The organism is Longicatena sp. (genome assembly GCF_982403165.1).
In genome coordinates, this window is sequence record NZ_CEVYEL010000013.1 from 1 (window position 1) to 57,671 (window position 57,671).

The following is a 57,671-nucleotide window of genomic DNA, read 5'->3' on the forward strand; positions in this document are numbered from 1 at the left end:
TAAACCCCATGATAATTTAGAGGCAGGTTTTATCCCCACGATAATTTAAATATCCGTTTCATTACGGCTTTGGCGAAACTTGCAGTACTCGCTGGGGTATCAGAAACAAATACGACGATCCAAATATTGAGTGTTGCAGGTGATGTCTTATATGGCTTTTTCCCTATTTTTATTGGCTGGTCAGCAGCTAAATATTTTAAGGCGAATATATCCATTACATTAATGGTAGTTGGATTATTGGTATATCCTAATTTTTCGGCAATATTTGCCAATGCGACAAGCGTCAATTTTTTAGGGATACCAGTAACCAATGTTTATTATGGTAGTTCCATTTTACCAGCAATCTGTTCGGCCTATTTGATATCTAAATGTGAATTTATTTTACGTAAAATACTTCCAAATGCCTTACGCAGTATCTTTGTTCCGTTTCTGAGTGCATTAATCGTAATTCCTTTACTTATTGTTGTGATTGGCCCTATAGGGGTATGGGGTGGAGAATTGTTTGCGAATTTGTTTAGATCGACATATGAGTTGAGCCCTGTATTAGCAGGTGCTATCATAGGCGGAATCTGGCAAATATTGATTATCTTTGGTATGCACATCGCTATTCTAGGGCTTGTATCTGCGCCTAATATCGCAATGTATGGAAGAGATATGATTATTATGACGCATGCGCCATCTTTGATTTGTCAAATTACAGCCGGGTTAGCTGTTGCTTTAAAAGCAAAAGATAAGAAAATTAAGAAAAATGCACTAACCTTAAGTTTAACATCATTTTTTTCAGGTAACGTCATTGAGCCTGTAATGTATGGTATAAACCTTAAATATAAAAAACCATTTATCGCAGTATGTATAGGTGGTGCTATTGGTGGCGCAATTACTGGAGCAGCAGGAGCTGGAACAGTGGCAGCGGTAGCACTAAGTATTTATACATTCCCAGTCTATTTGGGAGCAGGTTTTGGCGGTTTGATGTTAGGTTGTGTTGTTGGTGGCCTCATAACTTTTGTTTTAACTTATTTGATGGGAATTGATGAAAAGGAGAATGCATAGTAATGAAAAATCGAGTAAAAGATATTGCATTTCAATCAGCTGATCATGTAATAGAAGAAATACGCAATATGAATGTCAAGGGAGGAAGTCCTTTTGGTAGAGCAGCTGCTTGGGCATTTAAGCTTGCTTTGCAACAAGAGGATTTAAAAACTTTTAGCGAAATCAAAACACGGTTCACCTATTTAAAAAAACAGATGTATGAATTAAAGCCAACAATGGCAACAATTTATAATAGCTGTGAAGCCATTATGCAAGAATTAGATGAAACGATGAAAGTAAACATACTAAAAGAAAAGGTGATTCACTTATGTGATAATATTATTGAACAATCGTTTGTAGCTGTAGAAAAAGTCGGGGAAATTGGATCTCATCTTATTCATGATCATGATGTTGTTTTGATGCACAGCTATAGTAGTACATTGATGGGAATCTTTCAATCAGCAGCAAATGACAAGAAACGCTTTAAGGTTATTTGTACGGAATCAAGGCCTTTACGTGAATCACGAAATGCTGTGAATGTATTAACTCGATTAGGTATTGAAACGATGTTTATTTCAGATGCATCGGTATACGAGTTTATGAATGAGGCAGATATGATCATTATGGGAGCAGACACACTTTGTACCAATGGCGATGTTGCGAACAAGATGGGGAGTGCGCAAATTGCGCGTCTTGCACAAAGTTGCAAGATACCAGTTTATTTTGCAAGTGAATTATATAAACTTGATATAAGAACCTTAAATGGTGAAAAAGTGGTTTTAGAAAGAAGAGATAAATGCGAGCTTGTAGATGAAGATGATTTTAAGGATTTTGATCAAGTAGAAGTCATAAACCAATTTTTCGATCTGACACCAGCAAGCGATATAACAGGAATCGTTACGGAATTCGGTGTTCTGCATCCATCCCAGATGTTGCAATACTGGTCAAAATTATGGGATAACATTAAGGAGGGTGAATAAATATGAATGCATTTTTAGATATAAAAGATGAGGTGCTGAAAGCAATTGAAGGTAATAAAGCAGTCGTGGCTTTAGAATCAACAATTATTTCACATGGAATGCCGTATCCCCAAAATGTGGAAATGGCGAAAAATTGTGAAGCTATTATCCGTGAGCAAGGGGCAGTACCAGCAACCATAGCAATTATGGATGGAAAAATTAAAATTGGTTTAAATGATGAAGATTTACAAACATTGGCAACCGCAAAGGATGTTGTGAAAGTTTCACGTAGAGATTTGGCTCAGGTTTTATCTGAAAAGAAAATAGGCGCTACTACGGTTGCAACTACGATGATATGTGCGAAACTTGCTGGTATTAAATTTTTTGTGACAGGCGGAATAGGTGGAATTCATCGTGGATATGAACAGACACTAGATGTTTCAGCTGATTTAGAAGAGCTTGCACAAACGGATGTTAACGTTATTTGCGCAGGGGCGAAGTCAATCTTAGACTTGCCGAGAACATTAGAATATCTTGAAACGAAGGGGGTTTGCGTCGTAGGATATAAAACAGATTATTTACCACAATTTTTTACTGCTGAAAGTGAGTATAAATTAAACACGAGAATGGATTGTGTTGAAGATATCAGTGCCTTAATACATACAAAAGAGAAATTAGGTTTACAAGGTGGCATTTTAATCACCAATCCTATTCCTAAGGAAGATTCTATGGATAAGGCATATATTGATTCTTTGATTTTACAAGCATTAAAAGAAGCTGATGAAAAAGGAATTAAAGGAAAAGCCGTTACACCTTTTCTGTTAGCTGAAATCGTTAAAAACAGTCATGGTGAAAGTCTTAAAGCAAATATTGCATTAGTATACAATAATGCAAAGCTAGGTGCAAAGCTGGCGGTTGAATATTTTAAATAGATAATATGAATGTAGAGGAGATTGTACTTATCTCCTCTTTTTGATGTCACAAACATTTCTTATTTTTTAATTATTTATCTTGCTAAATACGTAACAAGTTGCTATAATATGAGTAACTTGTTACTAATAAAGGAGATAAACATGGAACTACAAGAACTGATACAACGTTTTTCAAAGACGCGTGAGCAACAGGAAAAAGCTATTTTTAGTACTTTATTCATATTAGGGAATCGTTTGCAGACTATTTTTGATGAACGGATCCCAGATATCACATTAAAGCAGTTTATGTTGCTGTCATTAATTCGCCAAGTAGATACACAGATGACCTTTACTCAATTAGGTAGTATGATGGGGTGTTCGAGACAAAATGTTAAAAAGTTAGCAGCTGTTTTAGAACGAAACGGTTATGTAACCATCAAAAAAAACAAAGCAGATGTGCGGGCAGCTACAATTGTTCCTACACCAAAGATGCATGATTTCTTTGATACGATATTTGTGAATTATCAAAAAGAGCTTACGTATGTATTTGAACACTACAGCAATGAAGAATTACAACAATTGTTTCAATTGTTTATGCGTTTATATGAGGGAGTAGAGTGTTTGGAAAAGAGGACAAAAAGTGAAAAAGCATAAAAAAATGAAACGCATTGCTATCTGTGTACTTGTGGGTTTGGTGGGAATCGGCATTTCCATCGTTGTATTATTACAGGATATTACACAAAAAACAAACCGGATAAAGCTTCATACACCGAAACTTGCAGCAATAAAGGATGGTGTGTATGAAGGAAGTTATAGCATATTTCCTATATCCGCAAAGGTCAAAGTGTATATTGAAAACAATGGCATAGCCGATGTGAAAATCATTACCCATGAACATGGTTTAGGAAAGGCTGCTGAAAATATCGTAAGCGATGTATTGCAGAAACAATCCTTAGAGGTAGATACTGTATCACAAGCAACCATTAGCAGTGTATGTATTTTAAAGGCTGCCGAACAGGCGATGGAAAAAGGAGAATAACATGAAGAATTTAATTATCTATACATCAAAATATGGCGCATCCCAACGCTATGCAGAAATGATATCACATGCGTTAGGGGATCCTGCGATGGAATTAAAGCAATGTAAGAAGCAAATGTTAGAAACAGCCGATCGTATTATCCTTGTAGGAGGTATTTATGCCGGGAAAATTGCTGGGATGAAGTATGTAAAGAAAATGGAACGTCATATTAAGATGAAAAAAATTTATGTATTTGCGGTAGGGGCAAGTGCGTATTGCGATGATTATCTTGAAGAAATTAAAATGAATAACATGAAAAATTGTAATCTTACGATTTCGTTTTCCTATGGGCAAGGGACATATGATGAAGAGAAGATGAATTTCAAAGACAGAGCATTATGTCGCTCATTACGCAAAGCTTTACAGGGGAAAGATGTTTCGGAAATGGATGCATCTATGCGTGCGTTGGTAAATACGCAAGGAAAAGCCCATGATTGGATAGATAAAAAATATGTGGATATGTTCTTAAAAAAGGTAAGTGAATGTAGTAACGCATAGATATATGCCTATATGAACTGGCCTCATTTCAACCTTGATAATTTGAAAATGGAAGGAAAGTGCCTTAATATCGTATGATTGTATGTTTTATGAAACGGTGGCTTCTAATAGGAATGGAAGCTGCCTTTTTTTCATGTGAAAGGGAGATGATCGTCAATTAATAAAAATAAACCAAAAAAGTCAATTGTACACGAAAGAAACCATTTAAATTGACATGAGCACTGGAAATTGTTTATAATTAAACTGTGAGTTTAATTATAAGAGGAGGAGACAATGGGACGAAGGAAAAAAGAGCCGAAAAGTACTCATCGGGAAAAGATTGCTGCAGCAGCATCTACCTTATTTATGCAAAAGGGTATTACGGCGACTTCTATGGATGATATAGCAAAAGCAGCCGGATACAGCAAAGCGACCCTTTATGTTTATTTTAAGAATAAGGAGGAAATTATCGGTATTTTGGTTTTAGATAGTATGCGAAAGCTTTACGATTCTATATCTTCTGCGTTAGTACAACAGGAAACAACGAAAACAAAATATGATTTTATTTGTCGTGGATTGGTGCAGTATCAAGAAGAATTTCCTTTTTATTTTAAGATGGTATTAGATAAAATCAATATTGACTTTGAAAATAATGATTGTTTGCCCGAGGAGAAGGAAACATATCAAATAGGAGAAAAAATAAACGATAAGTTAAAAGATTTTCTGATATCTGGTATGGAAAACGATGATTTGCGTGAAGATCTGAAAATTATCCCAACTATATTTACTTTTTGGGGGATGCTATCAGGACTTATTCAACTAGCTACGAATAAGGAGAACTATATTCAAAGTACGATGAATTTATCGAAAAAGCAATTTTTGGATTATGGTTTTCAAATGTTGTATCAATCTATTGCAAAGGAGAAATGACTATGAATGAAAAGAATGTACTTGCCATTTTTGCTAGTCCCCATACAAATGGGATGACAGCAGCTATGTTTGATTGTGCAGTTCATAAAGCAGAAGAAAGGGGATATACAGTAAGGAAAGTAAATTTATATGAAAAAAATATTTCTTTCTGCAAAGGTTGTCGGGCTTGTATGGATACCAAAGTTTGTGTTCAAAAAGATGATATACAAGAAATTGTTGCCTTATTACAGAAATCCTTGATTGTATTTCTGGCAGCACCTGTTTATTGGGCAAATGTGCCAGCACCGGTCAAAAATTTGTTTGATAGATTATTAGGAACAGCAATGGAAGAAACAACAACTTTCCCCAAGCCACGTTTGAAAGGCAAGAAATATTTGCTATTAACTTCCTGTAATACTCCTGCACCGTTTTCATGGGTTTTTGGTCAAAGCAGAGGGGCAATCCGCAATATGGATGAATTTTTCAAAACAGCAGGTATGAAACCTATAGGAAAAATTGTATGTGCAAATGCGGCTAACAAAAAGAAACTATCCCCGGCATTAATTAAAAAGATAGAACGGTGTGTGAAATAAATGGATTGTATTGTTTACTTATATGCTTAATATTGGAAAGATAGCAAGATGATTAGAGAATACAAGATAAAATGAAAATGACATAGCATTTACGTCATTTTTTAATGGAATAGGATACTTAAAACTTCGTATAAGACATTGCGTAAAAGCGGAAGATGTTCACTAAAACCAAAATTAGAATTTGCAGATGTTTTAGCAACCCTACAAACAAATATTAAAATTCGTATTCATAAGTCTATCGTAGATAGGGTACTTGATTATTGTTCATACGAAAATTTCATTCCCGATGATAAGGAGCATTACATCGTCAGTTTCCCTTTTATAGAGAATGATTATTATTATGATATTGTTTTGAGCTTCGGAGACAAGTGCGTATGTTTGGAACCATTACATGTTCGTGAAAAAATGAAGCAGAGAATATATGATATAGCATCTCTATATAAAAAGTAATAGTTACTATAGTATAGTGTTATGGTAGAGAGTTACAGAATATGTTATAATTTTTTCGCCATATTGGGGATTGCAAGATAATATGAAGAATTTTGAGAAAATATAAAATAAGAAAGTGAAAAAACCGAAATAATGTCCTAACATTAAGGAAATATAAAGATATAAGGAGTGTTAAACTATGTTAAAAATACTATTCGTCTGCCACGGCAACATCTGTCGCTCGACAATGGCAGAATCCATCATGTGCTGGCTGGTTGAAAAGAACCATCTGCAGAAAGCATATTGTATTGCTTCTGCTGCAACAAGCACAGAAGAAATTGGCAATCCGATTCATCATGGAACAAGAAGAAAACTTAGGGAACAAAATATTCCAATTGTTGAACATTATGCACGACAGATTTGCTTACAAGATGCAGAAAAATACGATTACATCATTGGTATGGATGATGCCAATATACGTAATCTAACACGCATGCTGCCAGCACAGTATCATCATAAACTTTCTAAATTATTGGATCATACAAAGCGAAAAGGGAATATCGCGGATCCTTGGTATACAGGTAATTTCGATGAAACATTTACGGATGTATTGGAAGGCTGTCAAGGATTATTAGAGGAAACTAGACCAAAATGAAAATGACGTAACTGCTACGTCATTTTTTTAAAGCGATGGAATATCTAAAATTTCATGTAAGACTTTGCGTAAAAGTGGAAGGCGTTCACTAATAAATTTTGGATGTTGTTTGAGCCAGCGATTATTTAAAGGGGAAGGGTGTGGCAAGATGAAAGCTTTTCGATCGTGTAAGGTTTGGGTATTAAAGACAAGATCATGAAAAGGTATTTTGGGGAATATATAAGAGGCAGCAAGTGCACCGATGATGATATAAAGCTCGTTATCCACCATTGCCATTTCTTTTTGTAACCAGTGCTCTGCACAATGTTTAGGTGGTAAACAATCACCTCCACGCTCTTTTTTGCCGGGATAACAATGTCCCATAGAGGCAATGTAGAAATTGTTTGGATCATAAAAGCATGCATCACTTATTTGATACCATTCTTGGCGCAACCGTTTTCCACTGGCATCGTTAAAAGGAAGGCCACTTTCATGTACATGAATGGAAGGCGCCTGAGAAATCTGAAAAATTTTTGCGTGGGGATTTCCTTGAAAAATCGGTCTTGGCTCGTGTGGAAAGATGTTTTCACAAAGCCGACATTGTAAAAGCTCTTTTTTAATTTCTTCAAAATCGCTCATAGTATCACCTCTTAGTAATATTTATTATAAAACATAGGAAGCATGGCATACAAGAAAAGTTATTCTATTACTTTTAATATTGAGCGACAGCGTAAACTGATGCCAATGGATATGAAGGCAGCGACCATAAAAATCAGATAAGGCAGCGCATCCAATACATCAAATAAGACACCATAGACAGCTTGTCCTAACGGATAGGTACACATAACGATCATCGTAACAAAGGAACTGACTTTTCCTAGCATCTCGTTTGGTGTGTTTTGTTGTAAATAGGTTTGTGCATAGATGTTGAAAATAGCAGCAAAAGCCATACATAAAATACTGGCAGCGAATACGATAGCATAACTTACATAAACACTATTTAAAAACATTATGGCTAGACCGATAGGGAAAAGAAATAAGCTGGCAAGCATGAGAAAGATATACGAATGAGCTAGCTGAAAACGTTTTTGAAAGATAGGTAGTAACATAGCGCCAATGATGCTGCCAATACCGATACCTGCCTGTAACCAGCCAAAGTAAACGGGATCTAAAGCTAGTGTGATATTTGAAATGACCGGCAAACCGACACTCATTAAAGATGATAAAATGAAATTTAACAGGGCAAGGATCATCAATAACTTAAATAATGTTGGACGATCACAATAGACGAATTGCATACCTGCTTTCAGATCATGCCAGGTGGATTTTAGAAATGTATCTTTTCGTTTTTGAGGCACAAACGGAATCTGCATGATGCATTCCAATAGGGAAGAAAATAAGAAGCAAGCAGCAGAAATAATCAATAAAGTAGCAAAGGGAAGCAGGCTGAATAAAACACCACCTAAGATGGGACCTAACAAAGTGGCTAACGCATTTACTTGTACGGTAATCCCATTCGCTTGCATCAATTTTTCTTCATCGACCAATAAGGGAATACTAGCTTGTACAGCAGGTTGATAGAAGGATTGAATAATTGATAATACGATCATTGTGATGGCAACAAGGGCTAAGGAAGATGCTTGTGTGATTAAATACGTGAAACCAAGCAGTAAAAAACCGGTAAAGCAATCTAGTAAGATCATGATATGACGACGACTCATACGATCTGCTAAAACACCGCCAACGGGGGATAAGAGAATGGTAGGAATCATGGAAATAGCTAAGATCGTGGCAAATGCACTAGCTGAACCGGTGGTATCTAATACATAAAGGGACAAGGAAAAGCGAAGCATGGCATTGCCGAATAATGAGATGATCTGGCCGATGACAAGCAAAGTGAAATTTTTGTTCCATACATAATGTTTCTTCATATAAGAGTTCTCCTTTTTATAATACCGAACGACGGTATGTATGTTGGCTAAAAGATAGCTGCCATATTAGGCAGCAATATTAGGCGAGTACAGCTTTCAAATATTCTAAGAAATTTTGTTCCAGTTCATCATTGATAATAGGAATTCCCATTTCTTCCATCAATTTGCGTAAATACGTAACTTTATTCTTGATATGCTGTTCATCATAAGGTTCTAAAGGAGTTACTAACCAGAAATTGATTAACAATAGATACACCTGACTGGCACATAGGGGATCTTGTGCTTGGATACTACCATCTTTGATACCTTCTTCAATTAAGGTAGCACCAAAAGCGGCAGCTTCACATAGTGTTTCCCGTAAACTCATGACCATAAACTTTGGATTAGAATAGGCATCCATCATGACGGGATCAAGTGAACGTTTACGTGGATCCTTTAGCTGAGCCTTAAAAATCATACGTAGTTTTTCCAGTCCATTCATATCGTTGAATGAAGATACATAAGCTCTTAATCCGTCAATGGAGGAATAGGATTGATTTCCCAATGCCTCAATGATATCATCCTTTGATTTGAAATGGTGATAAATAGCACCTTTTGACATTCCTAAAGCATCTACAATATCTTGAATGGTTGTTTTCTCATAGCCTTTTTCGTCAAATAATTTAAGACTGACATCCAGAATTTTTTGAACGGTTTGTTCTGGATGTTTATTTCTAGCCATAACCACACCTCACTAACATACATACGTTTGGTATGTATAGAGTGTAACACTCTTTTTTGAAAAAGTAAAGAAAATAAACGGATAAAAGATTGTGATGAAAGTGCAACTCCTTTTTCTTCACATCATGAATAACTGTATTTGGAAATCGGCAGATAGCCATTCATGATATGGTAAAAAAGCCATTTGCATTGATTTTTACATGTTTTTTCTACCCAGACAACAAGGAAATATGGTAAGATATATACTGTGAATTCAAAGGAGTGCATGGAATGCTGAAACTGTTTACCCCGAATTATTATATCCATCGTTATACGGCACTGCGACCTGCGTTTTTAAAAGAACAAGGCATTCAGCTGTTGATTTGCGATATTGATAATACGCTTGTCCCTCATGATGTAGCTGTACCGGATGATGAAGCAATCGCTTTTTTGAAATCCATTCAGGATGCAGGTATTCAAATTGTTTTTATATCCAATAATGTAGAAGAACGTGTTGCCACCTTTGCGAAAGGATTAAATATTCCTTTTTATCCATTTGCTATGAAGCCGTTGCCTAAAACCTACCGAAAAATGTTAAAAGATTTTCATGTGAAGCGAGATGTGGTGGCAGTTTTAGGTGATCAGCTGATGACGGATATCTTAGGTGCCAATGTTATGCGGTTTTATACGATTTTGACGGCACAAGTCGTTGAACGTGATCTTTCTTTCACTAAGGTGAATCGCGTGTTTGAAAATATTGTGTTTTCCTTATTGAAAGTAACAGGAAAACTGGTGAAAGGAGAATATGATGAGTAAGATTTGTAAAGGCTGTGGCATTGTTATGCAAAGTGAAGATAAAACAAAACTTGGTTATACACCAAAACCAGAGGCAGACTATTGTCAAAGGTGTTTTCGTATTCGTCATTACGATGATGTTGTCATCTCTATGAAACAAGGAATTGATTCGGATGAGGTGCTGGCACGTATAGCGATGATGGATGCACTTGTTGTTTGGGTCGTTGATCTGTTTGATTTTGAGGCAAATATGGTCAGTGGGTTAAATCGACATCTGCTGCATAAAGACATCTTAATGGTGGCAACTAAAAGAGATCTGCTGCCGGCAACCATGTCGGATCAAAAATTAGGCGATTTTTTGTTACAGCGTTTAAAAGAACTTTCTATTCAGGTTAAGGGAATTGTCATTTGCGGAGATTTGATGAAACATCCAAGACGTGATGAAAATAATTCCATTGATGAGATTGCATATGCCATTGAACATTATCGCAATGAACGTGATGTTGTGGTGATGGGAATGGCAAATGCAGGAAAAAGTACAATGTTAAATGCCTTATGTGAGAAAGGGGATCTGACGACTTCTCGTCATCCGGGTACAACCTTGGATTTTAATGAAATCAACATGGATGGCTATACCTTATATGATACTCCGGGATTAACAAGAATGGATTCTTTATTGACACATGTAGATGATAAGCTATTGAAGACAATGATTCCACTAAAACCATTAAAACCGAGAGGATATCAATTGTATCAAGACCAGACTATATCCTTAGCAGGTTTTGTACGCTTGGATTTGCTAGGTGGTCACAAGGTGAGCTGTGTAGCATACTTTGCGCCTGATCTTCCTTTACATCGCAGCAAACAGGAAAAGGCTGATCAGTTATGGCAACAACATCTCGGTGAATTATTGGCGCCTGCCATTGATGAGAGCATAAAGGAGATGCAGATGTTTGAAATGCATCCAAAAGGTGAAAAAGTTGATGTAGTGATTCATGGCTTAGGCTGGTTTTGTGTAAGTGGAGATGTGAAAACGATTCGTGTATATGTTAGTAAATATGCAAATGTAACATTTAGAAAGGCGATGATATAATGTTAACAAGTAAAGATAAAAAAACACTGCGCTCAATTGCGCAAACGAGAAAGGCGTTATTTCAGATAGGAAAAGATGGAGTGACGCTCAATATGATTAAAACAATTTCCGATTCTTTAGAAGCACATGAATTGGTAAAAGTTTCATTATTAAAAACATGTCCTCTTTCCGTACAAGAGGCAGCTTTAGATATTGCTGGGGGAACGCGTAGTGAAGTTGTACAAACGATAGGACGTACTGTTATTTTCTATCGACGCAGCAAAGAGAATAAGCTGGGGTTATAATATGCGTATCGCTTTGCTGGGAGGAAGTTTTGATCCGATACACGAGGGCCATTTGCGAATTGCGAAAACCGCTTTAGCAAAACTTCCAATTGATGAGGTTTGGTTTTTACCTTGTAAAGATGCGCCATTAAAAAAGGGACAACAAGTAGCTTTCCATCATCGATGTGCCATGGTGAAGTTGGCGATAGCTCCATATCGTAAAATGAAGCTTTGTACATTAGAAGGAGAGCTAGATGGTGTTTCCTATACGATACGTACGATAAAGGAACTAAAAAAACGTTTTCCTCATGACACTTTTTCTTTTTTGATTGGTGATGATCAGGCAGCGCAATTTGATAAATGGAAAGATAGTGCGCAATTGAAACAAGAAGCATGCTTTTATGTGTTTTCACGTCATGAAGACGGTCAGTTGCCGACGGGGATGAAACGTGTTCCAATGCAACTGATTTCGGTTTCTAGTACAGAAATTAGAAATGGTGAAAAGAAATGGGCTTTACCTAAGACAGTAAGGCGTTATATCGGAAGCAATGGGCTATATGTAATAAATTGGGTGAAAGCAAGTATGTCGGAAAAGCGTTTCCAGCATTCGGTATCGGTCGCTGAAGTTTGTGTCAGACTAGCACATGCACATCACTTAGACGAACATGTCGCATGGTGTATGGGTATTGCACACGATATTTGTAAACAAATGCCTTTTGAAAAGGCAAAGATCTGGATGATTCATCATATGCCATCTCATTTGCAAGAAAATAGTGCGATTTGGCATGGCTATATTGGCGCTGATTATACAAAACGCTTTTTATATATGGAGGATAAACGTATCATCTCTGCTATTTATCATCATGTCTTAGGAGATGGCGCTTCGCCATATGCAATTATTTTATATGTGGCAGATAAGCTGGATCCAGCGCGAGGCTATGATTCCAGTGAACAACTGTTATTGTGTGAAAAAAGCTTGTCATTGGGATTGGCAAGAGTAAAACAGGAACAGCAGGAATATTTGCGAAAAAAAGGAGTAATTTCATGAAGGAATTAATAAAAGTCGTACAAAAAGCCATAGATGAAAAAAAGGGAGAACACCCTGTTATATTTGAATATCATACATTAAACCCGTTCATTGATTATGTGGTGATTTGCAGTGCTCCAAGTTTACGCCAGGTTTATGCGATTGCAGATAATGTGGCAGATCGTGTAAAGGAACATGGTTATACTGTACGCAGCATGGAAGGCGATAAGGATTCCAGTTGGGTGTTGGTTGATTTAGACAGTATTGTCGTACATGTATTTCAAACAGAAGAAAGAGCGCACTTTCAGTTAGAAAAATTATATGCGGATTTGCCTAGTGAGGACTTTTCCTTATGATGTATGGAACATTGGCACAATTTTATGATGCTTTAGTTAAAGATGAAGAAGCTACGCAAGCATGGGTATCGTTAATCGAAGAATATGTAAACGGTAAGGAAGTGCTAGAACTCGCTTGCGGCAGTGGAGAAATTACGATAGCACTTGCGAAGGATGGTTACCATGTTACTGGAACGGATATCAGCGCAGAGATGCTGCAGGCAGCCAAAAAGAAAAAAGATCATGATCTAGTAGACTGGAAAGTGATGGATATGTGTGATTTTCAGGTTGATGTAAGTTATGATGGTATTTTATGTTTATGCGATTCTTTTAATTATTTATTAAAAAAAGAACAAGTGCAAAAATTGTTCACTCAAGTTAAATCGCATTTAACGAAAGATGGTGTCTTTATTATGGATATGCATTCAATGGATCGATTGTTAGAGTTTGCGGAAGAATATAATGAAGCTGGAAGAATTGATCATCATGAATATCAATGGACGATTCAGACAATCGAAGACTGTATCTATCAGAATTTTGCTTTTTATGATGAAGCTGGCAGGGTAAGTCTGGAACAACATATCCAGCGTGTTTATGATCCTATGTGGGTGAAAGAACAGCTAGAAGCTCTTGATTTTGATGTAAAAATCATTACTGATTTTACATTTGATGGTATCCAAGAAGGTGAAAAATTGTTTTATATTTGTAAAAGGAAATCATAAAGGGAGGGAATAACATGATTGGTATTATCGCAGCAATGGAGAAAGAGATGGATGCTATAACATCTTTATTGACAAATAAGGAAGAATATAAGGTATCCGGTATTGCAATGGTAAAAGGCAGTATCAAAGGGAAAAATGTCATTGTAATGAAGAGTGGCGTTGGCAAGGGGAATGCCGCGATGGCGACAACGATTCTGTTTGAAAATTTTGTTATTACGGCAGTGATAAATATTGGTACGGCAGGTGGCTTAAAAAAGGAACAGCAGGTGTTGGATGCTGTCTTGTCGACACGCGTCGTACAACACGATTTTGATACTAGCATCATTGATGGAAATGATGGATTAGGGTTGTATTATGATGCTGATGCGAAATTAATCGATGTATGTGATCAGGTGTTAACATCTATGGGAGTACGTGTGTTTCGTGGCTTAGTGGCCAGTGGAGATCAATTTATTGCTGAAGATGAAAAACGTGAACGTATAGAAACTTTATTTCCGGATGCCATCTGTGCAGAAATGGAAGCCGGAGCGATTGCCCAAGTATGTTCTCATTATCACGTACCTTTTGTTGTCTTGCGCTCTTTAAGCGATGTAGCACATAAAGAAGATTCACAAATGGATTTCTTAACATACGCAGAACATGCTGCAAAACGCAGTGCCACCTTATGTCAAGAATTCATGGAATTTATGTAATAGACATCCAATCAAGGATGTTTTTTTATAGAAAGGGGCATCGCTTTGTTAAGAAGTGCTGCTCAAGCAAGGTATTTCTTGCGTATAAAGAAAGACAAATGCAAAAAAATCATGTATAATGAGGTACGTTAGGAGGTCGCTATGAAAATAAATGGAAAATCAGTAGCTGTTACATGTGGACTGCTGTTTATGGCATTGATTGTCATTTTTATCGAAATCGCTATTTTTATTAGTGGGCCTGCGCGTAAATTTGAAGATAAGGTAGATCATCAGATTGCCAAAATCAAAGAATCTTATGCGCGAATAGAGGATGTACAGCGCCATGTCTTTCATTATGTTGTCTACATAGGAGAAGATAGCGATATGTATGTCTGGTTTAATGAAAAAGGTAAAGCCATTGCCAGTCGCAAGAAAACAAGTTATCAAAAGGCGGCTGTAAACGCTCTTATAGAAAAAAACTATCAAGGTAAGGTTAGTAAGGTATCACTTGGCTATGGGTATAAAAATCCTGTTTATGTAGTGAATTTTGATAAAGGTGAAGTATTATTGGATTATGATACATTAGATGAAGTCTATTATCTGAAGAAAGGAGAATAGCATACAGTTATGGATTGGTGGAAAGAAAAGTTTATCAACCGCCGTGATTACATGCTAGATCATTTAGATGAATTAACGATGACTAGCGATGAGACCTTATTGATCATGTTAATTGATTTTTTAAATCAACACCAAATTCCGGTCACTCACGGTATTTTGGCAAAAAAGATGAAAAAGGATAGTGGCGAAATTGATGATTTATTATCCCAGCTTAGTGCAAAAGGATATGTGCAGCTGACATTTCAAAATGGGAAGATTTTATTTGAAATTGATGGTGTTTTTGCCGGCGCTAAGGAAAAAACGATGAATTTTGATGCTTCTTTATTTGATCTATTTGAAACAGAGTTTGCTCGACCATTATCACATATGGAATTGCAACGGCTGGCAGATTGGTTAAATGTATATGAGCAGAAATTAATTGGTTATGCCTTACGAGAAGCGTTGACTTATGAGCATCTGAGTTTTGATTATATCGAGCGTATTTTGGTAGAGTGGAAAAAGCGTGGATTGCGTCCGGAAGATTATGAGGAGGGGAAACGATAATGACAACAGATGAAATTTTAGATATATTAGAATTACGTTTTCCTAATGCACATTGTGAATTGGTGCATCAAAATCCCTTTGAATTATTAGTAGCCGTAGTTTTATCTGCGCAAACTACAGATGCTGCGGTTAATAAGATAACGCCTGCTTTATTTGAGGCATTTCCAACTCCGAAAGCATTAGCTTCGGCAAATAGTAAAGAAGTCGAAGCTAAAATTCGCCGCATTGGATTATATCGCAATAAAGCACGCTCTATTCAGGCTTTAAGTGCTTCTTTGGTAGAACATTTTGACGGACAAGTACCACAGAGCATGAAGGAGTTGACTTCTTTAGCCGGAGTAGGTCGTAAAACAGCAAATGTAGTACGCAGTGTTTGTTTTGATATTCCAGCAATTGCAGTGGATACACATGTAGAACGTATCGCTAAGCGATTAGGGCTGGCGAAAGTAGGGGATAGTGTTGAAGTAGTAGAACAAAAATTAAAACGTAAAATCAAAAGAGAGCGATGGAATCGTGCACATCATTTATTTATCTTCTTTGGTCGATACCAATGCACTGCAAGAAATCCTCAGTGTGATCAATGTCCCTTTGCCTCGTTTTGCAAAAAAGACAAGTTGGAAGCATATCGCAGTCAGAAAAAAAGCTGACTGTTTTTTTATAATATACTTTTTCTTATTATAGAAGAGACGATAGTAAAGCGTGGTTGACATAAGAAAAGGTCATAGTAAAAACGGATAGATATCAGAATTCTGTCAAATAAGAAAGCCTTTTGATGTGCGTATTAATTAATAGACGATAATAAAAGAGATTCTTCAAGCAAAGAATCTCTTCTGTGTAATATGCTAATCACCAAATGTATTGCTAGTTGGCCTGCCATTTTCTTTATTGCCAGTTCCACTCGCAGTATCACCTTTATTGGTGTTATCATTTTTATCCGTATTAGCATTATTATTGGTATTATCATTTGGCTTTTGATTGTTATTATTAGGCGGCGTTACTTCTTGTACTGGATGAGCTTTACAAGCTTCAATAGCAGCTTGGATATCTTGAACGGCTTGATTGATTTCTGCCTGTGTCACACCGCTTGATGTTAATAAAGCATTTGCTGCATTGATTCGACTATTTAATGCTTGCACATAAGCACTTTGATATTTTGTAGTATCGGTATATGCAGCAGCATTTTGAATAGCAGATGTTAGGGAAGTTGTTGTTACGGCAACTTCTTTTTCTTTCAAGCCACGTATTGCATTTTCTAAGGCTTGTTTTGCTCTATTTACTTCGTCTTCTGTGACGTCTTCTTTATTTAACAACGCATTTGCTTGTTTTAGAGCTTCTTGCAATGCAGCCCATGTTTCCGGTGTATAATCGCTTTGTTTATATTTACTAGCATCACTGATAGGTGATTTTAATGCATCACTAGCTTTTTTCACATTGGCTACGGTTTCAGGATTGTTTTTTGCAGCATCCTTTAGGAACTCTGTTTTGATGAGACCTCCACCATAAGAGCTGATACCACCGGGATTTTGAATCCTTGTCGCATTGGAACTTAAGGAATCTAAAATATAACGATTGATCTTACCAGGTATATTCATATTTTGTACAGCTTCGGATAAATAGGTGTAGCCGTTGACACGTGAATCGAAGCCGTTCCATGAAGCAATCGTATAATCGCTTGTGTAATTGACCATCCAACCGTCATGGGCATTACCACCGACTTCATCAGCATAATCATCCCAGTCAGAAGTTCCGGTTTTTCCATAAACCGGATATCCAGCACCATTGAAGGCTTGGCTCATATAGTTATATCCGCTATATTTGCCTGTGATAGCTTTGTTTAACAAATCACTTGTCATATAAGCAGCCTGCGGGGACATAGCCTGTGTCGTCTTAGCGTTGTTCTCATAAGTTTTACTGCCATCTTTATATACAACCTTTGTGATCATATGCGGTTCTATATATTTTCCACCGTTTGCTAAGGTAGCAAATGCGGCTGCCATTTGAGTAGGGGTTGCTTCAAAATTAGCACCACCAATGGCATACAGTAAATCGAATTTTTCAGCAACCTTATCATCAAAACCTAGTTTTTTCATATACTCTCGCATATAATCGTTGCCAACCGCATTTGTCACGGCTTGCATAGCTTCCAGAGCAGGGATGTTTAAGGATTGCGCTAACGCACGTTCTAATGAAACTTTTCCATGATATTTGTTATCGTAATTACTCTTTGTATCTCCATAAATTTGGATAGGTTTATCTTCTACGATTCGTGATGTCGCCCAGCCGATTTGATCAAAAGCCTGTGCGTATGCCAATAATGGTTTTGATGTTGATCCTGGCTGATGCTTTTCTTTTGTCGCACGATCTTTATACGTACTGGAAGTAGGATCATCAAAGCCAGTACCAATAGCAATGATCGTACCTTTACGATTATCGATAACGCTTGCAGCTATTTGGAAATATTTATTTTCCGGCATACCGATAACTTTCTTTTCCTGAATATCATTGAGACGATCTTGGGTGGAAGTGTCCAGAGCAGTATAAATTTTCATTGGTGTTGTTGCTGGGTCTTCACCTGTCAGCTCTCTAGCCTCTGTAATCGCAGCTTGCGCGTATGCGAGGTAAGGATTATCCTTGGCCTTTGATTCTCCTTTTAATTGGAATGCCAGTTTTGTTGCTTTAGCTAATTTATATTCGCTTTCACTGATATAGCCATGACTCAACATTAAGGAAAGGGTTTCGTTGCGGCGTTTGGTAGCATAAGCATAATAGTTTTGTTTCGTTTTGGAATCATAGCCTTGATATGGGTTATACAATGCAGGTGCATTGACCACGCCGGCTAAAAAGGCACTTTCGCTCAGATTCAGCTGCTCTACGTTTTTGCCAAAATAATATTGCGCTCCTTTTTGAATACCGCGGGCGCTAGCACCAAAGTTAATTTTATTCAAATAGTTTGTTAAGATTTCTTCCTTGCTCATTTTAGAATCAAGGCGAAGACTTAAATAAATTTCCTGAATCTTCATTTCAATTTTATCTTTTTGTGTTAGCTTAATGCCTTCACTATCTGCCTTTTCTTCCTTAGGCTTATTAATAAAGTTATCAATCGTCTGCATGGTCAAGGTAGAACCACCCTGTGCCAAGGATCCGGAACGTAAATTGTTGAACGCACTGGAAATAAAGCGAGGAAGATCAAAACCGTTATGTTTAAAATAACGGGAATCCTCAATAGCCAAAAAGGCATCAATGGTAACTTGTGGAATTTGTTCATATTCAACAATTTCACGGCTTTCTGCACCGAGCTCATAAATGACTTTGCCATCAGCACTGTATAATGTGCTTGGCTCTACATTAATGATTTTTTCTTCCAATTTTCGCTCATCTTCACTGACCTTACCAATGATTTGGCTTAGCAGGAAGAATCCGGTCACGCCTCCTAATAATACACAACATAAGAAGACGATGATGATACCATTCACGACGTTACGAACGGTAGCTTTCTTTTTCTTTCCTGTTGGATTGGAATTTTTTTTCGTAGTATCATTTGCCATACGAGTTTTCCTCCTTGAAATATAAGGCATCTACATTATCTAAATAACGCAGCCGTGGGGATAATCCTTCCTTGATATAAGAACCGAGCTGTTTTACTTGTTCATAAGGAATGGACTTACGTTCACTATTTTCATAGCGTTCGATTATTACGCCAGCGTCAATCAGATAAGTCTCATCATAAAAAGTGAATCGGATGATGAAGAATCCAATACCTCCATGAAATAAGACCTTTTTCAGATGATGAATCTGATGGGGATGTATGCTTTTAAAGGGAAAGGATGTTTTTGATTTGGTTTCTTTCGCTTCAAAGTCAATTGCTTTTCCCCGATACACGCCATTATAATCAGTCGTGCTAGGGGTCTTATAATAGGCCTCTGTTATTTTGGCGGCACAGCGGGCAGGATAATCGACCTTAACCACCTGAATCGGTGTTGGCTTCTTATGAATCAAGGCGCGATCACATGCACGATAATAGGCGTTGCTGTCATTGATGTCTTCCTCTAATGACATTCCACGACCCATATGATTATCCACAGCTGTTTGACTCACCTTGTTTTTTTTATTGGGGTATCCTATCACATGTATCACCAGTTTATATTATATCATAAGGTTTTCATGATTGCGATAAATAACCGTAAGAATTCATGGTATTCTAATGATAAAAAGCATGAATTTGATGAATATTGTGCTGAGAATACACGATTCTGAAAGTTTTCTTAACATTTGAGCAGGTTTTTTATTAAGCAGAAAAGGTCGTCGATTTAAAGCTTTCTAATAAAAATTTTTATATATTTTACTGCAATAACTTTAGAAGTACTACCAAAAAATCGATCATCTTACTCATAATATAATAAGGATATCTTATGAAAAAGATACTGCAAAGGATAGGAAAGCAAAAAAATATCTTGCAATTTTAATGGTTTTTTGAGAAACTATAACAGGAAGGTGAGTGCAATGGAAAAAAGGTTTAAACTGAGTGTGGAAGATGTATTAAACAAACAGTTCAATGTGGATTTTAAAGGATATTCTTCTCGTGAGGTCGATGAATTTTTAGATCTTGTGATTCATGACTATCAAGAATATGACCACATGATTGAAAATCTTGGCAATCATCTTCAAGAGTATGAACGTCATATCGCCACCCTAAAAGCGAAAATCGTAGAATTAGAAGGAAAACAGGAAGTGGAAGCTATAAAAGCTGAACTGAGCGGAGATAACATCGATATTCTGAAACGATTAACACGTTTAGAAAATGCGGTATTTCGGAAAGAAAAAGAATAATCGGCAGCGTTGCGGCAGTCGCTGGTCATTTGACTAGAGGAAAGTCCATGCTCGCACGATCTGTGATGATCGTAGTGTTTGTGCTGGATGAAACAATAAATCCAGGCAGTGTAATTACTGACGGCTGAAGGAAACCTAAGGGAAACTATGGTGTACTTCTTTAAAAGTGCCACAGAGACGAGCTTTTATGGAAACATAAAAGATGGAACGGGTAAACCCCGCAAGCGAGAAACCCAAATTTGGTAGGGGAACCTGCTGGAGGTGAAGTGAAATCATCCGGTGGGGCGTTTGAAAAAACGCAGATAAATGACTGCCACTCCATTGGAGTACAGAACATGGCTTATGCAATGAAACCGTAGAGCAGGAGTAATCCTGCTTTTTCAATGTAAAAATGACGCGAAATTGTGGAAATGCTGTGAGATTTTCAAAAATGTTCATAATAATTTTACAATTTAGTTTTTGCTTGTTATAATAATAAGGACTATAAAAACGGGACATACTGAAGATATCGAAGAATGTCGTTCAGGTACTATAAAAGAGGTGTGCAAATGGAAAAAATAGGAAACATGTTAAAGGAAAAACGTATCGAACTCGGTATGAGTGTCGAAGATATAAGTGAAAAAACCAGACTTACAACAAAGCACATCAAAGCCTTAGAAGAAGGAGATATTTCTTTTTTTCATGAGGACCTGAGTTATTTACGCTTTTTTGTGAAATCGTATTGTGATGCGGTCGGTATTGATTTTGAAGATATGAAAGATGAATTGCGTGAAAGCATTGACGATTATACCATGACATCTGTACAAAGCGCACAGCTTTCTCATGAAGAAATTGAACATAATATCGCTAAGAGTGAGAAGCTTACGAAAGTGCAGACCGCAGATGTGAAAATGCCACGCCAAAAGCGCAGAAGAGCGAAACCAGATGTTTCTTTAATTTCGCTTGTGGCAATTATTGGTGTTGTGGTCATCGTATTGATGTTTGCTTTTGCGATTTTCATGCAGACAGATAGTGGCAAGGATAACAAACCGACAAACAATATGCCAATTGCCGGTGAAAATGATAAAGAAGCCTATCCTAGCGATGACGAGAAACTAAAAGAAGAACAGAAAGAAGAAGTCAAAGAATTAGAAATCGTCAAAAATGATGTGACCGATTATACAATCAACAATGTCAAAGAAGGCGAGAAATTAAAAGTGGAAACGAAATTTAACGGCAGCAATTCTGGTTATAGTGTTACGGTTGATGAAAAAGATATTCGTGAAAATAAGATATTTAATGTGGGGCAGACAGCTACAAGTGAAATTGAAGTGAAAAAAGGCACGAAGATTTCTATCTATATCGGTTGTATGGTGCAAACTGATATAAAAATTAATGGAAAGGTCGTAAAGACGGATAGCAGTATAAATCCAAGCACATATCCTGGATATTGTCCTAGCAATACGTTGACGTTTACGGTAGGTGAAGTAAATGAATCTGCCAAATAAATTATCTTTGTTTCGTGTCGTTTTAGTACCAATCATCGCTATTCTATATTTGTTTTGTGATTTGGGTATGGCATTCCAAGTGAATGTACAGGATGCTATGGTGACAGTGCAATGGAGCGATATCGTGGTGCTGATTTTATTTGCGATTGCTTCTTTTACTGATTTTTTGGATGGAAATATTGCACGCAAACGAAATCTGGTTACCTCTTTTGGTAAATTTGTTGATCCGATTGCTGATAAGCTTTTAGTAAATACGATGCTGATTTTATTTGCTGTTGGCAATAGAGTGCCAATCATCGCGGTGATCATTATGATTTGGCGTGATACGATCGTGGATGGCTTGCGAATGTCAGCAAGTGCAAAAGGCAAAGTGGTGGCAGCGGGCATGCCAGGGAAAATTAAAACGGTACTGCAAATGTTTGCTATTATTTTTGTCATGCTGTATGATTTACCATTTGCTTATTTAGGTATTCCGATGGATCAAATTTTTATTTGGGGAGCAACAATAGCTTCCGTGTATAGTGGAATTGTTTATTTTATGAAGTTGAAAGATGTTGTCATGGAGACGATGTAGATGGAACAGGTAACAACAGCAGCATCTTTCGTGGCTTTGCTGAAAGAAAAAAAACTGACAATTGGCAGCTGTGAAAGTTTTACAGCGGGTGCCTTTTGTGCAGCAATAGCAGATGTTGCAGGAGCAAGTGCCGTTTTAAAAGGTGGATTAGTCACATATGCCACACAAGAAAAAATAGCATTGGCACATGTTGATGCAAAAATCATCGAAACATATGGTGTTGTCAGTGAAGAATGTGCAATTGCAATGGCGCGAAGCGCACGTGCTGTATTGGATGTTGATCTATGTATCTCCTTTACGGGAAATGCCGGACCGGATGCCTGGGAAGGCAAACCGGCAGGTTTAGTGTATTGTGCAATAGCAGATATCCAACATGTACAAGTATTTGCATTACATTCTAAATTGACACGCAATGAATTGCGGGCGTATGCTGTACAATTTATGATGGAAAAAGCAGTCGCATTCCTCAGTGAATGAGAAAGGGAAAAGTAGCATGAGTGAAAAGAAAGATAAGAAAACAGAGACAAAAGCAGAAGATAAAAAAGATACCTTATTAAGTGATGCAATTAAGGCCATAGAAAAGCAATATGGAAAAGGCAGCATCATGAAATTAGGAGATCGTGCTGCGGTAGAAATTGATGCTATCAGCAGTGGTTCCATCAAAATAGATGAGGCTTTAGGTATTGGTGGATATCCCAAAGGTCGTATCATTGAAATCTACGGTCCGGAATCAAGTGGTAAAACGACATTGGCATTGCACGCGATTGCTGAAGTACAGAAAAAAGGCGGGCGTGCTGCCTTTATTGATGCAGAAAATGCGATTGATCCTGTATATGCGCAAAAACTTGGGGTCAATATTGATGAGTTGATCTTATCACAGCCAGATAGTGGAGAACAGGCGCTGGATATTACCGAAATGTTAGTAAAAAGCGGTGCTATTGATTTGGTTGTCGTGGATTCGGTTGCCGCCTTGGTACCACAGGCTGAATTGGATGGTGAGATGGGTGATTCACAAGTAGGATTACAGGCTCGTTTGATGTCAAAAGCGATGCGTAAATTAAGTGGTGTCATGAATCGCAGCGAATGTACGGCAATTTTCATTAATCAACTGCGCGAAAAAGTTGGAGTTGTTTATGGCAATCCTGAAACCACACCTGGTGGTCGTGCTTTAAAATTTTATTCCAGTGTGCGTTTGGATATTCGACGCAGTGAGGCAATTAAAAATGGAACTGAAATTATTGGAAATAAAGTAAATGTAAAAATTGTGAAAAATAAGGTAGCGCCACCTTTTAAAACGGCTGCTATTGAAATCATGTATGGCGAAGGCATCTCTTATATCGCGGAGTTATTAGATTTATGTGTGGATCATGATATTGTTATGAAAAGTGGTGCTTGGTTTTCTTACAATGGTGAGAAAATCGGCCAGGGGAAAGAAGCTGCAAAAAATACGATCAAGTCTAATCCAGAACTGTTAGAAGAGTTAAAAACAAAGCTCATGGAGAAAACAGCAGCTGAAAAAGCTTAAAAAGCTTTAAGGATCGTTTAGTTTACCTATCAAAAAAGAAGGACAGGATTGCCCTTCTTTTACTTTTTGATGGAACGGCTTTCAATTTTTGATTCTAATTTTCCAAAAACTGCGGTTTTTAGTTGAGAAAAATGTGAAATTTATGTACAATATATGTTAGAGAATAAAATTCTCATTACATGACGAATGGAGGAATAGTGTTATGGAAAATAATGCACTGCTCATCTTTTTGTCTGCGTTGATAGGTCTTGCCGTTGGAATTATCGTTATGATAGTGGTATCTAAGGCAGGTTTAAATAAAGATCAGCAAAAGGCCAACCTGCTGCTGAAGGAAGCGGAAGCAAAAGCCGACGCAACCGTCAAGCAGGCAGTATTGGATGGTCGTACACAAGCGCATGAATTGAAACTTGCGGCAGAAAAAGAGATAAAAGAACGCAAGCAGGAGGTTACCGATATGGAAAATAAACTCCTGCGCAGAGAAGACAATCTGAATTTCCGCGATGAAACATTGACAAGCAAAGAAAAACAGATTGATCTGAAAAGTGCTCAATTAGCTGACAAAATGGCAATGCTAGATAAAAAAGACAAAGAGTTACAGGCAAAGATTGATGTACAGGTAGAGGAATTGGAACGTGTAGCGGCCATGTCTACCAGTGAGGCAAAAGAAGAATTATTTGCAATCACCGAAAAACGTATGGAAAAAGAGTTGGTTGCCTACATCAAAGAAAAAGAAGAAGAGGCCAAAGCAACTGCAGATGAAAAGGCGCGCAATATCGTTGCACAAAGCATTCAGCGCTTATCGCAGGATGAGGCCGTTGATCGCACCGTTTCCGTTGTTGCTTTACCAAGTGAAGAAATGAAAGGTAGAATCATCGGACGCGAAGGGCGTAATATCAAAGCCATTGAACAGGCGACTGGTGTTGATTTGATTATTGATGATACGCCAGAGACGATTACTGTTTCTTGTTTTGATCCAATTCGCCGCGAAGTTGCAAGATTGGCATTGGAACATTTAATCAAAGATGGCCGCATTCAGCCGGGCCGTATTGAAGAAGTTGTCAATAAAATCAAGAAAGAAATGGATACCAACATCATGAAGACTGGTGAAGATACCGTCTTTAAATTGGGTATCGGTCGTATTGACCGTGAAATCATTAAGATGATTGGTCGTTTAAAGTACCGTTATTCTTATGGACAAAATGCATTACAACATAGTATGGAAGTTGCTCATCTGGCCGGTATGATGGCAGCTGAACTTGGTTTAAATCAGCAGCTGGCTAAACGAGCAGGCTTGCTTCATGATATAGGAAAGGCTATGGATTTTGAGGTTGAGGGTAGTCATATTGAATTAGGCTACAAATTCTGTAAGAAACATGGTGAACGCGATGTGGTATTGAATGCGATTCAGTCACATCATGGAGAAGTTGAACCGAAATTTCTCATAAGCAATTTGGTTATAGCTGCTGATACGATTAGTGCAGCGCGTCCAGGTGCTCGCTATGAAGCGTTACAGAATTATATCAACCGTCTGGAAGAGCTTGAAAAGATTACAAAATCATTTGATGGTGTGGATAGTTCTTATGCGATCCAGGCAGGACGTGAAGTTCGTGTCATGGTCGTACCGGATAAGGTGGATGATTTGGCTTGTCATAAACTTGCCCGTGACATCAAGGACAAGATTGAGGCGGAACTGACATATCCAGGACAGATCAAGGTTACGGTCATTCGTGAAACAAGATCTTGTGAGCTGGCTAAATAAAAAATATGAAAGTCTTATTTATAGGAGATATCGTAGGAGCTGCCGGAAGGGAAACTGTTAGCCGGCAGCTTCCTCTTTTGAAACAGCAGTATGCCATCGACTTGGTAATTGCAAATGGTGAAAATGCTGCTCATGGGAAAGGTATTACCCGCCGCATTTATAACCAACTGCTGGCCTGTGGGATTGATGTCATCACCATGGGAAACCATACATTTTCTAAAAATGATATTTATCAGTTTATTGATGAAGCTGAGCGTATGGTACGCCCTGCCAATATGGAACCTTTAGAATATGGGGAACATACCGTTGTGATTAAGGTACAGGGGAAACGGGTTGCCATCACGAATTTAAGTGGTGAAGTTTGGATGAATAATGTAATAGATTCGCCGTTTTATTGCATGGAAGATATTCTTCAAGAAGTGGAAGCAGACATTTATCTGGTTGATCTTCATGCTGAGGCAACGAGCGAGAAAATCGCTTTTACGTATTGCTTTGCGGATCGCTTAAGCGCTGTAGTTGGCACACATACGCACGTACAAACTGCAGATGAACGAATCGTGTATGGGTGTGCGGCTATTACGGATTTGGGGATGTGCGGTGCGTATACCAGTGTTTTAGGACGTGATGTGAATGAAATAGTAACGCGTTTTACAACACAAGAGAAGACCAAATTCAAAATTGCTGAAGGTGAAGGGATTTTCTGTGGTGCTTTAGTGGATATCGATGATACAACGAATCGTGCAATAGGTATCGAACGCATTCAAATACGTCCAGAACATGTTGAATGTTAATTGCTTAAAATAGGAAGAAAGACAATGGAAAACCATTGAATGTTCTTCCTTTTTTTAACTTTGATTGCTTTCATCTTTCTAACAGGTAAATGTTTAAAGCCTTATTTAGGGGAAACTTTATGATGATCGGATATGTACAAGAAAAGATTTCTCAAAGGGTTGTTCATAGTTTTGTGAAAGACGTAACAAGTGCGTCTTCACAAAAGTATTTTTGGCTTTAAATGCTTGCATGTCCTTGGAGATATTGGTATAATAGGAATGGTTGTAAAGGAGGAATAAAGAATGCCAGTAAATGTAAATGCTGATACTTGCATCGGTTGTGGTGCTTGTGTAGGAGTTTGCCCAGTTGGAGCTTTATCCATGAACGCTGATTCTAAATCAGAATGCGATGAAGGAACTTGTATTGACTGCGGATCTTGTATTTCCGCTTGTCCAGTAGAAGCAATCTCTCAGTAAACCAAGTAGAAATGCTTGGTTTTTTTAAGTCAAGATCATCCACTTAGGATGTTTATTATATTAGAAAAAAGAAAGCAGGGAAGTAAATGAAAACACAGCCAGGATGGGCGTTGCCTAATTTGCATGAGGCCCAAAAACGTACACAGAAAGAAGTCACGATTGAAAAAAGCTTGTTTCAAATACCTAGTGAAGTTAGAACACTGGGACAGGGAAAGAAATACTATCTAAGAACTTATGGATGTCAGGCGAATGAACGCGATTCTGAAACCTTGGCAGGTATTTTAGAAGAATTGATGTTTACACCGGTAGAACACCCTGAACAGGCTGATTTGATTTTGTTAAACACATGTGCTATTCGTAAAAATGCTGAGGATAAGGTGTTGGGCGAGATCGGTTCTTTAAAGCGTTTGAAACGAAGCAATCCAGATTTGATTTTTGGTTTGTGTGGTTGTATGGCACAAGAAGAAGATGTCGTACAAGTGTTATTAGAAAAATATCGCCATGTCAATCTTATTTTTGGAACACATAACCTTCATCGTTTACCAGAACTTTTGTATGAGGTGATGGTTGGGCATAAGCGTAGTGTCGAGGTGTTGTCAAAAGAAGGCGATGTCATTGAAAATCTTCCGGTAAGACGTTTTGGCAAACATAAGGCTTGGGTCAATATTATGTATGGATGTGATAAATTTTGTACATATTGCATCGTCCCTTATACTAGAGGAAAAGAACGTTCCCGAGCTATGGAAGATGTATTGCAAGAAATACGTCAGTTAAAACAAGATGGCTATAAAGAAATTACCTTGCTGGGGCAGAATGTTAATTCTTATGGAAAAGATTTGCATATCGAAGGTGGTTTTGCGAAATTGTTGGAGGAAACGGCGAAAATTGGCATAGAACGTATTCGTTTTACAACAAGCCATCCATGGGATTTTAGTGATGAGATGATTGATGTGATTGCACGTTATGACAATATTATGCCATTTATACATCTGCCGGTACAAAGTGGTGATGATGAAATTCTGAAGATTATGGGGCGTCGTTATACAAACGCACAATATCTCACCTTATTCCATAAGATCAAAGAACGTATGCCAGAGTGTGCAATCTCTACAGATATCATTGTGGGTTTTCCTAATGAAAGCGAAGGACAGTTCCAACATACGTTAGATCTAGTGAAAGAATGTCAGTTCGATAATGCTTTTACCTTTATTTATTCTCCACGAGAAGGAACACCGGCTGCACGTATGGCGGATAGTGTATCTTTGGAAGTCAAACAGCGTCGCTTGGCGGAACTTAATGCTTGTTGGAATCAGTATGCTCACGTTAAAAATGAGGCATATCTCGGTAAAGTAGTCAAGGTATTGGTGGATGGCGCCAGCAAGAAAAAGGCGAATGTATGGAGTGGCTATACAGAAACCAATAAGCTTGTAAATTTTACTGGTGAGCATGTGACTGCTGGGGATATCGTAAAAGTGAAAATCACAGCATGTAAGACATTTTCTTTAGATGGTGAACAAATTCTATAAAAAGTGAGCAATCACTTTTTTTATGGTTTCGTTTATGGTTTTTGCGATAAAAAGCAATTCCCTTGTCTTTTTTTTGATGTTTAGTGGTATAATATCATTAGTTTATCATGGAATTTCGAGTTCATTCAGAATGAAACAATAAGAAAACATAATAACAATATGAAAACGGAGGTAACGATTTATGGATCAAGTACGCATTTTTGCGCTTGGTGGACTTGATGAAGATGGCAAGAATATGCTTGTCGTTGAAGTCAATGAAGCTATATTTATTATTGAAGCCGGATTAAAATATCCGGATACAGGACAGTTAGGAGTGGAATTCATCATTCCGGATTTCTCTTATCTGATCGAAAACAAAGAACGTATTCAAGGGATCTTCATCACCCATGCCCATGATGATGTAGTGGCAGCCTTGCCATATTTATTAAAACAGGTGAATGCGCCAGTGTATACAGGTGCTTTAACTGCGAATATCATTCATGAGATGCTAAAAAAAGAAGGCATAAAGAATGCAAAGATTCATCGTTTAAAACGCTGCAGTAAGCAGACAATTGGCGGTGTCAAAATACGTACATTCCCAATGACACATGCATTTCCTGACAATTTTGGATTGGCGATCAGTACCGATCAGGGATATATCGTCTATACAGGAGAATTTATCGTAGATTATGATATGCTTCAAAAAGAATATTTATGTGATTTAAACGAATTAAGTGATATAGGAAAAAAAGGTGTTTTGTGTCTGTTGTGTGAATCCCAGGGCGCTGATAAGAGTGGACACACGGCTCCTAAACATCGCATTACATCTTTGATTGAACCGATTTTTGAAGCTAGTGAAGGAACACGAATTTTGATTTCCTGTTATTCCCAAAGTTTATTCCGCATCATAGAAATTATTGAATTGGCGAAAAAGTTTAATCGCAAGATCTTTTTTCATGATAAAGGAATTCGTGAACTGTTAAAACATTTAGAAACGATGAAATACTATCGCGTTCCTAAAGAGATGGAAATCAATGAAAAGAACTTTAGTGATGACATGGAAGATGTTGTCGTTTTGATTAGTGGCAATGGTAAAAATCTGTTCCGTACGATGACAAATATCGCTAATCATGAAGATGCGCATGTAAGTTTCCGTACGAGTGATACGATTATTGTAGCCAGTCCAATTGTCAGTGGTACAGAATTAGATGCCAGCAATATGGAAAACGAAATTTATAAAGAGGGCGGCAAGATTTATACGCTGGATTCTAAAACCGTATTATCTATGCATCCATCCAGTGAAGATCTGAAAATGATGCTGTATCTCTTCCAACCTAAATATTATATACCGATCAAAGGCGAGTATCGTCATTTATATGTAAATGCAAATTTAGCAACGAAAATGGGGTATTCACCCGATCGTATTCTGATTTTGGAAAACGGACAGATTGCCTTATTTGAAAATAAAATCTTAAAGAGTGTCGCACAGCGTCTGGAATTAGAAGATACGATGATTGACGGTAAGGAAAATTGGGATGTGACAGGTGTTGTCTTGAAGGATCGTGAGGTTCTATCGACAGATGGGGTGATGATCATCGGTGTTGGTGTTAATCATAAGACGAAGGAAATATCCAATGGTCCGGATGTGCAGACTAGAGGGCTGATTTATTTAAAGGATGCAGAATATATCATTAAAGAAGTCGGTAATATCATGGAAAACTGTATCGAAAAAGCAGTAAAAGAAAAACGTTATGATAATTTGACAGTACGTGCAGAAGCGCGCGATAAGATCAGTAAATATTTAATGAAGGAAACCGGGAAACGCCCGATGGTCTTACCGGTCATTATGGAAATTAATTCATAAGTATTTTGTAGAGAAGGGAGGACAGTATGGCAGCAAAAAAGAAAACAAAGAAAGCGCAAAAGAAAAAACAGGCAGCTGAAAATGAAATTCTGGTTTATATTTATGCTTTGGTCCTCATTACCTTATCCATTATCGGATGTCTGGAAATTGGCTTTTTAGGCAATCTGATCACAGGTGTTATCCAATATGTGACTGGAAATCTATATGGTGTCGTTTACGGTCTTATCATTGTTTTTTCCTTCATGTGGATGCTTAAGAAAAATATTAGCGATGTACCTCTGAAATATACAACAGGGGTCATCGTTTTACTGAGCGCATGGCTAATTGCGGCAAGTTTGCCTAATGATGAAAAACTAACGGGGATGGACATACTATCCCATTTTCTTGGCAACAGTGCGCAAGTTTTTCATGGTGAACAGATTGGTGGTGGACTAATTGGTGCTTTTCTTGTGTCCATCACGACTTTTTTGGTGGATTATACGGGTACTAAGATCATTATCATCGCTTTAGTGGTCTTAGGCTGTATTTTGCTTATATCAGGGCCTTTATTTGCGTATTTACGGCAAGGGGCATCCGCATTCCAAAAGCCTTTTTCCTCAATGAAAGAAAATGCTCAAGCCAAACGTGAACAGCGACGAAATAAGAAAGCGTTGAAAAAGGAACAAAAGGTCGAAAAGACGAGTGAACAAGCAAATACCACACCTGCTAAGGAAAGCATGTTTGGTAAGATCAACTTGGAAGAACGCGTTCGTCCAGGACAGGTGTCTTTCTTAGATGTGGATGATGAGTTTGATATTATTACGGATGGTCGCAATGATGCTTTTGAACCGCTTGTGTCAAGCCAGGATGCTCATGAGGAAGAGGATGAGGTTGTCATAGGTTTTGGTACAGCTTCAAAAGCCGTGCAACAGCAAAAGGAAGATAAACGAATCATTGAAGAAACGATAGGAAAAAGTGATACATTCGTAAGTAGTTTTAAAGAGGATTGGTCAAAATATAAGTTGCCTAAGCTGACCTTGTTAAATGATATAGGAAAAAAAGCCCGCAGTACTGCGAATATCAAGGCAGCAAATGAAAGTGGCCAGCGGTTGATTGAAATCTTAGATGAATTTGGTGTACGTGCTACTTTAATGGCTACGCACATTGGACCATCTGTCACTAAATTTGAAGTAAAGCCGGATCTTGGCGTGCGTGTCAATAAAATCAGCAATTTGCAATATGATATTAAAATGGCACTAGCAGCAAAAGATATCCGAATTGAAGCACCGATACCTGGCAAAAGTGCTGTTGGCATCGAGATTCCCAATGTGGAAAAAACTAGTGTTAGCATGAAAGAATTGATGAAATCAGTTCCGGAAAAGTACCAGGATAAAAAAATGTTGTTTGCCTTAGGAAAAGATCTCATGGGCAGCTGTGTATATGGAGAACTCAACAAGATGCCCCATTTGTTAATTGCTGGAGCAACCGGAAGCGGGAAAAGTGTATGTGTGAATTCTATCATTACCTCTATATTAATGCGTGCAAGACCAGATGAGGTCAAGTTGCTATTAGTAGATCCCAAAAAGGTGGAGTTTACACCTTATAAGCAAATTCCCCATCTGTTAGGTCCGGTCATTACCGATGGAGAGGAAGCAAATCGCGCCTTAAAGGTAATTGTGGCCATGATGGATAAACGCTATGAACTATTTGCTATGGCGGGTGTACGTAACATTGCCGGCTATAATACATATATTGAAAATCATCCTGAGGATGGTTTAGAAAAACTACCGTGGATCGTTGTCATCATAGATGAATTAGCTGATTTAATGTTAGTTGCAGCGAAAGAGGTTGAAGCAAGTATTCAACGTATTACGCAGTTGGCACGCGCAGCCGGGATTCATTTGATCGTAGCCACACAACGCCCTAGTGTCGATGTTATCACTGGTGTCATTAAGGCCAATATTCCATCGCGTATCGCTTTTGCGGTATCTAGCGCTGTGGATTCACGAACGATACTGGACCAGATGGGTGCAGAAAAGCTCTTAGGTTATGGAGATATGTTATATATCCCGGTGGGAGAGACCAATCCTACCCGTGTACAAGGTGTGTTTGTAAGTGATGCGGAGGTACAGAGCATTTGTGACTTTGTCAGTGCCCAAGGAAAACCCAAATATGAGGATGCTTTTTTACGTTTAGAGGCTGTAGATAGTGAATATGCTGCTACGCAGGAAAGTGCAGATCCCTTGTATGAAGAGGTAAAATCTTTTATAATAAGTACTAGGAAGGCTAGTACATCATTGATACAGCGTAAGTTCAGTATTGGCTATGCCAGAGCTGCGCGGTTGATCGACGTATTGGAGGAACAAGGCGTTATCGGACCTAGTCGTGGTTCTAAGCCGCGTGAGGTGCTTGTACGCTATGAGGAGGATGATTTTGATGAGTAGAGTAAAAGATATTATCAGTGACCCTACACTAACTTATCAGCAACAATTATTGGCATTAGCCAGATTGGCTGAAAACGATGATGATTCATTACCTTTAAAACCGGAGATGAAAAAGGCATTGGAGGAAGAAACTTTATGTGATTTAGGAGAAGGAAGAGCACCTTATCGCCCTCGCTATATCTTGCCGGATTATCAAAAGTTGATGAAAGAAGGTTGCGCATTTTTAGGCTTGCAGCCACCGACAGATATCTGGGAAGCTACCAATGCTTTATTAATTATGTACAAACATGTTCCAAGCATTACTTCTTTTCCTGTCTATCTGGGTAACTTTGCTGATTTATTCACTCCATTTGATAAGGACGAAGAAGAAACGCGTAAAGCGTTGCGTCTGTTTTTGCTGCATATCGATAAAACGTTGACGGATTCTTTTGTACATGCCAACATCGGACCAGAAGATTGTCGTGTGGCAAGAATCATCTTAGATCTAACAAAAGAAATGCAGTTAGCAATACCAAATGTTACTTTATTGTATGATCCAGAACGGACAAGCGATGAGTTTGCGAAAGCCTGCATTGATTGTATGCTGGCAACAGCTAAACCAAGCTTTGCTAATGATGTCATGTATCGACAAGATGGTATCGGAGAATATGGCATCGCCAGTTGCTACAATGCGTTAAAGATCGGTGGAGGCGGTTATACGCTGCCAAGAATACGCTTATATAATGTAGCTAGCAAGGCAAAAGATAAAGCTGATTTCATGGAGCATATCTTACCATATTATGTAAACATGATGTTAGAATTTATGGACGATCGTATTCGCTATATCGTAGAGGAAAGTAACTTTTTCAAGGCTAATTTCTTGGTAAAAGAAGGCTTTGTTAAACGTGAAAACTTCACAGGTATGTTTGGTGTTGTAGGCTTGGCAGAATGCTGCAACCATCTTTTAGGTATAAAAGATCCTAAGGAAGGTTATGGACATAATGAAAAAGCACATCAACTTGGTGTCGAAATCATGAATGCGATTGAAACGATGGTAAAAAACCATCATGGTCTGTATTGTGAAGGCTGTCATAACCAATATGTGCTGCATGCACAGGTTGGTATCGACAGTGATGGCCGCGAAAATTCACCAGGTGCTCGTATCCCGATTGGCTGTGAACCGGATTTATGTGATCATATCGCTGTAGAGTGCAATTTCCATAAGTATTTTGTATCCGGAATCGGTGATATCTTTAAATTTGATGATACATGGAACAATACACCGGATGCATTATTGGATATCATCAAGGGAGCCTTTGCTCAAGGTATGCGCTATTTTACCGGCTATAATGCGGATAATGATGTAGTACGCGTGACCGGATATCTGGTAAAGAAAAGTGAAATTGAAAAATTGGACCGCCAAGAAGCAAGTTTGAATAATGTGACCGTGTTTGGACAGGGAGCACGTAACACAGCAAACGCTCTGGATCGTCGTGTATATGATGAAAGCGCCCGTAAATAAGATCATTCCTTTTTCCAATGTAGATGGCCCAGGTAATCGCTGCGCCATCTTTTTTCAAAGCTGTCCCTTCTCCTGTCTGTATTGCCATAATCCCGAAACAATCCATATGTGCATGCATTGCGGGGACTGCGTTACAACTTGTCCAACAAACGCTTTGACATTGGAAGCGGGAAAGGTCTTGTGGAATTCTGATAAATGCGTAGATTGTGATACATGTATTCATACGTGTACGCATTTAGCATCACCTAAGATACGCTATATGAGCGTAGAAGAATTAGTTGAGCAAATTAAAGCTAAAAAAGCTTTTCTGCGAGGAATCACGGTGAGTGGAGGAGAGTGTATGAATCATGCGGCTTTCCTATTGGACCTATTTAAAAAAGTAAAAAAGCTTGGGTTAACATGTTTGATTGACAGTAATGGGTATTACGACTTTTCACAATATCCTCAGCTGATGGCAGTTTGTGATGGGGTCATGTTGGATGTCAAAGCAGTTGATGCAAAATTTCATCAATATCTTACCGGCTGTGACAATACTATGGTATTAAAAAATCTAGCGTATTTATTACATACACAGAAGTTGGAAGAAGTACGTACGGTGATTTTACCTAATCAAGATGAACAAAATGAGAAAACAGTACGCTATGTCAGTGAGCTTTTGAAACAGCAAAGTCGATATAAGCTGATACGCTACCGCCAGTATGGAGTGCGTGAAGAAGGTTTGAAAGCGCTGGGAAATACAACGGTTTCGCAAATGTACGTGGCTCAGTATAAGCAAATCTGTGAGGAAAATGGTAATACGACTTCTATCATAATCTAGGGCTTTGTAAGGGCTTAATTTCTTGACAAAAGATAAGATTAATTGTAAACTTTTGATAGGACCATTAGGAAGGTCAAATAAATGGAGGAGAACCTTATGAACAAATTTGCAAAACTGAGTTTGGTCGCGATGATGGCTGCGACAACTCTTGCCGGTTGCGGCAGCAAAGACGATGGTGACAGCAAGAAGAAAGACTGTCCGGTAAAAATCGGCTTTGTTACGGATACCGGTGGTATTGATGACCACTCATTCAATGAGGGTTCATGGAAAGGTATTGAAAAGTTCGCAAAAGACAATAATATCAGTACGGACTGCATCAAGTATCTACAATCAAAAGGTGATGCTGACTATGAACCAAACCTAAATCAGTTATCAGAAGATGGTTATGATTTAGTTGTTGCAGCTGGTTATAAATTTAATGATGCAATGGCAAATGTATCAAAAGCAAATCCAGATACAAAATTCTTGGTCATCGATACGGTGATTGATTCTGAAAACGTACAGAGTGCTACCTTTAAAGCAGAAGAATCTTCTTATTTAGCTGGTGTAGCTGCAGCTATGCAGGCAAAGGCTGAAGGCGGAAATGCTGTTGGCTTTATCGGTGGTGAAGATGTTGATTTGATTCGTGCTTTCCAGGCTGGTTTTGAACAAGGTGTTAAATCAGTAGATAAAAACATCAAGATTTATGTAGATTATGCTGGTGGTTATGATAAAACGGAAAAAGGTACATCTTTAGCTGAAAAACATTACTCTGCAGGCGCTAAGGTTATTTATCACGCAGCAGGTGGTACTGGCAACGGTGTCTTCGCTGCAGCCAAAGACCGCGCTAAAAAAGGTGAAAAAGTTTGGGTTATCGGTGTTGATTCCGATCAGTTCAGCACAGGTATCTATGATAAGAAAGAAAATAAATCTGTAACTTTAACTTCTGCTTTGAAACGTGTAGATGCTGTTACAGAGGCTGTTTCTAAATCTGTATTGGACAACAAGTTTAAAGCTGGTTTGCAGACTTATGACAGTTCAAATGATGGTGTAGGTTTACCTGATGAAAACCCTAACCTGTCTGATGACATCAAGAAAGCTGTTGAAGATGCATCTGCTAAAATCAAATCTGGTGAAATCAAAGTTTCTGCAGAACGTACGATTGCTCCAGGAAGCAACGGTTAATTATTTCTACATATGTGATAAAGTCTCTCTTGTGAGAGGCTTTTTTTGCATGAAAGAGAGTAACGTAAAGATAAAAAAGTTATTCTTTTCCTGTCTGTTTTTGTATATTTCCTAATAAAAAATATGATATAATAAATCAGTAATAAGCAATCATTTGCGTAACTCGCCTACTACATGGAGTGTGTGAATCCTTTGTAAGATATGAGTACGCATGATTTGCTATAACGAAAACATTATTTTCGTATATTGTTTTCATGAATCTAAAGGAGGAAACCTATGACTTATGCAGTTGAACTGCTGAATATCACAAAAGATTTTCCTGGTATTCGTGCAAATGACAATGTGACTGTACGCCTAAAGCAAGGGAGCATTCATGCTTTGCTTGGTGAAAATGGTGCGGGAAAATCCACACTGATGTCCATTTTGTTTGGCTTATATCAGCCAACCAGTGGGACGATCAAGGTAAATGGCAAAGAAGTCAAGATCAATGATCCAAATGATGCAACCCAGCTAGGCATTGGTATGGTGCACCAGCATTTTAAACTGGTGGAATGCTTTACAGTTACTGAAAATATCATCCTTGGTATGGAACCTACCAAATTTGGTATGGTAGATATTAAATCAGCGGCGAAGAAAATCGAAGAATTTTCTAAGATGTATGGTTTAAATGTTGATCCATATGCCAAAATTTCCGATATTACGGTTGGCATGCAACAGCGTGTAGAAATATTAAAAATGCTCTACCGCAATGCAAACATTTTGATTTTTGATGAACCTACTGCTGTATTAACACCACAGGAAATTGAAGATTTGATGGAAATCATGCAAAAGCTGATTAAAGAAGGAAAAAGTATTTTGCTTATCACACATAAGCTGAATGAAATCAAGCAAGTTGCTGATGAGTGCAGTGTATTGCGTCGTGGAAAATATATCGGTACGGTCAATGTTGCGGAAACATCGACACAGCAAATGGCCGAAATGATGGTCGGTCGTGAAGTGAATTTTAAGGTAGAAAAAGGACCCCATGCTCCTGGTGAGGTAGTTTTGGAAACAAGACATCTGAATGTAAAAAATAGTAAAGGCGTCTTAGGACTTAAGGATTTTAATTTAAGCGTACGGGCAGGGGAAATCGTTGGTATTGCTGGTATTGATGGAAATGGACAGGAAGAACTTGTGCATGCATTAAGCGGTTTGACCTCTGTAGAGAGCGGTGAAATTCTTTTAAAGGGTGAAAATATTACCCATACAAGCATTCGTGATCGTTTTGATAAAGGAATGGGACATATACCAGAAGATCGTCATAAGCATGGACTCATACTTGATTTCCATTTAAAAGAAAACTTTATTATTCATGAATATGATCGTAAGCCATATTGTAAAAATATGATCATGCAACAAGATGTTATGGATGCGTATGCGGATAAACTGATTGAAGAATTTGATGTGCGAAGCGGTGAAGGCAAGGATTCCCTTACACGCAGTATGTCCGGTGGTAATCAGCAAAAAGCAATTATTGCCCGTGAGATTGAGCGCAGTCCTGATTTGTTATTAGTCGTACAACCAACGCGTGGTTTAGATGTTGGGGCAATTGAATACATACATAAAAGAATCATCGCTGAGCGTGATGCAGGAAAAGCCGTTCTTCTAGTATCTTTTGAGTTAGATGAAGTTCTGGATCTTTCCGATCGTATTGTTGTTCTATTTGACGGACATAAAAATGGGGAAATGCTGGCAAAAGATACGGATGACAAGGAATTGGGTCTTTATATGTCAGGTTCAAAGAAGGGAAGTGAAGATGAATGAAAAATAAAGATGCTTTAAAAATATCACTTCTGGCAATTCTGTTTGGTGTTTTGTTAGGAGTTGTTATCCTTCTCTTAACAGGACGTGATCCTTTCTATTTGTTTTATGGTTTAGTGCGTGGTGCCAGTGGTCTAGATTTAATCAAAGGTGGCTCTATCAATCCGCGTTATATCGGTGAATTTATTGTTGCTAGTATGCCAATTATTTTAACGGGACTATCGGTTGCCTTTGCTTATCGTACCGGTTTGTTTAATATCGGTGCAGAAGGGCAGCTAATGGTGGGAGCTTGCGCATCTATTGCAACTGCCGTCTTATTCCCACAGATTCCTGTTGTTCATATGCTCGTTTCTGTATTGGCAGGCATACTTGCGGGGGCTGCATGGGGCTTTTTGCCGGGAATCTTGAAGAGTAAGTTTAATCTTCATGAAGTTGTTATTTGTATTATGATGAATTATATCGGTATGTACTTAGCTAATTATGTATATGTTCAACTTCCGGGCTCGGATACGTCACGAACAGCTTTGATACCGGAATCAGCAAGCTTAAGTAATTCTTTCTTTGAATCTTTGACAAATCATTCGCGTTTAAATCTAGGTATTTTCTTTGTCATCCTAGCTGTTTTGGCATATTGGTTTATCATTGAGAAAACAAGCTTTGGATATGGCTTGCGTGCTACGGGATTTAATAAAGAAGGTGCTCGTTATGCCGGTATGAAGGTAGAGCGTAACATCGTCTATTCTATGATGATTGCTGGTGCAATGGCTGGCTTAGCCGGTGCGATCATTTCCCTTGGAACTTTTAACTATGGACGTGTATTATCTTCTTTTGAAAATTATGGTTTTGATGGTATTGCCGTTGCCTTAACGGGTGCCTGCAATGCTATTGGTGTTGTATTAGCTGGCTTATTGTTCGGTTTGTTAAAGGTGGCACAGCCAATCTTACAATCCGTAGGTATTCCTAAGGAAATCGGAGAGATTATATCAGCTGCTATCGTATTATTTGTGGCAATGCAGTATGGCATTCGCATTATATTAGATAAGTTATCGAAATTGCGTCATAAAAAGGACGCAAAAGAGCCGAAGGGAGAGAAGAGTGTATGACCTTATTATTTCAGATGTTTCCTTTGGCACTTGGTGTCGCTACTCCAATTGTTATATGTGCACTAGGTGGATTGTTTTCTGAACGAAGCGGTATAGTAAATATTGCATTGGAAGGCATTATGCTTGTTGGAGCCTTCTTTGGTGCTACCGTTTCTTTATTGTTGGAAAGTTCTTTTGGTAGTTTAGCACCTTGGATTGGTATTTTAGCCGGTTTGTTGGCAGGTTGTCTGTATTCTTTAATACATGCTTTTGTATCTGTAAGTTTAAAAGCAGATCAAACCATTTCTGGTACTGCATTAAATATGCTATCAACAGGACTTACTGTCTATCTATGTCAGATTATCTTTAATGCACAGCGTTCTGAACAATTCATTGAAAGCTTTTCAAGAATATCAGTGCCCGTTTTAAAGGATATACCAGTACTTGGACCATTATTCTTCACAAATGTATTTCCAACCTTTTATTTAGCGATTGCTTTAGCAATCATTACCTGGTTCGTTGTATTTAAGACAAAGTTTGGTCTGCATCTGCGCTCTTGTGGTGAGTATCCGCAAGCCAGTGCTTCCATGGGAATCCATGTGGAAAAAATGCGCTATATCGGTGTCTTGATTTCCGGTTGCTTAGGTGGTTTAGCAGGTGCTATCATGGTACTGTCATTGGATGTTCAGTTTACCGTATTCTCTATTCATGGAATTGGTTTTATATCCATGGCATGTTTGATTTTTGGTAAGTGGAAACCATTTGGCTGTTTAGGGGCCGGTATCTTCTTTGGTTTCTCACAGGTGTTGAGTGATTATTCTGGACAGATTCCCTTCTTAAAATCGCTGCCTAGTGAAGTATTCTTTGCTTTGCCATATCTGTTGACAATTATCGCCTTATTGCTATTTGCCCGCAGTTCCGTAGGACCTAAGGCATCTGGTGAGATATATGATTCAGGTAAACGTTAAAAAGAATGTCAAAATAATCTGATAGAATCGTCGTCTGCTATTGCCGACGGTTCTTTTTTTGTATTGTATATGGTATAATATGCCAATAATGATATAAAAATAATTTGATTGTTCATACTAATAACTACGGAGGTAGAAGATATGCAAATAACAAATGGCATTCAGGTACAATTTATTCCAACTACAAAGTTTAAAGATATCGGCATCAGTGTGCGCTTTCGCAATACCTTACAAGATGGTAAATCAGCAAAGCGCTCATTACTGGCACTCATGTTGGTAGACCGCTGTCAGAAATATGATACAAAATTAAAGATGAGTGAGATGCAGGATGAGCTTTATGGTGCGACTTTAACAGCTCAAACAGCCGGTTTTGGTGCAAGTCAGATCATTGAACTACGTTCAAAAATCATTAATCCATCTTTTCTAAATGAAGAAAACACCCTGTTAGAAGATACCTTTGCGTTTCTCCATGAGGTTATTTTCTCACCGTTGCTCAAAGAAGAGGTGTTTCATGAAAACAAAGAAATCTTGTTGGCAAAAATCAAACGAATGCAAGATGATCCATCACAATATGCTATTACATGCGGTTTACAAGAGGCAGGCAAGGGAACGCCTTTAGGAATCTCGGCGCTTGGAACTTATGAGCAAGTTGAACAATTGACACTATCCGATATTCAACAGATTTATCAAGAGATGATGAAAGAAGATTTAATCGATATTCTTGTTTGTGGTGACATAGAAGAAGATAGCATTTTAAAGTTGGTAAAAGAAACACTGCGTTTCACACCGCGTAATACGCAAATGCAAAGCTGGTATTGTGTTGAAAATGAGCGAAAGAGTGAGACTAAACGATTAACCAAACATATTTCACAAAGCTACATCATGATGACCTGGTTTACCCATACCCCGATTACCGATGAAAAATATTATGCATTACGTGTGGCAAATGCTGTGTTTGGACAATATTCAACATCTTTACTTTTTCAAGAAGTTCGTGAAAAACGCAGCTTGTGTTATTCCATTTTTTCGAACTTGATTAGCTATGATGGTGCTATGGGAGTGACTACAGGAATTGAGAAAGAACATATCGATAAAACAATGGAATTAATTCAAACACAATTCCACCGTGTTTGTGAGGGGGATTTTAGCGAAGATTTGTTAAATACCAGTAAACGTATGGTCATTAATTCTTTAAAAGCCAGTGAGGATAGCATGTATTCTTTGATGGCATTCGCTTATCAAAATGCTTTATTACAAAGGGATTATAGTGTATCAGATTTGATGGATATGGTAGAGAAGGTAACGCGTGAGGAAGTTATGGAAGTCATGAAGCGTTGTGAGTATAAGATGGGAGTCGTAGTGACAAAGGAGGATGACGATGAAGAAAATTGTGAATGAGCGTTATCAAGAAACGCGCTTTGAAGAAACTTTAGAAAATGGTCTGCATGTTATCCTTTGGCAAAAAAAAGATTATGTGAAATCCATGTTTATGATGGTAACCCCTTTAGGTGCCATGGATATGAAACAGGTTGATGAAAATGGTAAAGAATATCATTTCCCTGCCGGTATTGCTCATTTTCTTGAACATAAGATGTTCGAAATGAAAGATGGGGATGTCATGGATGCTTTTTCAACAATGGGGGCAAATGTCAATGCTTTTACCTCCTATACAGAAACGGCATATTATTTCACCACAAGTAATGCAATCGAGGAACCATTGAAACTATTACTTGATTTTGTGCAAGAACTTGCCATTGATGAAGAAAGTGTAGAGAAAGAGAAGGGTATCATCATACAAGAACTCCATATGTATAAACAAATGAGCGATTCGCGTTTGCTGATGGAAACATATGCATCCTTGTATAAAAATCATCCACTACGCTATGATATTGGCGGTGATGATGACAGTGTGCAATCCATTACTTTAGAACAGTTAGAAGAATGTTATCGTATTAATTATCATCCTAGCAATATGGTGTTGGTGGGTGTTTGCAGCGAAGATCCTGAGAATATAATGAAAATCATACGCGAAAATCAGAGTGGTAAAAAATTCCCTAAAATGGCAGGTATCAAACGGTTAGAATTTGATGAAAGTGAAAAGCCAGCACGTGAGACTTATACATTTTCAATGGATGTTACGTTGCCAAAGGTATCCATCGCCTATAAGTTAGATGGTGTAGAGAATGTATCCCAACGCATGAAGGAAGAATGGTGTATTCGTATATTGCTCGATGCCTATTTCAGTTCGTTGTATCCAGATTTTCAAACATGGTTAGATGATAAGATTTTTAATGACTATGTGGGCTGTGAAGTAGACTTAGGAAAAGATTATGGAATGATTATGTTTTACGCCGAAACATTAAAACAAGAAAAATTTAAAGAAATTGTACAGGATACATTAAAGCGTATGGAATCTGGCGATATTGATAAAAAAGTGTTACAGCAATTGAAACGACGTTATTTTGGACAAGCGATACGAAGCTTAAACAGTTTTGATGATATTGTCATTACATCGGCTCGTTGCTACTTTGACAAGACAGATTTCTTTTCTTCAATGGATATTCTAGATGCTATTGATGAAAAAGATATTAAAGATGCAGCAAATAAGCTAAAGCAGGGACATTGCAGTATCGTTACGTTATTGCCAGAAAAAAGCAAGTAACTTTAACCAAATTTGTAAAATAGAGATGAAATAGGTTGGAAAGAGTATAAATAATCAGCTTGATTTCATCTTTTTTCTTTATTTCATACAAATACGTGAAATTGCACAAAGGAGCATCCTTTGACATAATGTAAGCCATAAAGAGACAACAAATGTTGTGAAAGGAGATTATTTATATGAATCTAGTGGCTTTTGTGGGAAATATTGTCGAACCTCCAAAGCTTCGTGAATCAGCGATGGGAAATAAATTCGCCGTGATGGAGATTAATGTACGAAGAGCATTTCCTAACAGTGAAGGGGTGTATGAAGTTGACACTTTGGCAGTTACGTTATGGAAAGGAATTGCCCAAACAACTTCCGAGGTTGCTCAAAAGGGTGACACGGTAGCAGTGAAGGGAAGAATACAATCGCATACGTTTGAAGGTAATGATGGGCAGCAACATCGATCTTATGATATTATTGCTGAATATGTATCATTGATACAAAGAGAGGGGCAAAGCTAAACAGCTTTTGTCCCGTTTTTTTAAGTATTATTATAGTATTGCTCTTTTTTAAATTCATAAGAATGCGTATCAAACTATGAGCGCACATTGGTTTGCTATATCAAAAAAGGGAAAAATCCATTTGCTTAATAACATATAAGAAAACTATTTGCATGTCATTGACTTTTACAAGAGATGGAGCATAATAGAAGTAAGAGATGACTTATGTAAAAAGGAGGTATGGAAAATGAAAAAAGATTTGTTTTATAAAATAACAGATTCGCACGAAATACTCTTTACAAAGTCAGAAAATCATCATTCCTTGCCGGCTAAGGCTAAAGTTGAAGTTATTATATCACCTGTCTTAAAGTCTGGCGGTGTTGAAGTTGCTAACGCGATTGCAAATGCGGCTAGTAGCAGTTTAGGAAATGGCAATGAAAAAGTCAATGTGGCAGTACAAGTATGTTTTGAAGATGAGACAAGAGAATTGTTGTTAATGAATGAAACACCATTAATCCGCAATAATCTTGATTATCACGAAGCTGTACGTCATGCCCGCAATCTGCAAGAGGCATTAAAAAAAGATTTGGTGTGTTAACTACCAATACATGAATTGATGTTAGGAAAAGTGTAGCATTGATGGCTGCACTTTTCTTTTTAATTGACAACATTAATATCATAACATTCTGACAATTATTGACAATTTCTATTACTCTATATAAAATATTGATAGGTATAGACAATAAGGAGGATTCTATCGTGGCAAAAATCTTAATCAGTCCTAGTAAATATGTGCAAGGACCTAAGGAACTGAAAAAACTGGGAAGCTATACGCAAGGGTATGGGAAAAAGGCTTTGATTCTTATTAGTGATGGCGGCTATAAACGTATTGGTAAAATGATCGAAGATAGCTTTGCAAAGAGTACTTGTGAATATCATTTTGACTTTTTTCATGGGGAGTGCAGCAAAAATGAAATCACTCGTTTATGCAATATCATGAAAGAAACAAAATGTGATTGCATCATTGGAGTAGGTGGAGGAAAAATATTTGATACGGCAAAAGCTGTGGCATATTATGAGAAAACGCCTGTGCTTATTTGTCCTACCATTGCTTCTACAGATGCACCTTGCAGCGCCTTATCTGTTATTTATACGGATGATGGTGTTTTTGAAGAATATCTGTTTTTACCAGCAAATCCAAACATGGTTTTAATGGATACAGATATTATTGTACAATCTCCTGTACGTTTAACGATGGCAGGAATCGGAGATGCCTTAGCAACTTATTTTGAGGCACGTGCTTGTGAGCAAAGTGATGCAATGAGTTGTGCAGGAGGTAAGACAACACAGGCAGCGATGGCCTTAGCAAGATTGTGCTTTGATACACTGATGGAAGAGGGTGTTAAGGCAAAAATAGCACTAGAGGCAAAAGCGTGTACACCAGCAGTTGAAAAAATTATCGAAGCAAATACATTATTATCTGGAATCGGCTTTGAAAGTGCTGGTTTGGCTGGTGCCCATGCGATTCATAATGGCTTAACAGTATTAGAAGAATGTCATGCAATGTATCATGGGGAAAAAGTGGCATTTGGTACCATCACACAACTTGTGTTGGAAAATGTTGATGCGCAGGAATTGCAGGAAATCATTGAATTCTGCATCGCATTAGGCTTGCCAGTCACTTTACAGCAGTTAGGTGTTCACGAAGTCACGAAAGAAAAAATTATGGCCGTGGCAGAAGCTGCTTGTGCTGAAAATGACACATTACACAATATGCCATTTGAGGTTACACCAGCAACCGTTTGTGATGCTATTCTGGCAGCGGATGCTTATGGACATTATTTCTTAGGCATTTAAAAAGAGAAGAAAGTTAAAACATCTGCAATATCTAATAAGATAATAGCAGATGTTTTTTTTGATAGGCTTCATATATAACATAAGACTATTAATAAATAAAAAAACCGGATTGCTCCGGTTTTTATGAACATTATCTGTTGTAGAATTCTACTACCAGCAGTTCGTTTACTTCCTGGTTCAGTTCGCTACGTTCAGGTAAGCGCAGGTAAGTACCTTTTTTAGCATCTTTATCAACGTCTACGAATGCTACTGTATTTAAGCAAGCTTCCAATGCTTCGTTGATGGCTGCTAAGTTCTTAGATTTTTCTTTAACTTCGATCGTTGTTCCTGGTTTTACGATAAAGCTAGGAATATCAACTTTCTTACCGTTTACTAAAATGTGTCCGTGGTTAACCAGCTGACGAGCAGCGCGACGTGTACGGGCAAATCCTAAACGATATACTAAGTTATCTAATCTAGATTCTAACAGGTTTAAGAAGTTTTCACCTGTTACACCTTTCATTTTACTAGCTTTAACAAACAGATTATGGAACTGACGTTCATTTAATCCATACATGTAGCGGATTTTCTGTTTTTCACGCAACTGTAAACCATAGTTCGTTAATTTTACACGTTTCGTAGGTCCGTGCTGACCTGGTGCGTATGCACGTTTCTGAAGTTCTTCTCCAGTTTCCAGAATTGAGAAACCCAAACGACGGGATGTTTTCCAAACTGGTCCTTTTACTCTTGACATTTCATGTCCTCCTTATTGTTTTATGGCTATAAAACAATAACAGTACAAATCATCATTACCTGGTGTCTTCGCTTACGATATCTTCGCTCTTAGGCAGCCGAGTTACGTGATATCCCGTATATGTATTACGTCAAAGACGCGCTTGTGTAAGACTTTGCATGCTGCTATCAATTTTACGCCATTATAGTGTATCAGAAAGTGGAAATGTTGTCAAATGGTTCCTTGCATTATTTACCATAAGAATTCTAGATCTCGATGAATTTTGTTTTCTCATTTTTACAGAATTATGATACAATATAAGCAATGAATGTGGATGAAAGAGGTGCCTTATGGAGAATTTTATAAATAATATAAAAAATGTCGTATCACTAGATATATTGATTTGGATCGTTGCTGCTATCATCGCTATCATCATTTTGACGATTATCATGATGGTCATTCGCCAAAAGAAAGCTAAGAAGCAATTGGATGATTGTGAGATTCGTTACAACAACTTAAAAGGCATACCTTTGGCATTTAAATTAAATAAAGCAGTTGCATTATCAAGAGTCAATGAATTGATGGCGGAAGGGGTAGATAGTTGCCGTAATGACTTTGATGAAATTCAGGATAAACTGAAAGAAAGCAGTGTGCAGCTGGCCGAAATAGATGATTTGATCTATGTGCATAAGGTAAAGACAGCCTTAAATCGCATGGAGGCTTTAGATAAAGAATTGACGCTTTTGGAATCACGTGTAGCGAATGTGAATAAAGCATTGGATGAGGTATTAGAACAGGAAAACGAGCAGCGTGTACATATTAATAGATTAAAAGATGAATTCCGTTTGATCAAACGAAAGATTTCAGAAAACCGAGCATCTTATGCACAGTCGTATGAATATCTGGAGATGGAAATTGCTAACATAGAAAAGATGTTTTCATCGTTTGAAGAATGGATGTTTGCTTCAGAATTCAACAAAGCTGCTGATGAACAAAAAGAAATTCGCGAGCACATTGCTCATCTAAATGATTTGGTAGACATACTTCCAGGTATGTATGAACGTGCAAAAGGTGTGTTACCTAGAGCAATCGATGAAGTCGGTTATGCATATGCACAAGCAAAGAATAAAGGGGTTTATCTGGAACATTTAGAAGTTCATAAAAATCTTGACTTCGTCAGCGATATGCTGAAAGAAAGTTTAAATCGTCTACGTAATGGGAAACCAGATGGAGTTAATGAAGATCTAAATGATTGTGAAAAACGTATTATTCAATTGCAAGAGCAGATTACCAAAGAAGAAAAAGCATTTGATGAGGTAGATGAAAACCTGGACATTCTTTTTGATAGTGTAAAAACCATGAATGCAGATGTTGAGGGAATTGAGGAACTCTATAATCGTGTATATGAACGATTTGGCTTTGAGAACTGGACCGATCGTTTAAAAGAGGTCAATGCAAAGCTAGCTGTATTAAACGATATGCAAAGAAAACTACAGCTAGTTATCCAGGAACAGAAAGAGCCATATACCTCTATTCTGATCGCTTATAAAGAATTGGAACAAAGCAGTGCTGTTTTTCATAATGAAGTAAGCGAAATGAAACAAAAATTAGATACAGCTTGCAGTGATGAAGAACGAGCGAAGAAACAAATGGTAAAACTACAGTTGATTTTGAATGAGATCCGGGTGAAAATGAGCAAACATCGCTTACCAAGTGTATCGAAAAAATATGAGGATGATTTGCATCGCGGGGAAGTGATGATCAAGGACATTCATGTGATTTTGGATAATTCGCCGTTAGATGTAAAACATTTGAATGCAGAGTTGCGTAAAGCCATTGATTATATTTATACTTTATATAATAGTGTGAATAATTTAGTTGGCATGGCAGTGATGGTAGAAAATGCCATTGTCTTTGGTAATCGTTATCGATCGACATATCCCGATATTGATTCAGAACTGACACGTGCCGATCTGTGTTTCCGTAATGGACAATACACCAAAGCTTTAAAAATTAGTATTCAATGTATTGAAAAGATGCATCCGGGTGCTTATGAAAAATTAATTGCTAAAAAAGATCCGCATCTATTGAAAGAGGAGGCATAAGATGATCTATTTAGATTATGCATCCACAACGCCAATTCGCAAAGAAGTACGTGAAACATATCAAATGTTATTAGAAAACTATTATGGAAATAGTGATTCATTACATGATGTAGGAAGGGCTACAGCAAAATTAATGGAACAAAGCCGTGCAGCAATTGCACAGCTTTTCCATGTGCAAAAGGATGAAATTCTTTTTACTTCCTGTGCGAGTGAATCTAACAACTATGCAATGAAAGGGTTTGCTTGGAAAAATGCCCACAGAGGGAAGCATATCATCTCAACCTGTGTAGAACATTCCAGTATCCATAATGCATTAGAACAGTTAAAAGAAACGTTTGGCTTTGAAGTGACGTATCTTCCTGTTTATGCCGATGGAACGATACATTTGGAAGATCTAAAAAAGGCATTGCGCAAGGACACCATACTTGTATCGATGATGCTTGTGAACAATGAAACGGGGGCTATCAATCCTATTAAAGAATGTGCAGCATATGTACATGCCTATTCGCGTGCCGTTTTTCATATGGATGGTGTACAAGGATTAGGAAAGATACCCATTTCTTTACACGATGTAGATATGGCAACCTTCTCAGCTCATAAAATTTATGGTTTGAAAGGAAGTGCCATTCTATATAAGAAACGCAATATTGAATTATTGCCGTTACTTAGTGGCGGTCAGCAAGAGCAAGGATTGCGCGCTGGAACAAGTAATGCGCCAACAAATATCGTATTTGCCAAAACACTGCGTTTGGCATTAGAGGAACAGGAAAAAGCTTATCAGTATGTACAAGAATTAAACATATATTTACGAAGGGAAATTGAAAATATAGAAGATATGGTCATCAATAGCCCGGCGGATGCCTCTTGTTTCATATTGAATTTTTCTGATTTGAAGATTGGCAGTGAGGTAATGTTAAACGCATTAAATGCAAAGGGTTTTTGTGTTTCTGCCCAAAGTACTTGTTCAAGTAAAAGTAAGGCGATTTCCCATGTGCTACTGGCAATGGGGTTAGGGGAAGTACGTGCGACGCATGCGATTCGTGTTTCCTTATCACATATGACAACAAAAGATGAAGTGGAAAAGTTTATAAAAGCACTAAAGGAGATCCATCATGACTATCGAACAAAATAAATTGACGTATGACCATATTTTGGTCCGCTTTGGTGAGTTATCCACCAAAGGAAAAAATCGCAAAGATTTCATTAAGCGATTACTGACGAATGTAAAAAATGCATTACGAGATTTTAATGAATTGACATACGAACGTACGCATGATCGTATGTATATCATGCTAAATGGTGAAGATCATGAAGCAGTAGCAAAACATTTGCAACAGGTGTTTGGCATTTCATCCTTTTCCTTTGCGGTGAAGGTGGCAAGTGATATTGAAGTCATCAAACAAACATGCCTAGTGTTGGCAAAACAAAGTGATGCGCAAACCTTTAAGATTGAGGCTAGGAGAAGTTTTAAACAATTTCCTATGGTATCGGATGAAATAAATCGAGAAGTTGCTGGAGAAATTTTACGTAATACAGATATAAAGGTAAATGTAAGAGAACCACAGTTACGCATACAGATTGAATTGCATCAAGAGGCAACCTATATCATGACAGGAAAAATCAAAGGTAATGGTGGTTATCCGGTAGGAGTAGGCGGAAAAGCCTTGGTAATGTTAAGTGGTGGCATAGATTCACCAGTGGCTTGCTACATGACGATGAAACGTGGGGTCGCTATTGAATGTATTCACTACGCATCTCCACCGTATACTTCACAGGCTGCACAGGATAAAGTGCTTGAATTAGCAAGAGCAATAGCTCCATATCAGGGACATATCCGTTTGCATATTATTCCTTTTACGGATTTACAGTTGGCCATTTATAAAAATTGTGATGAATCTTATGCAATCACGATCATGCGCAGGATGATGTATCGAATTGCAGAACGTGTGGCCCAAAAGCAAAATTGCCTCGCAATCGTGAATGGGGAGAGCATTGGACAAGTGGCCAGTCAGACGTTGGAAAGCATGCAAACGATCAATTGTGTTACAGATATGCCGGTGATTCGTCCGGTTGCTTGTTTGGATAAATTAGAAATTATTGATATTTCACAAAAAATCGGAACATATGATATATCGATACAGCCATTTGAAGACTGCTGTACGATATTTACACCAAAAAATCCGGTTACAAAGCCAACGAAACATCGTGCAGAGCGTTTAGAGGGACGATTTGATTTTACGTCTCTTATAGAAGATTGTATTGCTCGCATGGAAAGTGTGGATATATATCCAGGCCGTAACATGATAGAAGAAAACGAAAATATTTTTTAGTATAAGATGTTTATCCTCACCCATACTATTTGTGTGAGGTGATAAAAATGGAAAGAAGAAAACAGTTTCAGAATGAGAAACAGGATCAAGATTTGTACCAGTACGAAATGGGTATTGAATTAGGTGCAGATGTTGAAGCTGAAAAACGTAATCATCGTAATGAATACGATCGTGAACATTCTTCTTCTGATTTCAAAAATGATTTCAACAACAACCAGCAGAGAAATCGTAACCAGAATCAGCAGAACAATCGTTTCAACAACAGCAATTCCAACAACAACCAGCGTTAAGTAAACGCGTAATTAAAAAGTCATCAGACTTCTGAATCATCAGAAAGCTCTGGTGGCTTTTTTCTTTTGTTAACAGAAACACTATTTGAAGAGTAGTATCCTTTATTGTTTCAATGAAATCTCATTGAAGAAGATTGCTTTATTGGATGATTTAACATAATAGAAAGTATGACATAGGGGAATTCTTTTCGTGCCTTTTCCATGCGGATTGGTAAGAAATATGCTATGATATATCACGGTGATATTAATGAAGATAAATAAGCTATCGACACAACGAATGGAAGATATACAGAGTACTTTTGGTTTGCCTCCCTTATGCGCAAAGGTCTTAGCAGCAAAAGGTTTAGCCAATGATGAAATAGCAGCATTATTACAGGAGCCTAAACTCTCTGATCCGTTTTGTGCAAATGGTGTAAAAGAGGTGGCTGATCGTTTGTATCAAGCAAAGCAAAAGAAAGAAAAAGTATTGGTTTGTGGAGACTATGATGCAGATGGTATTTGCGCTACCGCTATTATGGTGGATGCTTTACGCTCTTATGGGATTGATTGTGGGTTTTATATTCCAAATCGATTTAGTGAAGGATATGGCTTACACGAGAATACCGTAGGTTTGGCTAAACAAAAGGGCTATACACTTTTAATAACCGTAGATAACGGTGTGAAAGCGAAAACGGCATTATCATTTGCACACACGATGGGAATTGATGTGATCGTTACAGATCATCACAGTATGGATGAAGAAGTCACATGTTTGCAACTGGTGCACCCAACATTGATGGGAGAATCATTTACGACATTAAGTGGTGCAGGTGTGGCTTTGATGCTTTCCAGGGCATTGATTGGTGAAAAAAAAGAACATGTCGTTTTGGCATGTGTGGCGGCAATTGCGGATGTCATGCCTTTGCATAAGGAAACAAGAGCGATTGTGAAATTAGGTATTTCTTATTTAAAACAGGGTATCTGTCCACCAATCCGTTTTCTGGCTAAAGAGCGTTATCCTAAGTGGGATGAGATGCTGATAGCTTATCAAATCGTGCCGAAACTAAATGTGACAGGTCGATTAGCGGATATGGTCAATGTAAATAATACGGTAAAATATTTATTGTCAACATCTATGGAAGAAATTCAACATGTGGCAAAACAAATAAATGACTTGAATGAAAAAAGAAAAGTCATGAGTGATGATATGCTTTTAAAAGCCAAAACCTTAGTGCATGAGGAATATCGATTTCAATTACTGTTTGATGATTCTTTTCATGAAGGGATGGCTGGACTTGTGGCCGGAAAATTGGCTGAAGAATTGCAAATGCCAGTTATGGTGGCAGCCCGCAATCAGGATCACTTTAAAGGAAGTATTCGTTCACAAGGTTTGTTGGATCTGACAACGTTTTTTGATGAATGTAAACCTTCTTTAGTTAGTTTTGGGGGACATAAAGCAGCGGCAGGCATAGGCTTTTCTTATGATAAAAAACAAGTGATTCAAGATTATGTTAACAGCCGTATGGAACAGGTTGTATTTGATAATGATAGTAGCTATGATGTCATTGCTGTGGAACGAAGCGAAATTACCATTGCAGAAGTTGAGAGTCTGCAGTTATTAGCACCATTTGGAGAAGGTTTTGAAGAACCGTTGTTCTTATTGGAAAAGCAGAAGGTGCAGGATTGCCGTAGCTTAAGCAAGGGAGCACATACCAAATGGATCTTATCTGATGATTTAGAAGCTATGCAGTTTCAAAGTCGCGATTGGGAATTCTATAACCCAGAGGCGACCCTGAATTTTATAGGAAATTTACGTATAAATTCTTTCATGGGACGAAAAAAAGTAAATATTTACGTCTCCAAGGCATATTAGCTGATGCAATTTATAAGAGAGTTTGCTATAATAAAAGAGACGTGTTAGGAGGCTTACACATGAATTATAAAGACTATATTGCCGATATTCCTGATTTTCCTCAGGAAGGCGTACTGTTTCGTGATATCACACCTTTAATGGCAGATGGTGAAGCATTTCATCAGGCTTGTGACGAAATGATCGCTTTTGCAAGAAAAGTAGGGGCTGAGGTTATTGTTGGACCAGAATCACGAGGATTTATCTTTGGCTGTCCGGTTGCTTATGAGCTGGGTATTGGTTTTATTCCTGTTCGCAAGCCGGGGAAATTGCCTAGAGAAACGGTAAGTGTTTCTTATGATTTAGAATATGGCAGTAATGAATTGCATGTACATAAAGATAGTATCAAAAAAGGTCAAAAAGTCTTGATCATTGATGATTTATTGGCGACCGGAGGTACGGTAGATGCAACAATTCAGATCGTTCAGGAATTGGGCGGTGAAGTTGTGGGCTGTGGTTTTCTAATTGAATTAGAAGGCTTACAGGGCAGAGAACATCTAAAAGATTATGAAGTGTTCTCCTTAATGTCTTATAAATAAAAAAGGGGAAGTTCCCCTTTTCTTGAATGCGGGTGATTAGTATGGTAAGGAAGAATGTCGTTACATTTGATGAGATGATGCAAGAAGTTCGTCAATACATCAAAAAAGAAGAAAATATTGATTTAATTACACGCGCCTTTTTGTGTGCAGAGAAGAATCATGCAGGGCAGTATCGTAAAAGCGGGGAACCGTATATCATACATGCCATTCAGGTAGGTTATATATTAGCAATGTTGCGGACTGGTCCTAAGACGATAGCCGCAGGCCTTTTGCATGATGTGGTGGAAGATTGTGATGTCTGCTTAGAACAAATTAGTGAGATGTTTGGTGAAGAAGTTGCTTCTTTGGTGGAATCGGTCACAAAGATCGGTGCATTGAAGTTTAAAGATGAGAAAGAATATCTTGCCAGCAATCATCGTAAGATTTTTATCGCGATGGCGAAAGATGTGCGTGTTATTTTGATTAAGCTTTCTGATCGACTACATAATATGCGTACTTTACAATATATGACGCCGCAGAAACAGCAAAAAATTGCGAGTGAGACATTGGAGGTCTATGCGCCGATTGCCCATCGTTTAGGTATCAGTGATATTAAAAATGAACTCGAAGATCTGTGCTTTCAGTATTTAAATAAAGAAAAATATTATGAAATAGCCAAATTGGTGGAAAAACGTAAAACAGAACGAGATGCACAGGTACAAAGCATGATTAGAGAAATCAGTTCTTTACTGGATGAGCATCAGATAAAATATCGCATATTCGGACGCAGTAAGCATTTATATAGTATTTATAAAAAGATGATAACGAAAAATAAGCGTTTTGAAGAAATTCTTGATTTATTGGCGATTCGTATCATTACAGATACCGATACGGCTTGTTATGAAATCTTAGGATATATTCATGCGAAATACCGTCCGATTCCAGGACGCTTTAAAGACTATATCGCTATGCCGAAGGTTAACATGTACCAATCCTTGCATACGACTATCGTGGCTGAGGATGGTAATATATTTGAGGTGCAAATTCGTACAGAATCTATGGATGAGGTTGCAGAACAGGGGATTGCGGCTCATTGGCGTTATAAAGAAAATTTAAATGGCGGCCGTGAGGTGCACCAAAAAGAAATTGAAGAGCAATTGCATTGGTTTAAAGATTTCAGCGTCATGAGTGATGATGTCAATGATGATGCTATGGAATACATGAATCTATTGCAGAAGGATATCTTTGAGGCTAATGTTTATGTGATGACTCCAAAAGGTAAAGTGATTGCTTTGCCAAATGGTTCTACACCAATTGATTTTGCCTATCGTGTTCATACCGAGGTTGGTCATCATACGGTTGGAGCTACGATAAATGGTGTGTTAATGCCATTGAATACAAAATTAAAAACAGGAGATGTTGTCAGCATCCGTACAAGTAAACAATCTCCTGGTCCTAGTGAAGACTGGATCAAAATTGTAAAAAGTGCTCATGCACGTAATAAAATACGCTCATTCTTCCAGAAACAGGAAAACGAACGCCGTTCGCTTGATATAAAAAAAGGCGAAGAGATGCTGATGGAAGAATTGAAAAAACGCAACTTAGATGTTGCGACATATACAGAACAAAAGAAGATTGAAAACATTGCCGGTTCTCTAAGTTTTAATTCTTATAACGATTTGATGTATGCGATTGGTGTTAAACAAGTATCCCTGCCTGCTGTCATTGACCGTTTGGTGAAACATAAGACAAGCGTACCATTAGATAATGAAGAATTAGCGAAAATGTTTAATCGTCAGGAACGAAAGCGAAAAGTTTCTTCAACCGGTATCCGGGTAGCGGGTATTGATTCCATGAAAATATCACTGGCTGCCTGCTGTTCTCCTGTTCCCGGTGATGATATCGTAGGATATATAACAAAAGGACAAGGAGTAAAGGTACATCGTACAGATTGTCCCAATATCGTGCATGAGAAACAACGCTTGATTGATGTGGAATGGGATGAAAACATTGAACAGAAAACATATGAAGTCAAGCTGATCGTGAAGTCAAGTGATCGTAATTTCTTGCTATCCGATATTGTGACGGTAGTATCACAATGCAAGGCGGGTTTGCAGCATGTTGATTCTTCAGTTGATGAGGATAAGGTTTCAGCAACGACAAAAATGACGGTTGTTGTGGAAAATGCTATTCATTTACAGACATTGATGGCGAATCTAAGAAAGGTCAATAGCGTAAAAAGTGTCGAAAGAGTTATTCAATAAGGTGAGGTGACACTCACCTTTTCCAATGGAGGTTTTATGAAACAAGAAACATTTTTAATAACGAAAGCAACAACAGAGGATATTCCCGCAATCTTAGAAATGTATCGTCGTCGGGTCTTGTATAATAATGCTCATGGTATTCCACAATGGCGCTTAGCAGATGTCACATGGGAAGCCTTTTCGCAATTATATACGATTGATGATTATTATGTTGGTAAATGTAATGGAGAAGTCGTTTGCGGATTATTCATTGTTGATGTCGATGAATTATACTGGCCGGATGTAGACAAAGGAAAGTATTTATATCTGCATAAGATCTGTGTTGATCCTGCTCATGCCAAAAAAGGCTATAGCGATGCTATGATTACCTATTTCAAGGATAAGGGACGTAAAGAAGGCTATCCGGAAGTGCGTTTAGATGTGCGTGAGAAGAAGGTGAAACTAAGAGAGATGTATGAACGCAATGGATTTCGCCTTGTCACAATTGGACAGTTTGTCACTGAATTTACAACAGCTTTGTATCATTATGTATATGCATGGGAACAAGAAAAATAGCTAAGCAACTATGATATAGAAGAGTAAATGGTTCCTCTTTTTAAAGGGACTATCTGCTCTTTTTTATTGGTGTGGGGTATGCGATAAGGCAGAATATAAAGGCTATAAATAAAAGCCATGTATATCACAAAAGACGAAGAAAAAGCTTAAAAAGGATGTGTTAGTTCTTTCTAAGCTTTCTTTCATAATATAATGTATTCCACATGCGAAAGTATTCATCCATTCTAACTCTAATGCTACTATGCTCACGATAGGTGTCCATAACATAGTTATGAAAAAACTTATGTACAAAAAAGGCAGCTCTTCGCATATGGGAAGGACTAGTGATAACAATAATGTTTTCCCATTGTTTTTCATCACAAATGCATTTCGCGTATTTTAAGTTTTCATACGTGTTACGCGCCTTGGTTTCTAAGACAAGGGCTTGTTTTGGAATCTTTTGTGTCAAAGCATAAGCGGCCATCTTTTCTGCCTCGACATAAGTATTCTGCACGCAGGAACCACTGATTAATAAGTGGTGAACGCAGTGTTTGTCATATAAATTTATAGCAGTCTCCATACGCTTTTTTTGGACTGTTGATAAACTGCCATCTGCATTACAAGGATAACCCAATACAATTGCGACATCATAAGAAATGTCTTGTAAGGGATGTTTGGGTTTTGGAAAGTGATGATATAGATAAAGATTTGCAAGCAACACAAAGAGGATGATACAGATGAGTAATATCATTTGATATAAACCAAAGACTGCCATTCTTTGGCAATCGCTTCCTTTCTGTTTTTTGGTGTTAATGGATATGTATATGCCTGTGTCGCACGTAACTCAATCTTTCTCCAGTCTTGTGGAATCTGGTTAAATCGAGAAGCTATGATCAGATCATCTTGTTTGCGTAATTGTGACAAATAGGCTCGGCCAACATCATTCATTGCAAGAATGCGTAGGTGCTGTAAAGGACGGAGTTTCTGTATTTCCGTTTTCTTGGTCTGGGTTAATATATGAAGTAAGGTCCGTTGAATGCGACTGCGGGTATAACGCTTACTGATGCAAGCATTTACAAAGCTATCCATATCGCTATAGAGAGCGGCATTTTTCTGTAATAGCTGCTCCATTCCTTCCTCTACCATCAACATTGCTTTAATATCTTCTCGATCCATGGTCATAAGTAATGTCTGTAAATAAGGGTAATAATGTGTGAAAGCATATGTTGTATCTAATTTATTTGCCATTACTGTGGCATGATGAACATCCTGATGAAGCATGATACCATGACGGATGGCACTGGCACTGGCGATTGTCTTCGTATAGGTTAATTCATGATATGAATTTGTTCTTTGTATCGTATAAGGCTGTATAGCACTGCCTTGCAATGCTTTTAAATAACTGATGCCTAAAAGATCATTACTAGCGATTTGGGTACACGAATCAGCAAAGCTTTTTACCATGGCTTGCTTTTTCTGTACTGGTAAAGCAGCAGCTTGTTCACTTAAATGTTTTAATTTCTCAATGTCATTACATTCACTGCCAAACACCATATGGTTGACATTAGCCAGCGTAAGCAATCGGATGGCTCCTTGAGCAAAGATATCGGCACTTTGTGTTGCATAAGGATAGGGGAGTTCAATGACAATATCGACACCATGAGCAACAGCACAAGCAGCACGTTCCCACTTATCAATGATGGCGGGTTCTCCACGTTGCACGAAATTACCAGACATGATGGCAATCAGACAATCGCAATTACGAATGC

At 37.9% G+C, this 57,671-nt stretch carries 58 protein-coding genes and 1 other RNA gene (1 of these 59 running past the window's edge); 51 read left to right on the forward strand and 8 right to left on the reverse strand.

The window, feature by feature from the left end; genetic code table 11:
* The first annotated feature begins 69 nt into the window (after positions 1–69).
* The 10 genes from AC1VS3_RS04310 (at position 70) to AC1VS3_RS04355 (ending at position 7,041) form a co-directional block, all read left to right on the forward strand.
* On the forward strand, positions 70–1,050 hold the full coding sequence (locus AC1VS3_RS04310; RefSeq protein WP_481275529.1) for a PTS sugar transporter subunit IIC: 981 nt from the start codon (positions 70–72) through the stop codon (positions 1,048–1,050).
* Positions 1,051–1,052: 2 nt separating this feature from the next.
* A complete protein-coding gene (locus tag AC1VS3_RS04315; protein WP_008688187.1) occupies positions 1,053–2,009 on the forward strand; it encodes an eIF2B alpha/beta/delta subunit family protein in 957 nt (318 codons plus the stop codon).
* 2 nt (positions 2,010–2,011) lie between these two features.
* Positions 2,012–2,920: a pseudouridine-5'-phosphate glycosidase gene (locus AC1VS3_RS04320; RefSeq protein ID WP_119983313.1), complete on the forward strand. Its 909-nt coding sequence runs from the start codon at positions 2,012–2,014 to the stop codon at positions 2,918–2,920.
* Positions 2,921–3,061: 141 nt separating this feature from the next.
* A complete protein-coding gene (locus tag AC1VS3_RS04325) occupies positions 3,062–3,553 on the forward strand; it encodes a MarR family winged helix-turn-helix transcriptional regulator (protein ID WP_119983314.1) in 492 nt (163 codons plus the stop codon).
* A complete protein-coding gene (locus AC1VS3_RS04330; protein ID WP_119983315.1) occupies positions 3,540–3,938 on the forward strand; it encodes an FMN-binding protein in 399 nt (132 codons plus the stop codon). Before AC1VS3_RS04325 ends, AC1VS3_RS04330 begins: the two co-directional genes overlap by 14 nt.
* A 1-nt stretch (position 3,939) precedes the next feature.
* Complete coding sequence (locus tag AC1VS3_RS04335; RefSeq protein ID WP_481275530.1) at positions 3,940–4,476, forward strand: flavodoxin family protein; 537 nt, start codon at positions 3,940–3,942, stop codon at positions 4,474–4,476.
* A 273-nt stretch (positions 4,477–4,749) separates the two neighbouring features.
* On the forward strand, positions 4,750–5,385 hold the full coding sequence (locus AC1VS3_RS04340; RefSeq protein ID WP_008978480.1) for a TetR/AcrR family transcriptional regulator: 636 nt from the start codon (positions 4,750–4,752) through the stop codon (positions 5,383–5,385).
* A 2-nt stretch (positions 5,386–5,387) separates the two neighbouring features.
* Positions 5,388–5,957, forward strand: a complete 570-nt coding sequence (locus AC1VS3_RS04345) for a flavodoxin family protein (RefSeq protein ID WP_008978479.1) — start codon at positions 5,388–5,390, stop codon at positions 5,955–5,957.
* 138 nt (positions 5,958–6,095) lie between these two features.
* Entirely contained in the window at positions 6,096–6,407 is a 312-nt protein-coding gene (locus AC1VS3_RS04350) for a WCX domain-containing protein (protein ID WP_418527254.1), read from the forward strand.
* A 178-nt stretch (positions 6,408–6,585) separates the two neighbouring features.
* Positions 6,586–7,041, forward strand: a complete 456-nt coding sequence (locus tag AC1VS3_RS04355) for a low molecular weight protein-tyrosine-phosphatase (RefSeq protein ID WP_481275531.1) — start codon at positions 6,586–6,588, stop codon at positions 7,039–7,041.
* A 27-nt stretch (positions 7,042–7,068) separates the two neighbouring features.
* On the opposite strand, the gene AC1VS3_RS04360 is transcribed toward AC1VS3_RS04355, so the two are convergent.
* The 3 genes from AC1VS3_RS04360 to AC1VS3_RS04370 all read right to left on the reverse strand — a co-directional run bounded on the left by AC1VS3_RS04360 (position 7,069) and on the right by AC1VS3_RS04370 (position 9,672).
* Positions 7,069–7,659 carry a uracil-DNA glycosylase family protein gene (locus AC1VS3_RS04360; RefSeq protein WP_008978477.1) on the reverse strand — a complete coding sequence of 197 codons (591 nt, stop codon included), beginning with the start codon at positions 7,657–7,659 and terminating at the stop codon, positions 7,069–7,071.
* Between the two features lie 59 nt (positions 7,660–7,718).
* Positions 7,719–8,951 (reverse strand): MFS transporter, encoded by a 1,233-nt coding sequence (locus AC1VS3_RS04365; protein ID WP_481275532.1) that lies wholly within the window; start codon positions 8,949–8,951, stop codon positions 7,719–7,721.
* A 79-nt stretch (positions 8,952–9,030) separates the two neighbouring features.
* Positions 9,031–9,672 carry a TetR/AcrR family transcriptional regulator gene (locus AC1VS3_RS04370; RefSeq protein ID WP_481275533.1) on the reverse strand — a complete coding sequence of 214 codons (642 nt, stop codon included), beginning with the start codon at positions 9,670–9,672 and terminating at the stop codon, positions 9,031–9,033.
* Positions 9,673–9,941: 269 nt separating this feature from the next.
* Between AC1VS3_RS04370 and AC1VS3_RS04375 the strand changes: the two genes are divergently transcribed.
* The 10 genes from AC1VS3_RS04375 (at position 9,942) to nth (ending at position 16,364) form a co-directional block, all read left to right on the forward strand.
* The gene (locus tag AC1VS3_RS04375; RefSeq protein ID WP_008688217.1) at positions 9,942–10,466 is read left to right on the forward strand and encodes a YqeG family HAD IIIA-type phosphatase; all 525 of its coding nucleotides are present in this window, start codon (positions 9,942–9,944) and stop codon (positions 10,464–10,466) included.
* Positions 10,459–11,538 (forward strand): ribosome biogenesis GTPase YqeH, encoded by a 1,080-nt coding sequence (gene yqeH / locus AC1VS3_RS04380; protein WP_117547548.1) that lies wholly within the window; start codon positions 10,459–10,461, stop codon positions 11,536–11,538. Before AC1VS3_RS04375 ends, yqeH begins: the two co-directional genes overlap by 8 nt.
* Positions 11,538–11,822 (forward strand): ribosome assembly RNA-binding protein YhbY, encoded by a 285-nt coding sequence (gene yhbY / locus AC1VS3_RS04385; RefSeq protein WP_008688221.1) that lies wholly within the window; start codon positions 11,538–11,540, stop codon positions 11,820–11,822. Before yqeH ends, yhbY begins: the two co-directional genes overlap by 1 nt.
* A 1-nt stretch (position 11,823) precedes the next feature.
* The gene (gene nadD / locus AC1VS3_RS04390; RefSeq protein WP_008688223.1) at positions 11,824–12,849 is read left to right on the forward strand and encodes a nicotinate (nicotinamide) nucleotide adenylyltransferase; all 1,026 of its coding nucleotides are present in this window, start codon (positions 11,824–11,826) and stop codon (positions 12,847–12,849) included.
* Entirely contained in the window at positions 12,846–13,184 is a 339-nt protein-coding gene (gene rsfS / locus AC1VS3_RS04395) for a ribosome silencing factor (protein ID WP_008688226.1), read from the forward strand. The genes nadD and rsfS overlap by 4 nt, the downstream gene beginning before the upstream one ends.
* Entirely contained in the window at positions 13,181–13,885 is a 705-nt protein-coding gene (locus AC1VS3_RS04400) for a class I SAM-dependent DNA methyltransferase (RefSeq protein WP_008688228.1), read from the forward strand. Before rsfS ends, AC1VS3_RS04400 begins: the two co-directional genes overlap by 4 nt.
* 14 nt (positions 13,886–13,899) lie before the next feature.
* Positions 13,900–14,577, forward strand: a complete 678-nt coding sequence (locus tag AC1VS3_RS04405; protein ID WP_008688230.1) for a 5'-methylthioadenosine/adenosylhomocysteine nucleosidase — start codon at positions 13,900–13,902, stop codon at positions 14,575–14,577.
* 141 nt (positions 14,578–14,718) lie between these two features.
* Positions 14,719–15,174, forward strand: coding sequence for a hypothetical protein (locus AC1VS3_RS04410; RefSeq protein ID WP_008688232.1), 456 nt, complete (start codon positions 14,719–14,721; stop codon positions 15,172–15,174).
* A 9-nt stretch (positions 15,175–15,183) separates the two neighbouring features.
* Positions 15,184–15,717, forward strand: a complete 534-nt coding sequence (locus AC1VS3_RS04415; RefSeq protein WP_008688234.1) for a DnaD domain-containing protein — start codon at positions 15,184–15,186, stop codon at positions 15,715–15,717.
* Positions 15,717–16,364, forward strand: a complete 648-nt coding sequence (nth, locus tag AC1VS3_RS04420; RefSeq protein WP_008688235.1) for an endonuclease III — start codon at positions 15,717–15,719, stop codon at positions 16,362–16,364. The genes AC1VS3_RS04415 and nth overlap by 1 nt, the downstream gene beginning before the upstream one ends.
* A gap of 195 nt (positions 16,365–16,559) precedes the next feature.
* On the opposite strand, the gene AC1VS3_RS04425 is transcribed toward nth, so the two are convergent.
* Together AC1VS3_RS04425 and recU are read right to left on the reverse strand one after the other, a co-directional pair.
* On the reverse strand, positions 16,560–19,262 hold the full coding sequence (locus AC1VS3_RS04425; RefSeq protein WP_008688236.1) for a transglycosylase domain-containing protein: 2,703 nt from the start codon (positions 19,260–19,262) through the stop codon (positions 16,560–16,562).
* Entirely contained in the window at positions 19,252–19,812 is a 561-nt protein-coding gene (recU, locus tag AC1VS3_RS04430; RefSeq protein ID WP_008978464.1) for a Holliday junction resolvase RecU, read from the reverse strand. Before recU ends, AC1VS3_RS04425 begins: the two co-directional genes overlap by 11 nt.
* Before the next feature lie 405 nt (positions 19,813–20,217).
* Between recU and AC1VS3_RS04435 the strand changes: the two genes are divergently transcribed.
* The 23 genes from AC1VS3_RS04435 to AC1VS3_RS04545 all read left to right on the forward strand — a co-directional run bounded on the left by AC1VS3_RS04435 (position 20,218) and on the right by AC1VS3_RS04545 (position 45,261).
* On the forward strand, positions 20,218–20,544 hold the full coding sequence (locus AC1VS3_RS04435) for a DivIVA domain-containing protein (protein WP_008688238.1): 327 nt from the start codon (positions 20,218–20,220) through the stop codon (positions 20,542–20,544).
* A 6-nt stretch (positions 20,545–20,550) separates the two neighbouring features.
* Positions 20,551–20,892: RNase P RNA component class B (gene rnpB / locus AC1VS3_RS04440), an RNA gene on the forward strand.
* Between the two features lie 200 nt (positions 20,893–21,092).
* Positions 21,093–22,031, forward strand: a complete 939-nt coding sequence (locus AC1VS3_RS04445; protein ID WP_481275534.1) for a helix-turn-helix domain-containing protein — start codon at positions 21,093–21,095, stop codon at positions 22,029–22,031.
* Positions 22,015–22,605 (forward strand): CDP-diacylglycerol--glycerol-3-phosphate 3-phosphatidyltransferase, encoded by a 591-nt coding sequence (gene pgsA, locus AC1VS3_RS04450; protein WP_008688240.1) that lies wholly within the window; start codon positions 22,015–22,017, stop codon positions 22,603–22,605. Before AC1VS3_RS04445 ends, pgsA begins: the two co-directional genes overlap by 17 nt.
* The gene (locus tag AC1VS3_RS04455; RefSeq protein WP_008688241.1) at positions 22,606–23,082 is read left to right on the forward strand and encodes a CinA family protein; all 477 of its coding nucleotides are present in this window, start codon (positions 22,606–22,608) and stop codon (positions 23,080–23,082) included.
* Between the two features lie 16 nt (positions 23,083–23,098).
* Positions 23,099–24,130 carry a recombinase RecA gene (recA, locus tag AC1VS3_RS04460; RefSeq protein ID WP_008688242.1) on the forward strand — a complete coding sequence of 344 codons (1,032 nt, stop codon included), beginning with the start codon at positions 23,099–23,101 and terminating at the stop codon, positions 24,128–24,130.
* Between the two features lie 202 nt (positions 24,131–24,332).
* Positions 24,333–25,889: a ribonuclease Y gene (rny, locus tag AC1VS3_RS04465; protein WP_008688243.1), complete on the forward strand. Its 1,557-nt coding sequence runs from the start codon at positions 24,333–24,335 to the stop codon at positions 25,887–25,889.
* Positions 25,890–25,894: 5 nt separating this feature from the next.
* On the forward strand, positions 25,895–26,680 hold the full coding sequence (locus AC1VS3_RS04470; protein ID WP_008688244.1) for a TIGR00282 family metallophosphoesterase: 786 nt from the start codon (positions 25,895–25,897) through the stop codon (positions 26,678–26,680).
* Positions 26,681–26,962: 282 nt separating this feature from the next.
* Positions 26,963–27,136 carry a 4Fe-4S binding protein gene (locus tag AC1VS3_RS04475; RefSeq protein WP_008688245.1) on the forward strand — a complete coding sequence of 58 codons (174 nt, stop codon included), beginning with the start codon at positions 26,963–26,965 and terminating at the stop codon, positions 27,134–27,136.
* Positions 27,137–27,222: 86 nt separating this feature from the next.
* The gene (gene miaB, locus AC1VS3_RS04480) at positions 27,223–28,662 is read left to right on the forward strand and encodes a tRNA (N6-isopentenyl adenosine(37)-C2)-methylthiotransferase MiaB (protein WP_008688247.1); all 1,440 of its coding nucleotides are present in this window, start codon (positions 27,223–27,225) and stop codon (positions 28,660–28,662) included.
* A 181-nt stretch (positions 28,663–28,843) separates the two neighbouring features.
* Positions 28,844–30,505, forward strand: coding sequence for a ribonuclease J (locus AC1VS3_RS04485; RefSeq protein WP_008688249.1), 1,662 nt, complete (start codon positions 28,844–28,846; stop codon positions 30,503–30,505).
* Positions 30,506–30,531: 26 nt separating this feature from the next.
* Positions 30,532–32,928 carry a DNA translocase FtsK gene (locus tag AC1VS3_RS04490; protein WP_008688250.1) on the forward strand — a complete coding sequence of 799 codons (2,397 nt, stop codon included), beginning with the start codon at positions 30,532–30,534 and terminating at the stop codon, positions 32,926–32,928.
* The gene (locus AC1VS3_RS04495) at positions 32,921–34,429 is read left to right on the forward strand and encodes a YjjI family glycine radical enzyme (RefSeq protein ID WP_008688252.1); all 1,509 of its coding nucleotides are present in this window, start codon (positions 32,921–32,923) and stop codon (positions 34,427–34,429) included. The genes AC1VS3_RS04490 and AC1VS3_RS04495 overlap by 8 nt, the downstream gene beginning before the upstream one ends.
* Positions 34,407–35,246 (forward strand): YjjW family glycine radical enzyme activase, encoded by an 840-nt coding sequence (locus AC1VS3_RS04500; protein WP_008688254.1) that lies wholly within the window; start codon positions 34,407–34,409, stop codon positions 35,244–35,246. Before AC1VS3_RS04495 ends, AC1VS3_RS04500 begins: the two co-directional genes overlap by 23 nt.
* Before the next feature lie 96 nt (positions 35,247–35,342).
* Positions 35,343–36,410, forward strand: a complete 1,068-nt coding sequence (locus tag AC1VS3_RS04505) for a BMP family lipoprotein (protein ID WP_008688256.1) — start codon at positions 35,343–35,345, stop codon at positions 36,408–36,410.
* Positions 36,411–36,686: 276 nt separating this feature from the next.
* On the forward strand, positions 36,687–38,213 hold the full coding sequence (locus tag AC1VS3_RS04510) for an ABC transporter ATP-binding protein (RefSeq protein WP_008688258.1): 1,527 nt from the start codon (positions 36,687–36,689) through the stop codon (positions 38,211–38,213).
* Complete coding sequence (locus tag AC1VS3_RS04515; RefSeq protein WP_008688260.1) at positions 38,210–39,313, forward strand: ABC transporter permease; 1,104 nt, start codon at positions 38,210–38,212, stop codon at positions 39,311–39,313. Before AC1VS3_RS04510 ends, AC1VS3_RS04515 begins: the two co-directional genes overlap by 4 nt.
* Positions 39,310–40,260: an ABC transporter permease gene (locus tag AC1VS3_RS04520; RefSeq protein WP_008688262.1), complete on the forward strand. Its 951-nt coding sequence runs from the start codon at positions 39,310–39,312 to the stop codon at positions 40,258–40,260. The genes AC1VS3_RS04515 and AC1VS3_RS04520 overlap by 4 nt, the downstream gene beginning before the upstream one ends.
* A 141-nt stretch (positions 40,261–40,401) precedes the next feature.
* Positions 40,402–41,658, forward strand: coding sequence for an EF-P 5-aminopentanol modification-associated protein YfmF (yfmF, locus tag AC1VS3_RS04525; protein WP_008688264.1), 1,257 nt, complete (start codon positions 40,402–40,404; stop codon positions 41,656–41,658).
* Positions 41,639–42,922, forward strand: a complete 1,284-nt coding sequence (gene yfmH, locus AC1VS3_RS04530; protein ID WP_481275535.1) for an EF-P 5-aminopentanol modification-associated protein YfmH — start codon at positions 41,639–41,641, stop codon at positions 42,920–42,922. Before yfmF ends, yfmH begins: the two co-directional genes overlap by 20 nt.
* 176 nt (positions 42,923–43,098) lie before the next feature.
* Positions 43,099–43,425, forward strand: coding sequence for a single-stranded DNA-binding protein (locus AC1VS3_RS04535; RefSeq protein ID WP_008688269.1), 327 nt, complete (start codon positions 43,099–43,101; stop codon positions 43,423–43,425).
* A gap of 226 nt (positions 43,426–43,651) precedes the next feature.
* A complete protein-coding gene (locus AC1VS3_RS04540) occupies positions 43,652–44,002 on the forward strand; it encodes a hypothetical protein (RefSeq protein ID WP_008688272.1) in 351 nt (116 codons plus the stop codon).
* Between the two features lie 161 nt (positions 44,003–44,163).
* Positions 44,164–45,261: a glycerol dehydrogenase gene (locus AC1VS3_RS04545; protein ID WP_008688273.1), complete on the forward strand. Its 1,098-nt coding sequence runs from the start codon at positions 44,164–44,166 to the stop codon at positions 45,259–45,261.
* 130 nt (positions 45,262–45,391) lie between these two features.
* Here AC1VS3_RS04545 and rpsD read toward each other — a convergent pair whose 3' ends face one another.
* The gene (gene rpsD, locus AC1VS3_RS04550; protein ID WP_008688275.1) at positions 45,392–45,994 is read right to left on the reverse strand and encodes a 30S ribosomal protein S4; all 603 of its coding nucleotides are present in this window, start codon (positions 45,992–45,994) and stop codon (positions 45,392–45,394) included.
* Positions 45,995–46,323: 329 nt separating this feature from the next.
* On the opposite strand from rpsD, the gene AC1VS3_RS04555 reads away from it, so the two are divergent.
* The 8 genes from AC1VS3_RS04555 to AC1VS3_RS04590 all read left to right on the forward strand — a co-directional run bounded on the left by AC1VS3_RS04555 (position 46,324) and on the right by AC1VS3_RS04590 (position 55,923).
* Positions 46,324–48,078: a septation ring formation regulator EzrA gene (locus AC1VS3_RS04555; RefSeq protein ID WP_008688277.1), complete on the forward strand. Its 1,755-nt coding sequence runs from the start codon at positions 46,324–46,326 to the stop codon at positions 48,076–48,078.
* A gap of 1 nt (position 48,079) precedes the next feature.
* Positions 48,080–49,210 (forward strand): cysteine desulfurase family protein, encoded by a 1,131-nt coding sequence (locus tag AC1VS3_RS04560; protein ID WP_008688279.1) that lies wholly within the window; start codon positions 48,080–48,082, stop codon positions 49,208–49,210.
* On the forward strand, positions 49,191–50,408 hold the full coding sequence (gene thiI / locus AC1VS3_RS04565; RefSeq protein WP_008688281.1) for a tRNA uracil 4-sulfurtransferase ThiI: 1,218 nt from the start codon (positions 49,191–49,193) through the stop codon (positions 50,406–50,408). Before AC1VS3_RS04560 ends, thiI begins: the two co-directional genes overlap by 20 nt.
* A 47-nt stretch (positions 50,409–50,455) precedes the next feature.
* Complete coding sequence (locus tag AC1VS3_RS04570) at positions 50,456–50,698, forward strand: hypothetical protein (RefSeq protein WP_008688283.1); 243 nt, start codon at positions 50,456–50,458, stop codon at positions 50,696–50,698.
* 247 nt (positions 50,699–50,945) lie between these two features.
* On the forward strand, positions 50,946–52,550 hold the full coding sequence (locus AC1VS3_RS04575; RefSeq protein ID WP_017144658.1) for a single-stranded-DNA-specific exonuclease RecJ: 1,605 nt from the start codon (positions 50,946–50,948) through the stop codon (positions 52,548–52,550).
* Between the two features lie 59 nt (positions 52,551–52,609).
* Positions 52,610–53,125 (forward strand): adenine phosphoribosyltransferase, encoded by a 516-nt coding sequence (locus AC1VS3_RS04580; protein ID WP_008688285.1) that lies wholly within the window; start codon positions 52,610–52,612, stop codon positions 53,123–53,125.
* Positions 53,126–53,151: 26 nt separating this feature from the next.
* Positions 53,152–55,368 carry a RelA/SpoT family protein gene (locus tag AC1VS3_RS04585; RefSeq protein ID WP_008688286.1) on the forward strand — a complete coding sequence of 739 codons (2,217 nt, stop codon included), beginning with the start codon at positions 53,152–53,154 and terminating at the stop codon, positions 55,366–55,368.
* Positions 55,369–55,404: 36 nt separating this feature from the next.
* Positions 55,405–55,923, forward strand: a complete 519-nt coding sequence (locus AC1VS3_RS04590) for a GNAT family N-acetyltransferase (RefSeq protein ID WP_481275536.1) — start codon at positions 55,405–55,407, stop codon at positions 55,921–55,923.
* 160 nt (positions 55,924–56,083) lie between these two features.
* On the opposite strand, the gene AC1VS3_RS04595 is transcribed toward AC1VS3_RS04590, so the two are convergent.
* Both AC1VS3_RS04595 and AC1VS3_RS04600 read right to left on the reverse strand, forming a co-directional pair.
* Positions 56,084–56,677, reverse strand: a complete 594-nt coding sequence (locus AC1VS3_RS04595; protein ID WP_008688288.1) for a YdcF family protein — start codon at positions 56,675–56,677, stop codon at positions 56,084–56,086.
* Positions 56,650–57,671 carry the 3' portion of a tRNA(Met) cytidine acetate ligase gene (locus AC1VS3_RS04600; protein WP_008688289.1) on the reverse strand. The gene runs 76 nt beyond the window's last position, so 1,022 of the gene's 1,098 nt are visible here — the last part of the coding sequence; the start codon falls outside the window, past its right edge; the stop codon is at positions 56,650–56,652. Before AC1VS3_RS04600 ends, AC1VS3_RS04595 begins: the two co-directional genes overlap by 28 nt.

Bases quoted from the DNA above. Each gene is read 5' to 3' on its own strand.
- AC1VS3_RS04315 (WP_008688187.1), top strand. From the start codon at position 1,053: ATGAAAAATCGAGTAAAAGATATTGCATTTCAATCAGCTGATCATGTA.
- AC1VS3_RS04320 (WP_119983313.1), top strand. From the start codon at position 2,012: ATGAATGCATTTTTAGATATAAAAGATGAGGTGCTGAAAGCAATTGAA.
- AC1VS3_RS04325 (WP_119983314.1), top strand. From the start codon at position 3,062: ATGGAACTACAAGAACTGATACAACGTTTTTCAAAGACGCGTGAGCAA.
- AC1VS3_RS04335 (WP_481275530.1), top strand. From the start codon at position 3,940: ATGAAGAATTTAATTATCTATACATCAAAATATGGCGCATCCCAACGC.
- AC1VS3_RS04340 (WP_008978480.1), top strand. From the start codon at position 4,750: ATGGGACGAAGGAAAAAAGAGCCGAAAAGTACTCATCGGGAAAAGATT.
- AC1VS3_RS04345 (WP_008978479.1), top strand. From the start codon at position 5,388: ATGAATGAAAAGAATGTACTTGCCATTTTTGCTAGTCCCCATACAAAT.
- AC1VS3_RS04355 (WP_481275531.1), top strand. From the start codon at position 6,586: ATGTTAAAAATACTATTCGTCTGCCACGGCAACATCTGTCGCTCGACA.
- AC1VS3_RS04360 (WP_008978477.1), bottom strand. From the start codon at position 7,659: ATGAGCGATTTTGAAGAAATTAAAAAAGAGCTTTTACAATGTCGGCTT.
- AC1VS3_RS04365 (WP_481275532.1), bottom strand. From the start codon at position 8,951: ATGAAGAAACATTATGTATGGAACAAAAATTTCACTTTGCTTGTCATC.
- AC1VS3_RS04370 (WP_481275533.1), bottom strand. From the start codon at position 9,672: ATGGCTAGAAATAAACATCCAGAACAAACCGTTCAAAAAATTCTGGAT.
- AC1VS3_RS04375 (WP_008688217.1), top strand. From the start codon at position 9,942: ATGCTGAAACTGTTTACCCCGAATTATTATATCCATCGTTATACGGCA.
- yqeH (WP_117547548.1), top strand. From the start codon at position 10,459: ATGAGTAAGATTTGTAAAGGCTGTGGCATTGTTATGCAAAGTGAAGAT.
- yhbY (WP_008688221.1), top strand. From the start codon at position 11,538: ATGTTAACAAGTAAAGATAAAAAAACACTGCGCTCAATTGCGCAAACG.
- nadD (WP_008688223.1), top strand. From the start codon at position 11,824: ATGCGTATCGCTTTGCTGGGAGGAAGTTTTGATCCGATACACGAGGGC.
- rsfS (WP_008688226.1), top strand. From the start codon at position 12,846: ATGAAGGAATTAATAAAAGTCGTACAAAAAGCCATAGATGAAAAAAAG.
- AC1VS3_RS04400 (WP_008688228.1), top strand. From the start codon at position 13,181: ATGATGTATGGAACATTGGCACAATTTTATGATGCTTTAGTTAAAGAT.
- AC1VS3_RS04405 (WP_008688230.1), top strand. From the start codon at position 13,900: ATGATTGGTATTATCGCAGCAATGGAGAAAGAGATGGATGCTATAACA.
- AC1VS3_RS04410 (WP_008688232.1), top strand. From the start codon at position 14,719: ATGAAAATAAATGGAAAATCAGTAGCTGTTACATGTGGACTGCTGTTT.
- AC1VS3_RS04415 (WP_008688234.1), top strand. From the start codon at position 15,184: ATGGATTGGTGGAAAGAAAAGTTTATCAACCGCCGTGATTACATGCTA.
- nth (WP_008688235.1), top strand. From the start codon at position 15,717: ATGACAACAGATGAAATTTTAGATATATTAGAATTACGTTTTCCTAAT.
- AC1VS3_RS04425 (WP_008688236.1), bottom strand. From the start codon at position 19,262: ATGGCAAATGATACTACGAAAAAAAATTCCAATCCAACAGGAAAGAAA.
- AC1VS3_RS04435 (WP_008688238.1), top strand. From the start codon at position 20,218: ATGGAAAAAAGGTTTAAACTGAGTGTGGAAGATGTATTAAACAAACAG.
- AC1VS3_RS04445 (WP_481275534.1), top strand. From the start codon at position 21,093: ATGGAAAAAATAGGAAACATGTTAAAGGAAAAACGTATCGAACTCGGT.
- pgsA (WP_008688240.1), top strand. From the start codon at position 22,015: ATGAATCTGCCAAATAAATTATCTTTGTTTCGTGTCGTTTTAGTACCA.
- AC1VS3_RS04455 (WP_008688241.1), top strand. From the start codon at position 22,606: ATGGAACAGGTAACAACAGCAGCATCTTTCGTGGCTTTGCTGAAAGAA.
- recA (WP_008688242.1), top strand. From the start codon at position 23,099: ATGAGTGAAAAGAAAGATAAGAAAACAGAGACAAAAGCAGAAGATAAA.
- rny (WP_008688243.1), top strand. From the start codon at position 24,333: ATGGAAAATAATGCACTGCTCATCTTTTTGTCTGCGTTGATAGGTCTT.
- AC1VS3_RS04470 (WP_008688244.1), top strand. From the start codon at position 25,895: ATGAAAGTCTTATTTATAGGAGATATCGTAGGAGCTGCCGGAAGGGAA.
- AC1VS3_RS04475 (WP_008688245.1), top strand. From the start codon at position 26,963: ATGCCAGTAAATGTAAATGCTGATACTTGCATCGGTTGTGGTGCTTGT.
- miaB (WP_008688247.1), top strand. From the start codon at position 27,223: ATGAAAACACAGCCAGGATGGGCGTTGCCTAATTTGCATGAGGCCCAA.
- AC1VS3_RS04485 (WP_008688249.1), top strand. From the start codon at position 28,844: ATGGATCAAGTACGCATTTTTGCGCTTGGTGGACTTGATGAAGATGGC.
- AC1VS3_RS04490 (WP_008688250.1), top strand. From the start codon at position 30,532: ATGGCAGCAAAAAAGAAAACAAAGAAAGCGCAAAAGAAAAAACAGGCA.
- AC1VS3_RS04495 (WP_008688252.1), top strand. From the start codon at position 32,921: ATGAGTAGAGTAAAAGATATTATCAGTGACCCTACACTAACTTATCAG.
- AC1VS3_RS04500 (WP_008688254.1), top strand. From the start codon at position 34,407: ATGATGAAAGCGCCCGTAAATAAGATCATTCCTTTTTCCAATGTAGAT.
- AC1VS3_RS04505 (WP_008688256.1), top strand. From the start codon at position 35,343: ATGAACAAATTTGCAAAACTGAGTTTGGTCGCGATGATGGCTGCGACA.
- AC1VS3_RS04510 (WP_008688258.1), top strand. From the start codon at position 36,687: ATGACTTATGCAGTTGAACTGCTGAATATCACAAAAGATTTTCCTGGT.
- AC1VS3_RS04515 (WP_008688260.1), top strand. From the start codon at position 38,210: ATGAAAAATAAAGATGCTTTAAAAATATCACTTCTGGCAATTCTGTTT.
- AC1VS3_RS04520 (WP_008688262.1), top strand. From the start codon at position 39,310: ATGACCTTATTATTTCAGATGTTTCCTTTGGCACTTGGTGTCGCTACT.
- yfmF (WP_008688264.1), top strand. From the start codon at position 40,402: ATGCAAATAACAAATGGCATTCAGGTACAATTTATTCCAACTACAAAG.
- yfmH (WP_481275535.1), top strand. From the start codon at position 41,639: ATGAAGAAAATTGTGAATGAGCGTTATCAAGAAACGCGCTTTGAAGAA.
- AC1VS3_RS04535 (WP_008688269.1), top strand. From the start codon at position 43,099: ATGAATCTAGTGGCTTTTGTGGGAAATATTGTCGAACCTCCAAAGCTT.
- AC1VS3_RS04540 (WP_008688272.1), top strand. From the start codon at position 43,652: ATGAAAAAAGATTTGTTTTATAAAATAACAGATTCGCACGAAATACTC.
- rpsD (WP_008688275.1), bottom strand. From the start codon at position 45,994: ATGTCAAGAGTAAAAGGACCAGTTTGGAAAACATCCCGTCGTTTGGGT.
- AC1VS3_RS04555 (WP_008688277.1), top strand. From the start codon at position 46,324: ATGGAGAATTTTATAAATAATATAAAAAATGTCGTATCACTAGATATA.
- AC1VS3_RS04560 (WP_008688279.1), top strand. From the start codon at position 48,080: ATGATCTATTTAGATTATGCATCCACAACGCCAATTCGCAAAGAAGTA.
- thiI (WP_008688281.1), top strand. From the start codon at position 49,191: ATGACTATCGAACAAAATAAATTGACGTATGACCATATTTTGGTCCGC.
- AC1VS3_RS04570 (WP_008688283.1), top strand. From the start codon at position 50,456: ATGGAAAGAAGAAAACAGTTTCAGAATGAGAAACAGGATCAAGATTTG.
- AC1VS3_RS04575 (WP_017144658.1), top strand. From the start codon at position 50,946: ATGAAGATAAATAAGCTATCGACACAACGAATGGAAGATATACAGAGT.
- AC1VS3_RS04580 (WP_008688285.1), top strand. From the start codon at position 52,610: ATGAATTATAAAGACTATATTGCCGATATTCCTGATTTTCCTCAGGAA.
- AC1VS3_RS04585 (WP_008688286.1), top strand. From the start codon at position 53,152: ATGCGGGTGATTAGTATGGTAAGGAAGAATGTCGTTACATTTGATGAG.
- AC1VS3_RS04590 (WP_481275536.1), top strand. From the start codon at position 55,405: ATGAAACAAGAAACATTTTTAATAACGAAAGCAACAACAGAGGATATT.
- AC1VS3_RS04595 (WP_008688288.1), bottom strand. From the start codon at position 56,677: ATGGCAGTCTTTGGTTTATATCAAATGATATTACTCATCTGTATCATC.